This is a genomic window from Kitasatospora sp. NPDC058162 (assembly GCF_042884005.1).
Classification (GTDB): Bacteria; Actinomycetota; Actinomycetes; order Streptomycetales; family Streptomycetaceae; genus Kitasatospora.
Genome location: NZ_JBHVUS010000056.1, coordinates 1 through 43,446 on the forward strand (window position 1 = coordinate 1; position 43,446 = coordinate 43,446).

31 protein-coding genes are annotated in these 43,446 nt (G+C 73.3%); 6 read left to right on the forward strand and 25 right to left on the reverse strand.

All coding sequences use genetic code 11. From position 1 onward, the window contains the following. Window positions 1–289 precede the first annotated feature (289 nt). From ACFVXG_RS43915 to eccD, 9 genes are all read right to left on the reverse strand, one after another. Window positions 290–1,975, reverse strand: a complete 1,686-nt coding sequence (locus tag ACFVXG_RS43915) for a ribonuclease J (RefSeq protein ID WP_375896092.1) — start codon at window positions 1,973–1,975, stop codon at window positions 290–292. 172 nt (window positions 1,976–2,147) lie between these two features. Further along, window positions 2,148–3,047: a 4-hydroxy-tetrahydrodipicolinate synthase gene (dapA, locus tag ACFVXG_RS43920; RefSeq protein WP_387936124.1), complete on the reverse strand. Its 900-nt coding sequence runs from the start codon at window positions 3,045–3,047 to the stop codon at window positions 2,148–2,150. A gap of 214 nt (window positions 3,048–3,261) precedes the next feature. Further along, on the reverse strand, window positions 3,262–3,993 hold the full coding sequence (gene thyX, locus ACFVXG_RS43925; RefSeq protein WP_387936125.1) for an FAD-dependent thymidylate synthase: 732 nt from the start codon (window positions 3,991–3,993) through the stop codon (window positions 3,262–3,264). Continuing rightward, on the reverse strand, window positions 3,990–4,448 hold the full coding sequence (locus ACFVXG_RS43930; protein ID WP_387936126.1) for a hypothetical protein: 459 nt from the start codon (window positions 4,446–4,448) through the stop codon (window positions 3,990–3,992). The genes thyX and ACFVXG_RS43930 overlap by 4 nt, the downstream gene beginning before the upstream one ends. Window positions 4,449–4,473: 25 nt before the next feature. Beyond that, entirely contained in the window at window positions 4,474–5,220 is a 747-nt protein-coding gene (gene dapB, locus ACFVXG_RS43935) for a 4-hydroxy-tetrahydrodipicolinate reductase (RefSeq protein WP_387936127.1), read from the reverse strand. Between the two features lie 58 nt (window positions 5,221–5,278). Further along, window positions 5,279–6,631 carry a pitrilysin family protein gene (locus ACFVXG_RS43940; RefSeq protein ID WP_350509600.1) on the reverse strand — a complete coding sequence of 451 codons (1,353 nt, stop codon included), beginning with the start codon at window positions 6,629–6,631 and terminating at the stop codon, window positions 5,279–5,281. A 118-nt stretch (window positions 6,632–6,749) separates the two neighbouring features. Continuing rightward, on the reverse strand, window positions 6,750–8,957 hold the full coding sequence (locus ACFVXG_RS43945; protein WP_350517795.1) for a polyribonucleotide nucleotidyltransferase: 2,208 nt from the start codon (window positions 8,955–8,957) through the stop codon (window positions 6,750–6,752). Between the two features lie 460 nt (window positions 8,958–9,417). Continuing rightward, window positions 9,418–9,708: a 30S ribosomal protein S15 gene (rpsO, locus tag ACFVXG_RS43950; RefSeq protein WP_387936128.1), complete on the reverse strand. Its 291-nt coding sequence runs from the start codon at window positions 9,706–9,708 to the stop codon at window positions 9,418–9,420. A 199-nt stretch (window positions 9,709–9,907) separates the two neighbouring features. Continuing rightward, the gene (gene eccD / locus ACFVXG_RS43955; protein WP_387936129.1) at window positions 9,908–11,368 is read right to left on the reverse strand and encodes a type VII secretion integral membrane protein EccD; all 1,461 of its coding nucleotides are present in this window, start codon (window positions 11,366–11,368) and stop codon (window positions 9,908–9,910) included. Between the two features lie 330 nt (window positions 11,369–11,698). On the opposite strand from eccD, the gene eccCa reads away from it, so the two are divergent. Further along, window positions 11,699–15,643, forward strand: coding sequence for a type VII secretion protein EccCa (eccCa, locus tag ACFVXG_RS43960; RefSeq protein ID WP_387936130.1), 3,945 nt, complete (start codon window positions 11,699–11,701; stop codon window positions 15,641–15,643). Window positions 15,644–16,124: 481 nt separating this feature from the next. Beyond that, entirely contained in the window at window positions 16,125–17,528 is a 1,404-nt protein-coding gene (locus ACFVXG_RS43965) for an APC family permease (protein ID WP_387936131.1), read from the forward strand. Between the two features lie 81 nt (window positions 17,529–17,609). On the opposite strand, the gene ACFVXG_RS43970 is transcribed toward ACFVXG_RS43965, so the two are convergent. From ACFVXG_RS43970 to ACFVXG_RS43995, 6 genes are all read right to left on the reverse strand, one after another. Beyond that, complete coding sequence (locus tag ACFVXG_RS43970; protein ID WP_387936132.1) at window positions 17,610–18,875, reverse strand: hypothetical protein; 1,266 nt, start codon at window positions 18,873–18,875, stop codon at window positions 17,610–17,612. Between the two features lie 92 nt (window positions 18,876–18,967). Further along, window positions 18,968–19,510: a SigE family RNA polymerase sigma factor gene (locus tag ACFVXG_RS43975; RefSeq protein ID WP_387936133.1), complete on the reverse strand. Its 543-nt coding sequence runs from the start codon at window positions 19,508–19,510 to the stop codon at window positions 18,968–18,970. Window positions 19,511–19,657: 147 nt separating this feature from the next. Continuing rightward, the gene (gene mycP / locus ACFVXG_RS43980) at window positions 19,658–20,890 is read right to left on the reverse strand and encodes a type VII secretion-associated serine protease mycosin (RefSeq protein ID WP_387936134.1); all 1,233 of its coding nucleotides are present in this window, start codon (window positions 20,888–20,890) and stop codon (window positions 19,658–19,660) included. Between the two features lie 122 nt (window positions 20,891–21,012). After that, complete coding sequence (locus ACFVXG_RS43985; RefSeq protein WP_387936135.1) at window positions 21,013–21,303, reverse strand: WXG100 family type VII secretion target; 291 nt, start codon at window positions 21,301–21,303, stop codon at window positions 21,013–21,015. A gap of 99 nt (window positions 21,304–21,402) precedes the next feature. Then, complete coding sequence (locus tag ACFVXG_RS43990; protein WP_387936136.1) at window positions 21,403–21,705, reverse strand: WXG100 family type VII secretion target; 303 nt, start codon at window positions 21,703–21,705, stop codon at window positions 21,403–21,405. 181 nt (window positions 21,706–21,886) lie between these two features. Then, window positions 21,887–23,650, reverse strand: coding sequence for a type VII secretion protein EccB (locus ACFVXG_RS43995; protein WP_387936137.1), 1,764 nt, complete (start codon window positions 23,648–23,650; stop codon window positions 21,887–21,889). 368 nt (window positions 23,651–24,018) lie between these two features. Between ACFVXG_RS43995 and eccE the strand changes: the two genes are divergently transcribed. The 3 genes from eccE to ACFVXG_RS44010 all read left to right on the forward strand — a co-directional run bounded on the left by eccE (window position 24,019) and on the right by ACFVXG_RS44010 (window position 28,375). Further along, a complete protein-coding gene (eccE, locus tag ACFVXG_RS44000; RefSeq protein WP_387936138.1) occupies window positions 24,019–25,278 on the forward strand; it encodes a type VII secretion protein EccE in 1,260 nt (419 codons plus the stop codon). Next, a complete protein-coding gene (locus ACFVXG_RS44005; protein ID WP_387936139.1) occupies window positions 25,278–26,045 on the forward strand; it encodes a hypothetical protein in 768 nt (255 codons plus the stop codon). Before eccE ends, ACFVXG_RS44005 begins: the two co-directional genes overlap by 1 nt. 131 nt (window positions 26,046–26,176) lie before the next feature. Beyond that, window positions 26,177–28,375: a MinD/ParA family protein gene (locus ACFVXG_RS44010; protein WP_387936140.1), complete on the forward strand. Its 2,199-nt coding sequence runs from the start codon at window positions 26,177–26,179 to the stop codon at window positions 28,373–28,375. Window positions 28,376–28,447: 72 nt separating this feature from the next. Here ACFVXG_RS44010 and ACFVXG_RS44015 read toward each other — a convergent pair whose 3' ends face one another. The 10 genes from ACFVXG_RS44015 to rimP form a co-directional block, all read right to left on the reverse strand. Continuing rightward, a complete protein-coding gene (locus ACFVXG_RS44015) occupies window positions 28,448–29,389 on the reverse strand; it encodes a bifunctional riboflavin kinase/FAD synthetase (protein ID WP_387936141.1) in 942 nt (313 codons plus the stop codon). 64 nt (window positions 29,390–29,453) lie between these two features. Continuing rightward, on the reverse strand, window positions 29,454–33,236 hold the full coding sequence (locus ACFVXG_RS44020; protein WP_387936142.1) for a serine protease: 3,783 nt from the start codon (window positions 33,234–33,236) through the stop codon (window positions 29,454–29,456). A 259-nt stretch (window positions 33,237–33,495) separates the two neighbouring features. Continuing rightward, window positions 33,496–34,425: a tRNA pseudouridine(55) synthase TruB gene (gene truB / locus ACFVXG_RS44025; RefSeq protein ID WP_387936143.1), complete on the reverse strand. Its 930-nt coding sequence runs from the start codon at window positions 34,423–34,425 to the stop codon at window positions 33,496–33,498. A gap of 46 nt (window positions 34,426–34,471) precedes the next feature. After that, complete coding sequence (locus tag ACFVXG_RS44030) at window positions 34,472–35,575, reverse strand: bifunctional oligoribonuclease/PAP phosphatase NrnA (RefSeq protein WP_387936144.1); 1,104 nt, start codon at window positions 35,573–35,575, stop codon at window positions 34,472–34,474. A gap of 2 nt (window positions 35,576–35,577) precedes the next feature. Further along, window positions 35,578–36,018: a 30S ribosome-binding factor RbfA gene (gene rbfA, locus ACFVXG_RS44035; protein ID WP_387936145.1), complete on the reverse strand. Its 441-nt coding sequence runs from the start codon at window positions 36,016–36,018 to the stop codon at window positions 35,578–35,580. Between the two features lie 150 nt (window positions 36,019–36,168). Further along, the gene (locus tag ACFVXG_RS44040) at window positions 36,169–36,465 is read right to left on the reverse strand and encodes a DUF503 domain-containing protein (RefSeq protein WP_030311386.1); all 297 of its coding nucleotides are present in this window, start codon (window positions 36,463–36,465) and stop codon (window positions 36,169–36,171) included. A gap of 152 nt (window positions 36,466–36,617) precedes the next feature. Then, complete coding sequence (gene infB / locus ACFVXG_RS44045; RefSeq protein ID WP_387936146.1) at window positions 36,618–39,773, reverse strand: translation initiation factor IF-2; 3,156 nt, start codon at window positions 39,771–39,773, stop codon at window positions 36,618–36,620. Window positions 39,774–40,003: 230 nt separating this feature from the next. Beyond that, window positions 40,004–40,297, reverse strand: coding sequence for a YlxR family protein (locus ACFVXG_RS44050; protein WP_380614926.1), 294 nt, complete (start codon window positions 40,295–40,297; stop codon window positions 40,004–40,006). Between the two features lie 76 nt (window positions 40,298–40,373). Beyond that, a complete protein-coding gene (nusA, locus tag ACFVXG_RS44055) occupies window positions 40,374–41,375 on the reverse strand; it encodes a transcription termination factor NusA (protein WP_387936147.1) in 1,002 nt (333 codons plus the stop codon). Between the two features lie 53 nt (window positions 41,376–41,428). After that, complete coding sequence (rimP, locus tag ACFVXG_RS44060) at window positions 41,429–41,965, reverse strand: ribosome maturation factor RimP (RefSeq protein ID WP_387936148.1); 537 nt, start codon at window positions 41,963–41,965, stop codon at window positions 41,429–41,431. 304 nt (window positions 41,966–42,269) lie between these two features. Between rimP and ACFVXG_RS44065 the strand changes: the two genes are divergently transcribed. Beyond that, window positions 42,270–43,223 carry a ferritin-like domain-containing protein gene (locus ACFVXG_RS44065; protein ID WP_387936149.1) on the forward strand — a complete coding sequence of 318 codons (954 nt, stop codon included), beginning with the start codon at window positions 42,270–42,272 and terminating at the stop codon, window positions 43,221–43,223. Window positions 43,224–43,446 lie beyond the last annotated feature (223 nt).

Consider the following 43,446-nt stretch of genomic DNA (forward strand, 5'->3'; position numbering starts at 1 on the left):
CCTTCCAGCGGGCCCTCCGGGCGCTTCGTTCTTTCGTGTTTCAAGCTTATCAGATGTTTTCCGCTCCGTTTTCCGGAGTTTCATTCATCCGATTTGGCTTTTGCCTTTCGGCGCTCCCGGACTCTATCAGAGTCTCTCGGTCCGTTTTCCCGGCCGTTCTCGAATTCGCTTTCGCATTCGAGGACTTCCTTGGGGCTCGTCCCGTGGGGCAACCCGGAGAACATTACGCACCGGGTCGCCCCACGTCAAACCAGCCTCAGCAGGGCCGGGCGAGGCCCTGCAGCGGGGCTCAGACCTCGACGACGACCGGCAGGATCATCGGCCGGCGGCGGTAGTTGTCCGCGACCCACTTGCCGATGGTCCGGCGGACGAGCTGCTGCACCTGGCGGGGCTCCAGCACGCCGTCGCTCGCCGAGCGGTCCAGGGCTTCCTGGAGCTTGGCGACGACCGGCACGAAGGCGTTGTCGTCGATGCCGGAGCCGCGGGCCTGGATGGTCGGGCTGCCGACCAGCTTGCCGTTGGTCGTGTCGACCGCGACGAAGACCGAGATGAAGCCCTCCTCGCCCAGGATCCTGCGGTCCTTGAGCGAGGCCTCGGTGATGTCGCCGACCGAGGCGCCATCCACGTAGACGTAGCCGGCCCGCACCTTGCCGACGATCCGGGCGACGCCCTTCTCCAGGTCGACGCAGACGCCGTCCTCGGCGATGACCACGCGGTTGCGCGGCACGCCGGTGGCGATGCCCAGCTCGGCGGCGGCCCGCAGGTGGCGCCACTCGCCGTGGACCGGCATCAGGTTGCGCGGCTTGCAGATGTTGAAGAAGTACAGCAGCTCGCCGGCCGAGGCGTGGCCGGAGACGTGCACCTTGGCGTTGCCCTTGTGCACGACCTTGGCGCCCCAGCGGGTCAGGCCGTTGATCACGCGGTAGACGGCGTTCTCGTTGCCCGGGATGAGCGAGGACGCCAGGACGACGGTGTCGCCCTCAACGATGCGGATCTGGTGGTCGCGGTTGGCCATCCGGGACAGCGCCGCCATCGGCTCGCCCTGGGAGCCGGTGCAGATGAGCACGACCTCCTTGTCCGGCAGGTCGTCGAGCTGCTTGACGTCGACGACCATGTTGCCGGGGACCTTCAGGTACCCGAGGTCACGGGCGATGCCCATGTTGCGGACCATCGAGCGGCCGACGAAGGCGACCTTGCGCTTGTACTCGTGCGCGGCGTCCAGCACCTGCTGGATGCGGTGCACGTGGCTGGCGAAGGAGGCGACGATGATGCGCTTGTCGGCGTTCGCGAAGACGTTGCGCAGCGCCGCCGAGATGTCCCGCTCGTGCGGGATGAAGCCGGGGACCTCGGCGTTGGTGGAGTCCACCAGCAGCAGGTCCATGCCCTCCTCGGCCAGCTTGGCGAAGGTCGGCAGGTCGGTGAGGCGGCCGTCCAGCGGCAGCTGGTCCATCTTGAAGTCACCGGTGGCCACGACCATGCCGGCGGGGGTGCGGACGGCCACGGCGAGGGCGTCCGGGATGGAGTGGTTGACCGCGATGAACTCGCAGTCGAAGGGGCCGATGCGCTCGCGCTCGCCCTCCTTCACCTCCAGCACGTACGGCCGGATGCGGTGCTCGGCGAGCTTGGCCTCGATCAGGGCGAGGGTCAGCTTGGAGCCGATCAGCGGGATGTCCGGGTTCTCCCGAAGGAGGAAGGGGACGGCGCCGATGTGGTCCTCGTGCCCGTGGGTGAGGACGATGCCGTCGACCTTGTCGAGGCGGTCCCGAATGTAGCTGAAGTCCGGGAGGATCAGGTCCACGCCGGGCTGCTCGTCCTCGGGGAAGAGGACGCCGCAGTCGATGATCAGGATGCGGTCGCCGTACTCGAGGACCGTCATGTTGCGGCCGATCTCGCCGAGGCCGCCGAGCGGAGTGATGCGGAGGGCGCCCTCCTTCAGGGCCGGGGGCGCGCCGAGTTCGGGGTGCGGGTGGCTCAAAAGACTCTCCTCACGACGCACGCCATATGCCTGGGGTCCTCCCCCTGGAGACATATGGCGTGCGTACTCAGTGTCGTTTTCCTACTGGGTCTGTGCTCTCGCGCCTTCGGTCCCGGTCCAGCGGCGGACCCGGTCGGGTCCGGCGAGCCGGGGGCGCGCACGTCTGTGTCTGCTACAGGTGTACCCCGCCGGAGGCGAGATCCTGCTTCAATCGGTCGATCTCCTCGGGCGTCGCCCCGACCAGGGGCAGCCGCAGCGGCCCGGCCGGCAGGCCCTGGAGCTCCAGCGCGGCCTTGGTGAGGATCACGCCCTGGGTGCGGAACATACCGGTGAACACCGGCAGCAGGCTCTGGTGGACGGCGGTGGCCTTGGCCACATCGCCGGCCTGGTAGGCCTCGATCATCGCCTTCAGCTCGCCGGCCACCACGTGCCCGACGACGCTGACCACGCCGACGGCCCCGACGGACAGCAGCGGCAGGTTGAGGATGTCGTCGCCGGAGTACCAGGCGAGGTCGGAGCGGGCGATCGCCCAGGCCGCCGCGCCGAGGTCGCCCTTGGCGTCCTTGTTGGCGACGATCCGCGGGTGCTCGCCGAGCCGGACCAGGGTCTCGTGGCTCAGCGCGACCCCGCTGCGGCCCGGGATGTCGTACGCCATGACCGGCAGGCCGGTGGCGTCGGCGACCTGCGTGAAGTGCCGGTACAGGCCCTCCTGCGGGGGCTTGTTGTAGTACGGGGTGACGACCAGCAGGCCGTGCGCCCCGGCCGCCTCCGCCTGACGGGCCAGCTCGACGCTGTGGTGGGTGTCGTTGGTGCCGACCCCGGCCACCACGTGGGCACGGTCCCCGACCGCCTCCACCACGGCGCGGACGAGCTGGGCCTTCTCGGCGTCGCTGGTGGTCGGGGATTCACCGGTGGTGCCGTTGACGACGAGGCCGTCGTTCCCGGAGTCGACGAGGTGCGTGGCGAGGCGCTGGGCGCCGTCGAGGTCGAGCGCGCCGTCGGCGGTGAACGGGGTGACCATCGCGGTCAGCACCCGGCCGAACGGCGTCTGGGGGGTGGAGGTCGGAGCCATGCGTCCAAAGCTACTCGTAGGCGGTGGGGCGGTACCCATGCCGGTCCAGGGTTCGGACAGGTGTGCAGGCCGGGGGCGGGGAAGTGGGATCCCGGTGCTGCCCGCTCGGGGGTTCGGGCAGCACCGGGATCCGTGGTCACGAATGTAGGGAGCGGCTACAAAAGCCGCAATCCAGACATGCCCGACACTCTGCCCATATGCCTGTCGTCCCAGGTCAGGGGGCGACCCGGCCGTGCTTCTCGAAGGCCGCATGGGTGAGCGGCATGAGCCGCGCCCACTGCTCCTCCATCTGCTCCGCGACCATCTCGATCTCGCGCTGCGGGAACGACGGCACCGCCGAGTTCTCCCGCCGGGTGCGCAGCGAGAGGAAGTGCATCAGCGAGCGGGCGTTGCAGGTCGCGTACATCGAGGAGAACAGGCCGACCGGCAGCACCGCCCGGGCCACCTCGCGGGCCACGCCGGCCGCCAGCATCTCCTGGTAGCGGGCGTAGGACTCGCGGTACGCGGCCTCCATCGCCCCGGTGGTGGTCTCGTGCTGCTCCGCGGTGCCCTCGTGGAACTCGTACTTGCCCGGGCGGCCCTGCTGGACCAGCTTGCGGTCGACGCCCGGCACGTAGAAGACCGGCTCCAGCTCGCGGTAGCGGCCGGACTCCTCGTTGTAGGACCAGCCGCTGCGGTGCCGGTGGAACTCGCGGAACACGAAGATCGGCGCGCTGATGAAGAAGGTCATCGAGTTGTGCTCGAACGGCGTACCGTGCCGGTCGCGCATCAGGAAGTTGATCAGGCCCTTGGACTTCTCCGGGTCCTGCTGGAGCGCCTCCAGGGACTGCTCCCCCGCGGTCGACACCCGGGCCGACCAGATGACGTCCGAGTCGGCGGCGGCGCTGCGGACCAGCTCCACCGTCACGTCGCTGCGGAAGCTGGGGGCCGTCGGTTCGTCGCTCACGCGTTACTCCTTGCGGGTTCGGTGCTGTGCAGCTTGATGGCGTGCTGCATGGTCTTGCGGGCGCGCGGGGTGTCGCCGGCGTCGGCGTAGGCCACGGCGAGGCGGAACCAGACCCGCCAGTCGCCCGGCGCGGCCTCCGCCTCGGTCTGGCGGCGGCTGAACACCGCGTCGGCCGAGGCCCGGTCGATCCGTCCGCCGCCGGTGCGCTTGAGCTCGTCCACCGGCAGGCCGCCCTCGGCCTCCAGTTCGCGGGCGAGCTGCTCGCTGGCCCGGCCGAAGCGGACGGTCTGGCGCAGGAACCAGACGCCGATCAGCGGGATCACGAAGGCGCAGAGGCCGATGCCGATGCCGAGCGGCTTTCCGGTGGCGACCAGCTGGACGCCCTCCCCCACGCAGAGGAGGGCGACCAGCAGCAGCACGCCGGACAGGACGAAGAAACCGGTACGGGAGGTCATGTCGCGCTCCTGGAATTCAACGGGGTCACAGGTCCAGGAAGTGTTCGAGGCCGAAGGTCAGCCCCGGCGTCTCGACGACCTTGCGCACGCCCAGCAGGATGCCCGGCATGAAGCTGCTGTGGTGCAGCGAGTCGTGCCGGATGGTGAGCGTCTCGCCGGTGTCGCCGAACATCACCTGCTGGTGGGCGAGCAGGCCGCGCAGCCGTACGGCGTGCACCGGCACCCCGTCCACGTCGGCGCCGCGCGCGCCGGGCAGGCTGTGGGTGGTCGGGTCCTGCTGCTTCGGGCGGCCGGCCTCGGCGCGGGCCGCGGCGATCAGCTGGGCGGTGCGGGTGGCGGTGCCGCTGGGGGCGTCGGCCTTGCGGTCGTGGTGCAGTTCGACCACCTCGACCGACTCGAAGTAGCGGGCGGCGACCTGGGAGAACTTCATGCCGAGGATCGCGCCGATGGAGAAGTTGGGCGCGATCAGCAGGCCGAGGTCGGGGGCCTGCGCCAACAGGCCCTCGACGGTGGCCAGTCGCTCGTCGGTCCAGCCGGTGGTGCCGGTGACCACGTGGATGCCGTGGTGCAGGCAGTAGTCGAGGTTGCCCATCACCGAGTCCGGGTGGGTGAGTTCGACGACGACCTGGGCCCCGGCCCCGGTCAGCTCCTCCAGCTCGGAGCCGCGGCCGAGGGCGGCGACCAGCTCCAGGTCGGGCGCGGCCTCGACGGCCTTGACCGCCTCGGAGCCGATCCGTCCCTTGGCGCCGATCACGGCGACACGCAGCGTCATAGCGAAATTCCTCTCAGACCAGGCGATCTCGGAGCGGGCACTCCCGGAGCGGGCAAGCTCAGACCAGCAGATCGGCGAGCTTGGCGGCCCGCTTGTCGTTGACCGGACCGATCAGCGCCAGCGACGGCCGGTACGCGCCCAGCACATCACGGGCGACCGCGTGGACGTCCTCCAGGGTCACCGCGGCGATCCGCTCCAGCATGTCGTCCACCGACAGGTGGTGGCCGTAGCTGAGTTCGGCCTTGCCGATCCGGTTCATCAGCGAGCCGGTGTCCTCCATGCCGAGCACGGTGGATCCGGAGATCTGGCCGATCGCGCGCTGCAGCTCCTCCTCGGTGATGCCGTCGGCGACCACCTTGGCCAGCTCCTCGCGGCAGATCCGCAGCACCTCCTCGACCCGCTTGGGCTGGCAGCCGGCGTAGATGCCGAACAGGCCGCTGTCCGCGTAGGAGGAGGAGTACGAGTAGACGGAGTACGCCAGGCCGCGCTTCTCCCGGACCTCCTGGAACAGCCGGGAGCTCATCCCGCCGCCCAGGGCCGCGTTGAGCACGCCCATCGCCCAGCGGCGCTCGTCGTGCCGGGGCACGCCGGGCACGCCCAGCACCAGGTGGGCCTGCTCGGTGGAGCGGTTGAGCACCTCGACCCGGCCGGCCGTGCGCAGCGCCTTGACGCCGCGGCGGGCCTCGGCGGGCACCGCGGTGGAGCGGGCCAGGACCGGCGCGAAGGCCTCCTGGACCTGCTTGACGACCTTGCGGTGATCGAGGTTGCCGGCCGCGGCGACGACCAGGTTCTCCGGGCGGTAGCGGCGGTGGTAGAAGCCCGCGATCTGGTCCCGGGTGAGGGACTTGATGGTCTCCTGGGTGCCGAGGATCGGGCGGCCGAGCGGGCCGCTGCCGTAGATCACCTTGGCGAACAGGTCGTGGACGACGTCGCCCGGGTCGTCCTCGGCCATCGCCATCTCCTCGAGGATGACGCCGCGTTCGGCGTCGACGTCCTCGGGGCGGATCAGCGAGCCGGTGAGCATGTCGCAGACCACGTCGATGGCCAGCGGCAGGTCGGTGTCCAGGACCCGGGCGTAGTAGCAGGTGTTCTCCTTCGCGGTGAAGGCGTTCATCTCGCCGCCGACCGCGTCCAGGGCCGCCGAGATGTCCAGCGCGCTGCGCCGCTCGGTGCCCTTGAAGAGCAGGTGCTCCAGGTAGTGGGTCGCGCCGTTGAGCTGCGGGGTCTCGTCCCGCGAGCCGACGCCGACCCAGATGCCGAAGGTCGCGGAGCGCACCGTCGGCAGGGTCTCGGTGACGACCCGCAGGCCGCCGGGCAGGACGGAGCGGCGCACCGTGCCGGCGCCGTCGACGCCCTTGAGCAGGGTCCGGGTCGAGCCGGGACGCTGCTTTACCGCCGGGGCCTGGGCCACGGTGGGTACCTCCAGAGGAAACGCACGTGGAATGGCACGTACGGACGAAAGCGTGGGCAACAGGGTGCGGCCCGCACGCCGGGAGGCGTACGGGCCGCAAGGGTCAGCTAGCGGCGCTTCACTCGGAAGCGGCCTCGCCGGCTTCCTCGCCCTCGATGACCGGGATCAGGGAGAGCTTGCCGCGCGGGTCGATCTCGGCGATCTCGACCTGCACCTTGGCGCCGACGCCGAGGACGTCCTCGACGTTCTCGACGCGCTTGCCGCCGGCCAGCTTGCGGATCTGCGAGATGTGCAGCAGGCCGTCCTTGCCCGGCATGAGCGACACGAACGCGCCGAACGTCGTGGTCTTGACCACGGTGCCCAGGTAGCGCTCGCCGACCTCCGGCATGGTCGGGTTGGCGATCTGGTTGATCGTGGTGCGGGCGGCCTCGGCGGCCGGGCCGTCGGCGGCACCGATGTAGATGGTGCCGTCGTCCTCGATCGTGATCTCGGCGCCGGTGTCCTCCTGGATCTGGTTGATCATCTTGCCCTTGGGGCCGATGACCTCACCGATCTTGTCCACCGGGATCTTGATGGTGATGATGCGCGGCGCGTTCGGGGACATCTCGTCGGGCGAGTCGATGGCCTCGTTCATCACGTCGAGGATGTGCAGGCGGGCGTCCTTGGCCTGCTTCAGCGCGGCGGCCAGCACGGAGGCCGGAATGCCGTTCAGCTTGGTGTCGAGCTGCAGCGCGGTGATGAAGTTGCGGGTACCGGCGACCTTGAAGTCCATGTCGCCGTACGCGTCCTCGGCACCGAGGATGTCGGTCAGCGCGACGTAGTGGGTCTCGCCGTCGATCTCCTGGGAGATCAGGCCCATGGCGATGCCGGCGACGGCGGCCTTCAGCGGCACACCGGCGTTCAGCAGCGACATGGTCGAGGCGCAGACCGAGCCCATCGAGGTGGAGCCGTTGGAGCTCAGCGCCTCGGAGACCTGGCGGATCGCGTAGGGGAACTCCTCGCGGGTCGGCAGGACCGGGAGGATGGCGCGCTCGGCCAGGGCGCCGTGGCCGATCTCGCGGCGCTTGGGCGAGCCCACGCGGCCGGTCTCGCCGACCGAGTACGGCGGGAAGTTGTAGTTGTGCATGTAGCGGCGACGCGTCTCCGGGGAGAGCGTGTCGAGCTGCTGCTCCATGCGGAGCATGTTCAGCGTGGTGACGCCCAGGATCTGGGTCTCGCCGCGCTCGAACAGGGCCGAGCCGTGGACGCGCGGGATGGCCTCGACCTCGGCGGCCAGGGTGCGGATGTCGGTGACACCGCGGCCGTCGATGCGGACCTTGTCCTTGATGACGCGCTCGCGGACGATCTTCTTGGTCAGCGCGTTGTAGGCGGCGCTGATCTCCTTCTCGCGACCCTCGAACTCGGGGAGCAGCTTCTCGGCGGCGACCGCCTTGACGCGGTCCAGCTCGGCGTTGCGCTCCTGCTTGCCCGGGATGGTGAGGGCCTTGGCCAGCTCGTCCTTGACGGCGGCGGTCAGCGCGGCCAGCACGTCGTCCTGGTAGTCCAGGAAGACCGGGAAGTCGGCGGTCGGCTTGGCGGCCTGGGCGGCCAGCTGCGCCTGCGCGGCGCACAGCACCTTGATGAACGGCTTGGCGGCGTCGAGGCCGGAGGCCACGACCTCCTCGGTCGGCGCCTCGGCGCCGCCCTCGACCAGCTTGATGGTCTTGTCGGTGGCCTCGGCCTCGACCATCATGATCGCGACGTCGCCGTCCGGCAGGACGCGACCGGCGACGACCATGTCGAAGACGGCCGACTCCAGCTCGCTGTGGGTCGGGAAGGCGACCCACTGGCCGTTGATCAGCGCGACGCGGACGCCACCGATCGGGCCGGAGAACGGCAGGCCCGCCAGCTGGGTGGAGGCGGAGGCGGCGTTGATGGCGACCACGTCGTACAGGTGGTCGGGGTTGAGCGCCATGATCGTGCAGACGACCTGGACCTCGTTGCGCAGGCCCTTGACGAAGGACGGGCGCAGCGGGCGGTCGATCAGGCGGCAGGTGAGGATCGCGTCCTCGGAGGGCCGGCCCTCACGACGGAAGAACGAACCGGGGATGCGCCCGGCGGCGTACATCCGCTCCTCGACGTCCACGGTCAGCGGGAAGAAGTCGAAGTGCTCCTTCGGCTGCTTGGACGCGCTGGTGGCCGACAGCACCATGGTGTCGTCGTCCAGGTAGGCCACGGCGGAGCCGGCGGCCTGACGGGCCAGACGGCCGGTCTCGAAGCGGATGGTACGGGTGCCGAAGGAACCGTTGTCGATGACGGCCTCGGCGTAGAACACGTTCTCTTCCACCTGGAAGATCTCCTCTTTCGTACGTTCTCCGGGAGAGCGTCCCCGCGCACTGCCTGGGGGGTGGCCCTGGGGCCCTCCTGCCAGGGAGGGCGGCAGTCGGGCCGGTCTTCGATCGAAGCCTCCGGAGTGCCCCGCTCGGCTGCGGGGGTTCCGGGGGCCACTACCGAGGACCGGCGCCTCACGGCTGCCGGGCCGGGACGGGCGGTCCGCGTCTGGACGCTCTCTCGGATGCGGGCGGCTTCCGTTTGAAGCCTTCGTCCCGCGGGGGGGGTTCGGGCGCTTGTTGCCCGGGTGGCGCGCTCGGCGCCATCACCCGGCATGCCCACAACCCTACGGTGCAATCCTCGGCCACCTGGGGAGGTGCGCGCGAGTTGTTATGTCAGGGTGCCGCGGTCGAACCGCCGCGGCATACGCGCGAGGGGCGGCTCCCCGGTGTGGGGAGCCGCCCCATGCGGCGGTCTTAGCGGGCGCCGCCGGCGGCACCGCGACGGATGCCCAGGCGGTCGACGAGCGTACGGAAGCGCTCGATGTCCTTCTTGGCCAGGTACTGCAGGAGGCGGCGGCGCTGGCCGACCAGGATCAGCAGGCCACGACGCGAGTGGTGGTCGTGCTTGTGGAACTTGAGGTGCTCGGTCAGGTCCGCGATGCGGCGGGAGAGCATGGCCACCTGGACCTCGGGGGAACCGGTGTCGCCCTCCTTCTGGCCGAACTCGGCGAAAATCTGCTTCTTGACGTCAGAGGCGAGAGCCACTGCATCTCCTTCAAGGTCTACCGAGCGGTCCTGGTCGACAGCACAGGACTCTGCGAGAACTCGGTGTCGTGAGCGCCGTCCGCGGTCGACGGCCCACGAAGGGGTGGACACACGGCTGCGCTCGAAGGCCAAGGGTACCAGTGCCGCCCACCCGGCCGGTCGGCGGGTGGGCGGCACTGGTACCCAGGGGCTTGCGCGGTCAGCCGGTGGCGCCGCGGACCAGCCGGTAGACGTTGAGCACGGCGAGCGCCAGCGGGACCAGCGAGATCAGCGTGAGGCTGTCCACCAGGTCCAGGATGCGGCCCCAGAACGGGGAGACGCCGAGCCGGGGCACCACCAGGGCGATCGCGGTGAGCAGCGCGGCCCCGAAGGCGATGGAGGCGGTCAGCCAGATGGTGCGCAGGTCGAGCTCGGTGCTGGAGCCGGCCGCGCGCAGGATGAACTGCGGGGTGTGCAGGGACAGCCCGACGATCAGCAGGCACAGGCCGAGCAGGCCGGCGACGGTGAGGCTGAGGACCTGCGCGGTGTAGCGGAACAGCCGGGCGCGCAGCATGGCGGCGATGCCCAGGGCGAGCGCGAGCAGCTCGGGGAAGGTCCGGTCGGTGAACGACAGGACGGCGCAGGCGCCGACCACCACCGCGGCGCAGCCGCCGACCAGGCCGACCAGCACCTCGTGGCCGCGGCGGGCCTGGTGGGCGATCCGCTCGTACTGGACGGCCTCGGCGCGCTCGGCCTCCTCGTCGTAGTCGCGGCTGCGGGTGCGGGTCTGGCCGGGGGCGCTGAAGCCGACCGGCAGCCGGGCGAAGCGGGCGGAGAGGCTGGGCAGGAAGCCGATCGCGGCGACGGCGGCGACGCCGGTGACGGCGGCGATGTTGCCGGCCGGGGTGCCGGGCATCAGCACGGCGGCGAAGGTGGCGAGCGCGCCGGCGGTGGCGACGAAGGCGGCGGCGACGAACACCGCGTCCTTCTCCGGCAGCAGTCCGGCGAGCAGCACGGCGATCACCAGGACGGTGACGCAGCCGGTGAGGAACTGGAGCCGGCCGGGGCCGTCCCACGGGTGGGCGACGGCGATCAGGCCGCTGCCGGCGATCATGGCGTGCGGCAGGGCGCCGAGGCCGAGCGCGACGGCGGCGTGGGCGTCCTGGTAGACCCGGGCGCGCACCCCGGCGAGCGCGGTGAGCACCACGGCGGCGACGCCGGCCAGCACGCCGGGCAGGCTGTGCATGTCGTGGCGCAGGTCGGAGAACCAGAGCGCGAAGCCGAGCAGGGTGAGCAGCACCCCGGCGCCGATCAGGCCGAAGCCGCGCATGAGGTCGACGGTCCAGAACCGGCGGTCGGCCTCGACGGCGCTGGCGATGGCGTCGGCGACGTCGTCGTAGACGGCCGGCGGCAGGGACTCGGCGAAGGGGCGCAGCGCCAGCAGGTCGCCGTCGCGGACGTGCTGGGCGGCCAGGGACAGGCTGCTGTCGAGCACGGTGCCGTCGCGGCGGACCAGGTGGAAGCCGGTGGGGGTGCCGTCGGGCTGGCTCTGGTTGGCCAGCCGCAGCACCTCGGGGTAGACGTCGGCGAGGGCGACGTCCTCGGGCAGGGCGACGTCGATCCGGCGGTCCGGGGCGACGACGGTGACCCGGCAGTAGCCCGTGGCGGCTGTGGCGCTCACGACGGCACCTCGATCCTTCGACGCACTGAACGCTCCCCCTGGGTGGACGGTGCCGCGGCGCGGTGGCGCGCGGTGTGGCTGTGGAACGGGCCCGGCCGGGCCGCGAGTTGGCGCGGCGTTACCCTACCCGCTCGGTTCGTGCCCGGCGCCGCGGCGGGGTGCGGCCCCGGCGTCGCCCGGGCGACCGTTAGGATCGGCGCCTGCGCGAGGTGGTACGGGGGCTGCGCTGTGTGGGGCGTCCTCAGCCACGGGAATCCCGTACCGGGCCGAGCGCAGTCGCGTGAGGGCTGATGCCGAAGTGATCGATCGACGCCGCGGGGTGGGTGACGCATGGGTGTGATCATGGTCAAGCGACCGGCCAGGGCCTACCCGCCGACGGTGCCGGAGGAGCCGGTGGAGCTGGTCAGTCCACCCGAGTTGCCCCGGCAGGGCGGCGAGGACTGGCTGATGAGCATCCTGCCGATGCTCGGCATGGGCGGGTCGGCGGTGTTCTTCTTCTCGCCGGGTGCGGCCGCCCCGATGAAGATCATGGGCGGTCTGATGATCGTCTCCACGGTCGGCATGGTGCTGGCCCAGATCGTGCGGGCCCGCCGGGGCGGCTCGACCGCGATGGCGGACGAGCGGCGCGACTACCTCAAGTACCTCCAGCAGACCCGCCGCCAGGTGCGCCGCACGGCGGAGAGCCAGCGCGGCGCGCTGCTGTTCCTGAACCCGGCGCCGGACCAGCTGTGGTCGATCGTCGAGGACGGCCGCCGGCTGTGGGAGCGGCGGACGGCGGACGGCGACTTCGCGCAGATCCGGGTGGGCCTCGGGCCGGTGCAGCTGTCCACCCCGCTGGTGGCGCCGCAGACCGCGCCGATGGACGAGCTGGAGCCGCTGTCGGCGGCCGCGATGCACTCCTTCCTGAAGGCGCACGGCACCCTCCAGGACCTGCCGCTGGCGGTCTCGCTGCGGGCCTTCTACCACATCACGGTGTGCGGGGACCCGGACTCGGTGTACGGGAACGTGCGCGCGATGATCGCCCAACTGACCACCCTGCACTCGCCGGACGACCTGCTGATCGCGGTCGCCGCGGCGCCCGGCGCGGCCGAGGAGTGGGACTGGACCAAGTGGCTCCCGCACAACCAGCACCGCAAGGAGAGCGACGGCGCGGGCTCGCGCCGGCTGAGCGCCGCCGACCTGGGCGAGCTGGAGTACCTGCTGCAGGACGAGCTGTCCGGCCGCCAACGCTTCGTCCGGGACTCGGCGCCCCCCGCGGACCAGCCGCACCTGGTGGTGATCATGGACGGCGCCGGGGTGCCGCACGACTCGGTGCTGGCGAGCCCGGAGGGCGTGCAGGGGGTGACCGTCATCGAGGTCGTCCCCGGTGAGGTGGACGAGCCGAGCGGGCACCTGATGGTGACGGTCAACCCGCAGGAGCTGGTGCTGCGTTCGGCCTCCGGGGCGACGTACAGCGGCAAGCCGGACCTGCTCTCGCTGTGGCAGTCCGAGGCACTGGCCCGGCAGTTGGCCCCGTACCGGGCCTCGGCCGGCGGGGACGACGAGCCGCTGCTGTCCAACCTGGACTTCACCGACATGATGAACTCGGGCGACCCGGGCTCCTTCGACGTGGCCCGCAGTTGGCGCCCGCGCGCCCAGCACGAGCGGATGCGGGTGCCGATCGGCGTCGGCGCGGGCGGCGAGCACGTCTACCTGGACATCAAGGAGGCCGCGCTGGAGGGCATGGGCCCGCACGGCCTGTGCGTGGGCGCGACCGGCTCCGGCAAGTCGGAGCTGCTGCGCACGCTGGTGCTGGCGCTGGCGATGACCCACTCCTCGGAGACGCTCAACTTCGTGCTTGCCGACTTCAAGGGCGGCGCGACCTTCCTGGGCATGGCCGACATGCCGCACACCTCCGCGGTGATCACCAACCTGGAGGGCGAGCTCACCCTGGTCGACCGCATGCGCGACGCGATCGAGGGCGAGCTGCACCGCCGCCAGGAGCTGCTGCACCGCTCCGGCAACTACGCCAACATCCACGAGTACGAGCGGGCCCGGGCGGCCGGCGCGGCGCTGGACCCGCTGCCCTCACTGGTGCTGATCATCGACGAGTTCTCCGAACTCCTCACCGCCAAGCCCGACTTCATCGAGATGTTCATCCAGATCGGCCGGATCGGCCGCTCCCTGGGCGTGCACCTGCTGCTGGCCTCGCAGCGCCTGGAGGAGGGCAAGCTGCGCGGACTGGACACCTACCTGTCGTACCGGATCGGTCTGCGCACCTTCTCGGCGGCCGAGTCCCGGGCGGCGATCGGCGTGCCGGACGCGTACCACCTGCCGCCGGTCCCGGGCGTCGGCTACCTGAAGTTCGGCGAGGACGTGATGGACCGGTTCAAGGCCGCGTACGTCTCGGGCCCGTACCGGGCGCCCGGGCAGCAGCGGTCCACCGGCGGGCAGCGGGTGAACGCCCGGCCGGTGCGGTTCACCTCGGCCTTCGTGGACCTGCCGCCCGCCCCGGTGGAGGAGGAGGCGCCGCAGGTCCAGGAGCAGGACGACGCGCTGGTGGACACCGTGCTGGACGTCTTCGTCCAGCGGATGTCCGGCCAGGGCCCGGCCGCCCACCAGGTGTGGCTGCCGCCGCTGGACGAGGCGCCCAGCCTGGACCACCTGCTGCCGCCGCTGCAGGTCGTCCCGGAGCGCGGGCTGACCGCGCCGGGCTACCCGGGCGGCCGGCTGCGGGCGCCGATCGGCATCGTGGACAAGCCGCGCGAGCAGAAGACCGACATCCTGGAGGTCGACTTCTCCGGGGCGGCCGGCCACGGCCTGGTCGTCGGCGGCCCGCGCTCCGGCAAGTCGACCGTGCTGCGCAGCATGACGGCCGCCTTCGGCCTCACCCACACCCCGCGCGAGGTGCAGTTCTACCTGCTGGACTTCGGTGCCGGCAGCTTCCAGTCGCTGCTCGGGCTGCCGCACGTCGGCGGGGTGGCCGGCCGGTTGGACGTGGACAAGGTCCGCCGGATGGTCTCCGAGGTGCACGCGGTGCTGAACCGGCGCGAGGAGCTGTTCCGGGCCACCGGGATCGACACCATCGCGACCTACCGGGCCCGTCGGGCGGCCGGGCAGCTGCCCGACGAGGCCTTCGGCGACGTCTTCCTGATGATCGACGGCTGGAACACCTTCAAGCAGGAGTTCGAGGGGCTGGAGCCGGTGATCGGCGACATCGCCCAGCGCGGCCTCGGCTACGGCGTCCACCTGGTGATCTCGGCGACCCGGTACGCGGAGGTGCGCCCCGCGCTGAAGGACCTGCTGCAGAACCGCATCGAGCTCAAGCTCGGCGACTCGATGGAGTCCGAGGTCGACCGCCGGGTGGCGCAGAACGTCCCGCCGTCGGCCGGGCGCGGCATCACCGCGGAGCGGCTGCACTTCCTGGGCGGCCTGCCCCGACTGGACGGCTCCTCCTCGGTGGAGGACCTCCAGGACGGCGTGGCCGGGCTGGTCGGCGCGGTCGACGGGGCCTGGACCGGCCCGCGCGCCCCGCAGGTGCGGATGCTGCCGGCCGTCCTGGACGGGAACTCGCTGCCGAAGGGCTTCGAACACCCGGAGCGCGGCGTGTGCTTCGGCGTGGACGAGGCCGAACTGGCCCCGGTGTTCGTCAACTTCGAGACGGACCCGCTGTTCATCGTGTTCGGCGACACCGAGTCCGGCAAGTCCGCGGTGCTGCGGATGCTGATCAAGCAGATCACCGAGCGGTACACGCCGGACCAGGCGGGCATCGTGGTCGGCGACTACCGGCGCGCGCTGCTGGGCACCGTCCCGTCGGAGTACCTGGTGGAGTACGCGGCCGCGCAGCCGGCCATGGCGTCCATCGTGGACATGCTGCGCGGGGCCTGCGCCCGCCGCCTGCCCGGCCCGGACGTGACCGCCGACCAGCTGCGCAACCGCAGCTGGTACACCGGCAAGGACATGTTCGTGATCGTCGACGACTACGAGCTGGTCGCCACCGGCTCGGGCAACCCGCTGGCGCCGCTGGCCGAGTTCCTGCCGTTCGCCCGGGACATCGGCCTGCGGGTGATCGTGGCCCGCAGCGCGGGCGGCGCCGGGCGTTCGCTGTACGAGCCGGTGATGCAGCGGATGCGCGAGCTCGGCGGGCAGGGCGTCATCCTGTCCGGCAACCGGGACGAGGGCGCGCTGCTGGGGACGGTCAAGCCGCAGCCGCTGCCGCCGGGCCGCGGGGTGTACGTGTCGCGCCGCGTGACCCACGGGCAGATGGTCCAGACGGGCTGGCTGCCCGCGCAGTGACCGGGGCGAGAAAACAAGCTGTTCGCTACGGACGGTGAACGAAGGGGTCGGACTCAGCGGAGTCCGACCCCTTCGGCGTCCCAGGTGCTGAAACGTTACCTAGATCTTTCCGGGCCGGGGCTGCGGTTCCCGTACCCACCTGGGCAGTTGCCGGACGACGGAGAGGCGCCTGGCGTGTCACCGTACGACCGAGCCAGCGCCTTTGAATGGTGGCACGCAACGCGCTGTTCACCTTTGATTCATGCCCGATGGAGCCAAAGTAACAAGTCGGACATACGACGCCATGACCCTCAGTGATCATCGGATCGCATGTTTATGCCTTCCACCGCAACGGATTCCGAAGCAGTTCCGGCGTTGACGCAATCAATACGCCCAAGGTTCCATGGCGGCCCGGGAGCGACCGGACGAAGACCCGAGCAACCAGCCAGCGGAGGCGATACCGCTCCCGTCCCAGGACCGAACAGAGCCGATCGGAATCCACATGACCGACACGCTTCGCCCGCCACAGAACGTAGCCGCCACGGCGGACGGCGCGGCCGCACCCCAGCAGCTCAAGCGCTCGATCGGCGTCGTGGGCGGCACCCTGCTCACGTTGTCCTGCGTCACCCCCGCGTCGACGCTCTTCGTGATCGTGCCGGAACTCTTCTCCAGCATCGGCAGCGCCACCGCCCTGGCCATCGGCATCGGCTCCGTGCTCTGCATCGCCGTCGCGTTCTGCTACTCCGAGCTCGGCACCCTGATCCCCAGCGCCGGCGGCGAGTACGCGATGGTCGGCACCCTGGCCGGACGGCTCGCTGGCTGGCTGGTCTTCATCCAGTCGCTGATCGTGGTGATGATCGTCCCCTCGGTCATCGCCCTCGGCACCGCCGACTACCTGGCGCCCGTCATGCACGTCGACAAGCCGATCGCCGGCGCCGCCGTGATGCTCGCCGCCACCCTGGCCGGCCTGCTCGACCTGCGCGCCAACGCCTGGATCACCGGCATCTTCCTGGTCCTGGAGGTCATCGCGGCCGGCGTCGTCTCGGTGCTCGGCTTCGCCCACACCAACGCGGCCCACCCCAGCCTGCTGCACGGACTGGTCTCCACCGACGGCGGCGCCGCCAGCCCCGTCGGGATCGGCGCCATCATCGGCGCCCTCGGCATCGCACTGTTCGCCACCCAGGGCTTCTCCACCGCGGTCTACCTCTCCGAGGAGCTGGAGAACCCCCGCCGCACCGTCTCCCGCACCGTGCTGTGGACCCTCGGCCTCTCCAGCGCCATCATCCTGGTCCCGGTCGCCGCCATCACCATGGGCGCCCCCGACCTGCAGACCCTGACCTCCGGCGACATCTCCGGCATGGTCACCGCCTGGAGCAACTCCGCCGTCGGCACCTTCATCAGCCTCTGCATCGCGCTGGCCATCATCAACGCCGGCATCGTCATGGTCATCCAGAACTCCCGGGTGCTGTTCGCCTCCGCCCGCGACAAGGCCTGGCCCGAGCCCGTCAACAAGGCCTTCGGCACCCTCGGCCGCTTCGGCTCCCCGTGGATCGCCACCCTCGCGGTCGGCGTGCCCGGCGCCGCGCTCTGCTTCGTCAAGGGCCAGCTGCTCAGCAACATCACCGGCGTCGCCGTCACCGCGATGTACCTGCTGGTCGCCGTCGCCTCGCTGCTCTCCCGCCGCGGCCACCACAAGCACGCCGCCGCCTGGCGGATGCCGCTGTGGCCCGTCGTCCCGGGGCTGCTGATCGTCGTCCTGGTCTACGTGATGACCCAGCTGGACGCCGAACCCCTGCTGTGGACCGGCGGCATCACCGCCGCCGCCACCCTCTACTGGCTGTTCTACCTGCGCCCCCGGCAGGACACCCGCTGGGTGATCAGCCTCCCCGAGGACCAGCGGGACTGATCCCCCACCCCTCCCCCACATGGCGGTGCCCCGGGCCTCCCCCAAGGCCCGGGGCACCGCCGCGTCCGGTCGGGCCCGCCGCTACTTATCGCCCATCCACGCCGCGTTGACCGCGATCGCCTTCAGCTGGTCCAGGCTCAGCAGCGGCTTGCCGGTCGGCGGCTCGCCGACCTGGACGAGGAGGTCGCCCCGCGTCACCTCGGCCATCGGGGCGCCCTTCGGGTTGGCCGTCCCCGGCCCGTAGAGCTTGAGCATGCCGCCGTCGGGCAGCCTGGTCGCGCCCAGGGACAGCTCCTTCGCCTCGTCCACCGGCTGCTGCAGCTTCTGCACCCGCACCACCAGCGATCCGGTGGCGCCGCCCTGGGCGAGCTGGACGTTGGCGACGACCTCGTTGCCGTCGAACTTGGCGACGGTCACCCCGGCGGGCAGCAGACCGGTGAGGATCGCCTGCCGGTCCGGCAGGGACAGCCCGGTGCTCAGGGCCGCGTAGTCGACGCCGTCGTACCCGACCCCCGCGACGATCCGGTCCCAGGACCGGTCGGTGACGATCACCCGGAGCTGGTCCAGGGTGAGCGGCGGGTCCGTGCGGCTGTCGGCCGCGCCCTTCTCCTGCGGCGAGTTCCACTCGCTGAGGCTGATCTCCCGCCCGTCGGGCCCGGTCAGCACCGCGATCCACTCCTTGGTGTCGGCGCGGTGGTCCGGGTACTCGTACCCCTCGCTGAGGAACAGCTTGGAGCCGTCGGCCAGCGTGGTGACCGAGCACGCGTCGATCCGGTTGAGCTTGGGGTCCGGGCAGGACCGGTCCTGGCCCTGGCCCTTGCGGTGCTTCTGGACCCCGACCATGAACAGCGACTTGCCCCGGCCGTCGTCGAACACCAGCTGGGCGCTCGCGAAGGTGCCCTTGAGCCCGGAGCCCTCGGTGCCGCGGCCGACGGCCTCGGTGATGTCCCCCTTGGGCAGCAGGGCCTTGAAGGTCGCCAGCACCTCGTCACCGGTGACCACCGCGGCGGCAGTGGGGGTGGCCGTGGGGGTGCCGGTGGACGCGCCGGCCGAGGCCGGGGTCAGGGCGGCGCCGGAGCCCGCCGCCCCGGTGGGGGCCGCCGCGACCGTGCTCACGCCGGACGGGGAGCCGGACCCGGTCAGGTACACCGCGCCGGTGCCCACCAGGGCCAGCGCGGCGGCGCCGCCCACCACCGCGGCGGTCGAGCGGCGGCGCCAGCGGCGCCGGCCGCGCTGGTACCCGCCCTCCACCAGCCCGGCCTGGTCGGCCTGCTCGGGGCGGAAACCCTCACCGGTACGGGTGAGGGCGTAAAGAAGATCGTCTTCGAACTTGTCCGGCTCGGACATGGCGGATCACCGTCTCCTTGCGTCGCGGAAGTGCCAGAAAGATGGGTGGAGGGCGGGGCGTTCCAGTACGCGGAACGTCGCGGCGGAACGTTTCAGCGGGCCGCGAGTTCGGCCAGCGATTCGCCGAGCAGGGCGCGCAGCCGGGCCAGCGCCCGGGTGGTCCTGGTGCGGACCGCGCCGGAGGAGAGCCGCAGCACCTCGGCGGTCTGCTCGACGCTGCGGTCCTCCCAGTAGCGCAGCACCAGCACGGCCCGGTCCCCGGCCGACAGCTGCCCCAGCGCGTCGAGCAGGGTCAGCCGCAGCGTGCTGTCCGCGTCGTGCCCCGGTGCCTCCGGCAGGGCCTCGGTCGGGCGCTCGCCGCTGGAGCGGCGGCGCTGCTGGGCGATGAAGGTGCGCACCATCACGGTGTGGGTGTAGGCCGCCGGGTTCTCGATCCGGTGCCGGCCGCCGGTGAAGGCGCTGCGCCGCCAGAGCACGTACATCCGGCTGAGGGCCTCCTGCACCAGGTCCTCGGCGTAGTGGGTGTCGCCGCTGGTGAGCAGGCAGGCCGAGCGGTACAGGTGCCCGGTGCGGCTGGAGACGAGCTCCAGGAACTCGGCGTCCTTGGCCTCGCGGCCGCCCCCGATCCACCCCATGTACCCGCTGCTCCCCCGCGTCCGTGTGCCCCGTCGGCACTAGATGGATGCGGTGAGCACACGCCGGTGTTACAGGTGTCCCGCGGGTTCTTCCCGAAGGCCGCTCGGACGCCGCGCGGACGCCGCACGCGCACCCGGCCGATCGGGTCAGTCGGCGGACTTGCGGCGCTGGTCGCGCAGGACGACGCCGCCGCCGATCAGCAGGGCGACCAGCAGCGCGCCGACGCCGACCACGTAGGTGGCGGTACGGCCGTCGCGGTCCGCCTGGGTCTCACCGAGGCCGACCGGGGCCGGGACGATCGGGGCGGCAGCCAGCTGCACCGGGGCGTCCGGGGCGGGCTCGGACGGCGGGTTCTGCGGCGCCTTGGTGACGGCCTTGACCGGGTCCACCACACCCCAACCGATGAACCGGTTCGGGCCGGGCTCGGTGCGCTGGGCGGTCTGCTCGATCCAGGCCCGTACCTGGGCCGGCGTCCAGTCCGGGTGCGCGCCGACCAGCAGCGCGGCCAGCCCGGAGACGTACGGGGCGGCGAAGCTCGTGCCGTTGTCCACGCACTGGCCGCCGCCGGGCACCGTGGAGAGCATGTTGACGCCCGGCGCGGCGACCTTCACGAAGGAGCCGTACTGGGAGAACGGGGCGCGCTCGTTGTTGCGGTCGGAGGCGCCGACGGACAGCACCGTCGGGAAGGCGCCCGGGTAGGTGTCGCCCTCCAGGCCGTCGTTGCCGCTGGAGGCGACCACCACGACCTTCTTCTGCTCGGCGAAGTCGATCGCCGCCTTCAGCTCCTGGTAGCCGCCGAAGTGGGCGTCGCCCGCGCCGCGCACGTCCTGGGAGATGTTGATGACCCGGACGTTCTTGTTGACCGCTTCGTTGATGGCCTTCGCGAGGGTGGTGACGTCGCCGTTGCCCTCGCTGTCGTTCTGCCGGATCGCGAGGATCTTGGCGTCGGGGGCCAGTCCGACGAAGCCGGTCCGGTCGCTGCGGCTCGCGGCGATGATGCCGGCCACCTTGGTGCCGTGGCCGACCGTGTCGTTCTTGGAGGTGCCGTCGGCCATCTTGTTGTTCTGCTTGTCGAACAGCAGGCTGGTACCCGCGTCGACCTTGCCGGCCAGCTGCGGGTTGGTGTCGTCGACCCCGGTGTCGATGACGGCGACCGTCACGTTCGCACCGGTGGTCTTCCCGCCCTGCCAGAGCTCGTCGAGCAGTATCCGCTGCAGCGACCACGGCACGGTCGGCACGTCGGGCGCGGGCTTGGGGCAGTCACCGGCGGCGGCCAGCCCGGGCCCGCCGTCCGCGTGGGCGGGGGCGGCCAGCGGGCCGCCCAGCACCGTGAGCGCGGCCAGCGCCGCGGCCGTCCTGCGGAACCCGCGTCCGGACACCCTGCCACCCCTCATGTTCGCCACCCCGTGCCGCGCCGCGCGCCGAAGGGCGGGCGCCCGGCATCCGGGCACCCGCCCCTGTCGTCACCGCCGTTCCCGGTCCGGGAACGGCCGGTCGACTGCTACTGCCAGAGACCGGCGTTCTTCTTCTCGGTCGCGTTGTAGCTCTGCGCGGCGCTCTCCAGCGAACCGGAGATCTTGGCGCAGGTGTCCTTCAGGTTCTGCGCGGCGCCGTCCCACTTGGCCTGCTGGGCGTTGTAGCCCTGCTGGGCCTGGCCCTGCCACCCCTGGGAGATCTTGGTGACCTCCTTCTTGAGCTCGGACAGCATGTGCTCGATCTTGTTGGCCGAGTTCTGGACGTCCTGGGACGCCTGGTGCAGGGTCTGGAAATTGACGAGGATGTGGTCGGTCACAATGTCTCCCTTGACGAGGATGCGGAGCACCCGGCGCTCAGCCGCGGGCGCCCCGTCGAACGGACGGTCGGAACAGAGTGCTGATCAGCTCTTCGATGCTCAGGCCTGCGGGCCGAACAGCGCCTTCTGCTCCTCTTCCGCGCTCGCGTAGTGCTTGGTGGTCAGCTCGATGGCGTGCTTGATCGCGGTCAGCGATTCCTTCAGCTGCTTGACGTCATCGTTGACCTGCGTCTGCAGGGACTTGTAGGCGTCCGCCGCCTGTCCCTTCCAGCCGCTGGTGATGTTGTCGACCGTCGTCTGGAGAGCGCTGCGCTCCGCCTCGATCTGGCCGATCGCCGTCTCGATCTTCCCGGCGAAGTCCATCATCTCCTGCGCGGTCACCGTGAACTGGCCGTCACTCATGCTCCACCATCCCCCATGAGACAAACATTGTGTGTACGGAGGGCCCCGGGCCCCGCCGCCGCCATCACCCGTGTGATGTCCAGCAGCACTGTAGTCGGCACACGCAACTCGCCCAACATCGAGTCTCGAGTAGTTACCAGACCATGACACTGGGGCCAATTCCGTTGCGCGGCTTGGCCGATCAGGCGTTCTGCGGCTGCGCGGCGCTCTTCGCGGTCAACGGCGGGCCGGCCGGGACCAGGTTCGACCACTCCCTGGGCACCGGCAGCGGCTGGACGTTCTGGTAGCCCAACCGCGCCTGGTTGCCGCCGGGTTGCTCGTCCGGGTTCGGGGTCGGCTGGCCGCCCGCACCGGGGTTCGGGGCGCCCGGCGCCGGGGTCGCCGTCTTGGCCGCACCGCTCGCCGTCGGCGACGGGGTGGGGCCGCGGCCGCCGTCGCTGTTCGCCGGGACGGAGTAGCGCAGGCCGGTCTCGGTGATCAGGAAGTCGGTGCCGGAGGCGTCGGCCGCGGCGGGGTTGCCACCGGCAGCGGCAGCCGCGGCGGCCGCAGCGGCCGCGTTGGCGTTGGCGCCGGCCGCGGCGCCGGGGCCACCGGCCGCGTTGTCCACGGCCCGGTAGAACAGGCCGTGGCCGGGCGTCACGAACGCCGCGCCCGCGCCGTTGTTGTACGCCGCCGGGTAGGACGTCCCCGCCCAGACGCTGCGCTTGGGCGTGCGGCCGTCCTCGGCCATGCCGTCGAAGGTGCTGCACACCACCTGGCGGGGGTCCTGGCGCTCCGTCCAGTTGTTCACCGGCGCACCGGACTTCAGCGGCCAGTCGTCCGGGGTCTTCGGCAGCCGCACGTCGGTGTTGAACCTGGACTGGTCGTCCGGGGTCATGTCGTCGCTGCGCGGCCGCTTGTCCTGGTCGTACTTGTAGAGCACCTGGTAGGCCGGGTTCTGCCGGATCAGGTCCGCCTGGAACGGGGTGATCAGGAAGAGGCTGTCCTTGCCGACCACGTAGTTGCGGTCCTGGTAGTGCACCAGTCGGCCGATCCGGCGGTCCGCCGCGTTGCCCAGGTTCACCGAGGAGTTGGCGCCCTGGCTGTCGGTCATGTCCTTGACGTCGGGGAAGACGATCGGGGTGGCGGCCACCAGGGTGTCCAGCCACTCCCGCTTCACCCGCTGCGGCACCGCGTTGGGCCCGAAGACCGCGGTGACCAGCGCCTTGCGCTCCTTGTCGTCCGCCTGCGGCCCGATCGGGTGCTTGCGACCCTGCGCGTCGACCAGGAACAACGCCGCGGCGCCCGCGCCCGCCTGGCCCGACCCCGAGGCGGTCGAGACCTGCTGGTCGTCGGCCTGCTGCACCAGCATCAGCTGGTCCGGGCCGAGCATCCGGTCCTTGGCGGACAGCGCCGCCGCGTCCGCCCCGGCCGCCACGAACACCGCCTGGTTGACCGTCTCCTGCTTGTCGTCCGAGCCCGGACGGTCGCAGACCGCCCACTTCATCGGCTGACTGGCGTTGTCCTTGCCCGGCAACTTGTCCGGGGCGTACGGGATCCCGATCGTCGGGCCGTGGTTGGGGTAGCGGTCCAGCACCCCGTCGTCCACCACCACGACCTTGGCGTCGACCGGCAGCACCAGCCGCGCCGAGGACATGTTGAGCACCTGGTGCAGCCGCTTGGTCTTGCCGTCCGGGTCGGTCAGCACCACGTAGCGGGTGGTCGACTGCTTGCCCTGGATGATGTTCTTGCCGCTGTCCCACTGCAGCGGGGCGGCCGGCTTGAACACCCCCCAGAGCCCGAACCCGGCCACCACCACCGCGCCGACCAGCACGCTCGGCAGCACCGCCTTCACCGGCCGCGGCGCGTCCTCGTCGCTGCCGCCGCCGGAGGGCAGCAGGAACGCCCCCACCGTGCGTTTGCGGGCGAAGGTGTACGCGTTCAGCTCGTCCCGGCGCGATGCCATCCTCGTCGTCCCCCTCTGTCAGACGTGTGCCGGCGCCGTGCCGGCGGCGGCCGGCCTCCCGTCGGCCCGGCCCGCCCCGTGGTCCGCACCCGCCGGGCGGGACCCGGCCCGAACCCTCTACGATGCGGCAGCAGACGGTGAGTACGGTACGGGTACGGTCCGCGAACCAGCCAGCCGGGCCGCGACAACGGATCAGAGAGGGCCATCGGGGGATGCCAAGCCAGACCGCTCCAGAACGCCGCGCCGACCCGGGCGGCGGAAGGTCGCACCGGTCCGGACGGTCCCGCCGCGCCGGTGCGCCCGCCGGAACCGCGGCCAGGACCGCGGCCGGCCGGCCGCCGACGGGCGGCGACGGCGGACCCGTCCAGGTGCGCGTCAACCCGCGGCCCGGGCTGCTCGGCGGCCGGTTGAAGCTCCAGCAGCTCGTCCTGGTCGAGGTCGCGGCCGCCCTGGTCGCGGTGGGCTGGACGATCAGCCGCCCGGTCGCGGCCGGCTTCGGCGCGGTCTCGCTGGTCCTGCTGGTGCTCGCGGTCGTGCCGCTGCGCGGCCGCACCATCCCGGAGCTGCTGCGGGTCCGCTCCGCCCTCAAGTCCCGCCGCAAGCAGGCGAAGTCGCTGCTGCCGCCGCCCGGCACCGACCCGGCCCTGGCGCCCGCGCTGGAACTCGAACCGGCGCTGCGCACCTGCACCCACGCCACCGAGGCCGACTTCGGCGGCCGCCCCGTCCGCCGGGAGACCGGCATGGTCGGCGACGGCACCTTCCTCAGCTCGGTGCTGCTCGTCCAGGCCAAGGACCAGCCGCTGCGCCCGGTGCGCACCGCGCTGCCGCTGCCGCTGGACGTGATCTGCTCGGCGCTCAGCGTCGACGACATCGCCCTGGAGTCGGTGCAGCTGGTCCAGCACACCCAGCCCGCCCCGGCCCAGCACGTGCCCGAGCAGTCGCTGGCCGCCCGCGGCTACCGCGAACTGCCCGACGGCACCGCCACCCCCGGCCTGCGGCTGACCTGGATCGCCCTCAAGCTCGACCCGGAGCGCGCGGCCACCGCCGTCCGGGCCCGCGGCGGCGGCGAGGAGGGCGCCCGCAAGGCCCTGCAGCGGGTGACCGACCAGCTGGCCGGACGCCTCAACAGCGCCGGGTTCAACGCCACCGTGCTGGACGAGCGCGAGCTGATCGCCGCCCTCGCCATCGCCACCTGCGCCAACCCGATCGCGGTGGCCGGGCGCCAGGGCACCGGCAGCGGCGGCGGCACCACCCGCCGCACCCAGGAGGGCAACCGCTTCTGGCGGATCGACGACCGCTTCCACAGCACCTACTGGATCTCCCGCTGGCCGCAGCTGACCCGCCCCGGCGGCGGCGCCGGCCGGATCGGCGCCCCGGACCTGGTCAACCTGATCACCGGCACCCCCGCGCTGGCCAGCACCTTCAGCCTCACCGCCGGACACGGCTCCGGCGGCTCGGTGACCGTCAGCGGCCACCTGCGGGTGACCGGGCGCAGCGAGGACGAGGTCGGCGACATCGGCCGCCAGGCGGAGGCACGGGCGCAGAGCGCCGGCCTGGGCCTGGTCCGGCTCGACCTCGAGCAGGCCCCCGGCATGCTCGCCACCCTGCCGCTGGGAGGAGCGTCCTGATGGCGTACCAGACCTACCCCGCCCCCGGCCCGACGCCCGGCACCGAGCAGCGCCGGCCGCGGCCGCGGATCCTGCCCGGCTTCGGGCTGCGCGGGCCGCGCCGGGAGAAGCACGTGCTGGAGGCCGCCGACCTGGCGGCGCTGGCCTTCCCGGTCGGCGACGACGGCGTGGTGATCGGCGTCGACCCGCAGGGCCTGCCCGCCGTGCTCGGCCTGTTCCGCCCCAGCGCGTACGACCTGGTGCTGGTCGGCGGCGTGTGGACGGCGCAGGTCATCGCGCTGCGGGCGGCCGCGATCGGCGCCCGGGTCGCGGTGGAGACCGCCCGCGCCCAGCTCTGGGGCCCGATGGCGCAGGCCGCCGGCGGCGGTCAGCCGTGCGTGACGGTCCACCAGGTCGGACGGCTCGGCCCGCAGGGCGCCTCGGTGGCCTCGCCCGTCCTGGTGGTGCGCGACCTCGGCGCCCGCCCGCCGCGCACCCGGCTCTCCGCCGCGCCCTGGCAGACCACCCTGACCCTGCTGCCCTACCTCGGCCCGAACGCCTCCCGGGTGCTCAACGCGGCCGACCTGGTCGGCGTGCAGCGGATCATGCCCCAGGAGGCGGAGCTGGTCGGCCGGGTGCTGTCGCTGCCACCGGAGGACGTGGCCGCGCTGCCCACCCTCGGCGACGACCTCACCCTGTGGGCCACCCGGATGCGCCGCCAGTACGTGCGGGCGGTGGCCGGCCAGGCCGAACAGCAGGTGCTCGGCGGCCCGCGCCGAATGGACTGAGGGGCGCGTCCGGGCCGGTCGATGCCGGTCCGGAACCGAAGCCGCCTTCAACCGGGGCAGCCGAACGGCCTAGTCTTTGTTGCGGCAACGGCACCGCTGAAGCAAGCGGCGGCGAACACGAGGGAGCCCTAGTGAGCAGCGATCGGGACGGCGTCTACGTCGGCGACAACGCGGCGGAGGACGACGACGACTGGTCCGACGCGCCCGATTACACTCCCCCGTCCTGGTACGTGCAGTCGGGTCCGGCGGCGGCGCCCGCCGCTCCGGCCCCGGGGACCGGCGACCAGGCGAGCGGGGCTGCGGCGGCCGAACCGGCCGTGCCCAGCCCGGCTCCGGTGCCGACTCCGGTGCCGGCGGCCGACCAGGCACCCGCTGCGGCACCGCCTCATGTCCCGGCTCCCGCCCCGGTCGCGACCCCGGTCCCGACCCCGGCCCCGGCGGCCGAGCCGGTGCCCGCGCCCGCCCCGGTGCCGCCGGTCGCGCCCGTGCAGGCCGAGGCGCAGCACGTCCCGTTCCCGGTGGCGGCCCCGCCCGTGACGCCGGAGCAGCCGCAGCCGCAGCCGCCCGTCGGCGCCCAGCCCTGGCCGCCGGCGGCGGAGGCACCGGCCCAGCCGAACGCGCCGCAGCCGTACCCGGCGCCTGCCCCGCAGCCCGTCCAGCCCGCGCAGCCGCAGCCGGTGGCGCCGCAGCAGTTCGCGCAGCAGCCGGCTGCCCCGACGGCTCCGCAGGCCCCGCTCGACCCGCAGGCCGGCTGGGATCCGCAGGCCGGTTGGGACCCGCAGGCCGCCTGGGCCGCCCAGCAGTCGGCCGCCGCCCAGCCGCAGCCCGTGCAGGCCCAGCCCGCGCCGCCCGTCCAGCCGCAGCCGGTCCAGCCGCAGCCCCAGGCCGTCCAGCCGCAGCCCGCTCCGGTGGACCCGCGCCAGGGCGGCTGGCCGCAGCCCGGCGCCTACCAGCAGCCGACCGCCGCCCAGCCCCAGCCGGCCCAGCCGTACCCCGGCCAGCCCGGCCAGCCCGGCCAGCCGCAGCAGCCCGCCCCCGCGCAGCCCTGGCCGCCGCAGGGCGCCGCCACGCCGCCGCCCGCCGCGTTCCAGCAGTCCGCCGCCCCGCAGCAGACCGCCCACGGCGCGCCGCTCGGCTACACCGCCGCCGTCGAGCTGTCCTCGGACCGGCTGCTGCGCAGCCAGCCCAAGCAGCAGCGCCAGCAGCCGCGGTTCCAGTTCGGCGGCAAGGCCGCGGCGGCCGAGAAGGCCCGCAAGCTGGAGGTCATCCGCACCCCGGTGCTGAGCTGCTACCGGATCGCCGTGATCAGCCTCAAGGGCGGCGTCGGCAAGACCACGACCACCACCGCGCTCGGCGCGACCCTGGCCAGCGAGCGTCAGGACAAGGTGATCGCGATCGACGCCAACCCGGACGCCGGCACCCTGGGCCGCCGGGTCAAGCGCCAGACCGGCGCGACCATCCGCGACCTGGTGACGGCGATCCCGCACCTGCGCAGCTACATGGACATCCGTCAGTTCACCTCGCAGGACCTCAACTCGGGCCTGGAGATCCTGGCGAACGACGTCGACCCGGCCGTGTCGACGACCTTCAACGACTCGGACTACCGCCAGGTCATCGAGGTGCTGGGCCGCCAGTACCCGATCATCCTGACCGACTCCGGCACCGGCCTGCTGTACAGCGCGATGCGCGGAGTGCTGGACCTCGCCGACCAGCTGATCATCGTCTCCACCCCGAGCGTGGACGGCGCCTCCAGCGCCTCGACCACGCTGGACTGGCTCTCCGCGCACGGCTACGCGGACCTGGTGCAGCGCAGCATCACGGTGGTCTCCGGGGTGCGCGAGACCAGCAAGATGATCAAGGTCGAGGACATCGTCGCGCACTTCCAGACCCGCTGCCGCGGCGTCATCGTGGTGCCCTTCGACGAGAGCCTGGCCGCCGGGGCCGAGGTCAACCTCGACATGATGCGGCCCAAGGTCCGCGAGGCGTACTTCGAGCTGGCCACCCTGGTCGGCGAGGACATCGCCCGGGCCCAGCAGGCGGCCGCCCAGCAGGCCGGCTGGCAGCAGCAGGCGCAGCAGGGCTACCCGCAGCAGGGCCAGCCGCAGCCGTACGTCGAGCCCCAGCAGCCCGGCTACCCCGGCCAGGCCGCCCAGCCCGGGCAGCCCGCCCCCGGGGCGCCGTGGGCGCCGCAGCCCGGCCAGGCCCCGCCGCCCCCGCCCGGGTACGGCTACCCGCAGCAGCCCGCCCCGGGCGCGCCCTGGCCGCAGCAGCCCGGCGCCCCGCAGCCGGGCCCCGGCTACGGCTACCCGCCGCAGGCGCCCCCGCAGTGACGACGGAAGGGCCCGCCGACTCGAAGGAGTCGGCGGGCCCTTCCCCGTGCCACGGCCCCGGTCAGCCCCCGGTCAGCCCTCGGTCAGTTCCCGGGCGCGCTTGACGTCGTCGGCCATCCGGTCCAGCAGCGCCTCGATGGAGTCGAACTTCTCCATCCCGCGCAGGTAGGCCAGGAAGTCCACGGCCACGTGCAGCCCGTACAGGTCCAGGCCGACCCGGTCGATGGCGTACGCCTCGACGGTGCGGGCGGTGCCGTCGAAGGTCGGGTTGGTGCCGACCGAGATCGCCGCCGGCATCCGCTCGCCCTGGGCGGTCAGCCAGCCCGCGTACACCCCGTCGGCCGGGACGGCGCTGTGCGGCACGGTCTCCACGTTGGCGGTCGGGTAGCCGAGCTCGCGGCCGCGCTGCGCGCCGCGCACCACCACGCCCTCGACCCGGTGCGGGCGGCCGAGCACCTCGCCCGCGCCGGCCATGTCCCCGGTCTCGACCAGGCGGCGGGTCAGGCTGGAGGAGAACGGCTCGCCGTCCCCGGCGGTGCCGCACACCTGGAGGTCCACCACCTCGACCTGGAAGTCGTCCGCCCCGCCCAGTTCGGTGAGCAGCGCGACGTTGCCCGCGGCCTTGTGCCCGAAGCGGAAGTTGGGGCCCTCGATGACGACCCGGGCGTGCAGGGCGTTCACCAGCACCTGCTGGACGAAGGTCTCCGGGGACTCCTGGGAGAACTCGGTGGTGAACGGCAGCACCAGCACCGCGTCCACGCCGAGTTCGGCGATCAGCTCGGCACGGCGCGGGTGCGGCGCGAGCAGCGGCGGGTGACTGCCGGGGCGGATCACCTCGCGCGGGTGCGGGTCGAAGGTCACCACGACCGAGGGGAGGCCGAGTTCACGGGCCCGCTCGACGGCCCGTCCGATGATCAGCTGATGCCCGCGGTGCACCCCGTCGAACGAGCCGATGGTGACGACGCTGCGTCCCCAGTCACCGGGGATCTCCTCCAGGCCACGCCAGCGCTGCACCCGACTGCTCCTTGTTCCGTACGGTGCGTGCCCTCGGCACGCTCAAACGCTCACAACCGAACCCCTATAGCGTGCCATGCGCCTGCCCCGGCTCAGGCACCGGAATGGGGGTTGGGCGCACCGGCGCACGGACGGCCCGCACGGGTGCCGTCCGCTCGGCCTCGGCGGCGGCGTACTGGGCGTCCCGGCCGGCCGCCACCAGGGCCCGCATCCGGGCCAGTCGGGGCCCGTGCGGGGCGGTCGGCGCGGCGTCGCGCGGCCACCGGGCGAGCAGCCGGGCGAAGGCCGCCGAGCGCCCGGCGCAGCGCACCAGCAGCTCGTCCGCGCCCGCCAGCCCCGGGACGGCCCGGGCCAGCACGGCGCGCGCCCGGGCGGGGTTCTCGGCCGCGCAGTGCTCGGCGAGGCGCTCCACGGCCGCGGTGAGCACCGTCCGGTCGGTCTCGGTGGCGAGCAGGGTGTCCAGCAGCTCGCAGCGCAGCGCGTCCGCCGCCGGGTCGGCCACCGGGACGGACAGCACCTCGGCGAAGGGCCTGCGGACCGCCGCGGCACCGGCGGCCAGGGCGCCGCCGAGCAGCACCCGCAGCTCCAGCCGGGCGGCCGGCCCGTCGATCGCGGCGTGCCGCAGCCGGCGGCCGAGGTAGTCGACGGCGACCGGCCCGGCCAGCTCCGGGTGCCGGCGCAGCAGCCGGGCGGCCAGGTCGGCGCCGCGCCGGGCGGCCACCGGGGCCCGGGCGTCGGCGAGCACCCGCAGGGTCTCGGCGGGGGCCGCGTCGGGCAGCGCGAGGGCGTCGGCGAGCGCGGCCAGTACGGGCTCCGGGTCGCTCTCCAGGGCCGGGGCGAGGGCGCGCGGGGTGAGGAAGGCGTCACCGCCGGCGCGGTGCAGGGCGAGCGCGGCCTCCAGGTGCCCGGGCCTGGTCACCGGATCGCCGACCAGCAGGGCCAGCGCGGCGCCGTGCAGGGCCGGTTCGTCCTCGCGGGCGAGCAGGGTCAGCGCGGTGAAGCGCAGCAGTTCGGCCCCGGCACCGGCCGCGTACGGGGCGGTCCGCAGCGCGTGCACGGCGGCCGCGACGTGCCGTTCGGGCCGCCGGTCGTGGCTCCAGCGGTCCACCGCGCGGCAGAGCGCGGAGGGCTCCTCGGCGGCGAGCACGGTGAGCAGCGCGTCCGCCCGCGGGTGCGCGGCGTCGGCCAGCGCGTCGGCCAACTCGTCCAGGGCAGACCACCGGTGGGCGTACAGCAGGTCATGGGCGAGATCCGCAATCCCCACGCCCGGGCGGCCCGGCAGGCCGGCCGGGTCGTCGAACCAGGCGCAGAGCAGCGGGAACACCGCGACCGGGTCGGCGCGCAGCCGCTCGGCCGCCATGCCGAGGAAGTCCTGCCCCGGGCCGTCGGCGGCCACCAGGCGGCGCAGCAGGGCGAGTTCGGCCTCGACGGGCAGGCCGAGGCCGGTCCAGAACGCCGGGCCGAAGCGGTTCAGCCCGTCGAGCGCCGCCCAACCGCCCGTGGTGGCCGCACGTTCGGCCATCCGGCGGGCCAACTGCTCGAGCAGCGACCGGTGTTCTGCGGGGTCGGGGCTGGCGGCGAGTCCGGCGGTGAGCAACCGGGCGGCCCACCAGGCGGGTTCGCTGCCGGGCGGGCGCAGGTCCAGCGCGCGCCAGATCCGGTGCAGCCACAGGTCCAGGGCGGGCGCGCCCCAGGTCTCGGCGACCCGGCGCAGCGCGGCGGCGACCGGGCCGATCCGGTGCCGGGGGACGCCCGGGGCGGGCCCCTCCGGCCCGGGCGGGGTGTCCTCGGCCTCGCCGAGCAGCATCCGCAGCGCCGCGTCCAGGTCCAGGTGCCGGCCCTGCAGCCAGTCGGCGAACTCCCCGTGGGCGAAGCGGAAGCCGGGCCCGGCGGGGACGAACAGCCCCTCCGCGAGCACCGCCGTGGCCCAGCCGCCGTCGACCGGGAACAGCTCCTCGAAGGCCTCCCGGCCCAGCGCGCCCGGCTCCTCGCCGAGCATCCGCCGGGCCGCCTCGTGCACCCGCCCGGCCACCGCCGCCGCGAGCCGGCGCACCCGGCCCCGGCGCGGTCCGGCGGGCCGGGCGGCGCCCCGGCGGTGGGCGCCCGGGCGGCGCGGCCGGACGTCCTCGGCCAGCCGCTGGGCCACCCGCAGGCAGAGCAGGTCCAGGTGGGCGCCGAACAGCTCGCCGCGCCCCGCCGGCCCGTCGTGCAGGCCCTGCGCCCACAGCTCCCCGGCCAGCCGGACGGCCAGCGGGTGCCGGGCGTCCTCGGCGGCGGCCGGGCGGCCCGGCGGCAGCCCGTAGCGGCGGCGCACCCGCTCGGCCGCCTCGGCGGGCAGCGGGCCCAGCCGGTGCCCGGCCAGGGTCGGGGCGCCGGGACCACCGCCGTCCATCCGGACGGTGGGGGCGCTGGCCAGGTCGCCGTCCGGGCCCGGTTCGGCCGGCCGGGGGGCGCCGCCGGCGCCGCTCCCCCAGGGCTCGGCGGCCAGCCGTTCCCAGACCTCCTCGCCGCAGGCGGTCAGCAGCCGCGCCCCGCAGCCGGTCAGCCACTGCCCGGCGCCGCGCAGCCGGCGCGGGTCCAGCTCGGCCTGGGCCTCCTCGGGGCCGTCCAGGACGATCAGCAGCGGGCGCCCGGCCGCCGCGCACAGCGCCGCCACCGGCTCCGCCGCGGGCGCCGGGGTGCCGAGCTCGGCCGCGGCGGCGGCCAGCGCCCGTTCGACCGGTTCGGCGAGCGAGCGGTCCTCGGCGCGCAGGTCGGCGCCGCGCAGCCAGAGCGTGGGCAGCGGCCGGGCGCCGTCGGAGCGGCGGACGGCCAGCGCGGCCAGTTCGGTGGTGCGGCCGCTGCCGGGGGCGCCGACCAGGGCGGTGACGGTCGCCTCCGGCTCGTCCCCGGCCAGGCCGTCCGGCCGGTCCACCCGGTCGGCGGCCAGCCCGGCCACCCGGCCCGGCCCGGCCCCGGCGGCGGCCAGCTGGGCGGCGGTCAGCCGCAGCACCCCGGCCAGGTTCAGCGCCGGGCCGTACCCGGGCACCGTCGCCGCGTTGCGGGCCAGCAGTTCGGCCAGCGCCGGCGCGACCACCGCCCCGCCCAAGGGGTGTGTCCCCGGACTCCCGTCTGTGGGGCGACGCCGGGGCACGCACCTCGCCGCGTTGTCGTCAGTCGCCAATGCTCCGCAGTGGCTCCCTCCTCCGCCTTGCGATGCACGCACCCCAACGCCGCCCCACGCGCCCTCCGGGCGAACGACGGGAGTCCGGGGACACACCCCGACCGGCACCGCCCACAGCGCCCCGCCGCACTGCGCCTCGCCGTACTGCGGTCCGCCGTACCCCGGCCCGCGCAGGGCGGGCGCGGTCAGCGCCACCACGGCGCCGCTGCGGGCATCCAGCACCGGCGAGCCGGCCGGCACCACGACCCCGGCCACCACCGGCACGTCCAGCACCGGCACCCCGGCCAGCAGGTGCCCGCCGTAGGCCGCGCCGCTGACGCCCAGCAGCCCGCAGCGCAGCACGACCGCCCGGCCGTCCTCGCCGGTCAGGGCGGGCAGCAGCACCTCGTGCCCGGCGCCCACCGCGGCCACCGGCAGCGGCGGCACCGGGAGCCCGCCGACCGCGTCGGTGCGCAGCAGGGCGAGCCCGTGCTCGGGCAGCGGCAGTACGGCGTCCGGGCCCAGCACCCGGGTCTGTCCGCCGGGGGTGTGCAGCACCAGCCGGTCCAGGCCGGCCACGGCCTCGTGCGCGGTGAGCACCCAGCCCTGCGGGTCGGCGGCGAACCCTAAGCCGTGCAGCCGCCCGTTGAGGTCGCGGATCCGCAGCAGGTACCGCCCCGGATCACCCTCCGCAAACCCCGGCATGACCGCCCCCTCGCCCGTCGAGCGGGCCCGTCGCCGCTCGCCGCCGGGAGCCTGCCCGCCGGAGCGGCGCCCCGACCGCGCCTGCGCCGTTCACCACGGCGTTTCACCTCGTGCGCCCCCCGCACGGGTGATTGCACCGGTTCGGGTGAACGCCCCGGCCGGGGGACACCCGGGGGCCGCCAGGAGGACGGGAAGAGCAACACGGAACCCCCGCCGGGAGGGCTCCCGACGGGGGTTCCGGTACGACGGAGGGCTTGACTCAGCCGACGAACACCGCGACCGGCTTCGCCTGGCCGCCCTTCTCCTCGACCAGCGCGAGGAAGCGCCCGTCCGGCCCGAACACCGCGATCGGCCCGTCCACGCCCAGCCCGGGCGCCTTCAGCCGGGAGCCGTGCGACAGCTTCTCCGCGGAGTCCTCGTCCAGGTCCCAGCGCGGGAAGGCGGCGGCCGCGGCCGCCCCGATCGGCAGCACGTCCAGCCCGGTGGCGGCGTCGCCCGTCACCGACTCCTCGAGCTGCTCCAGGGTGCGCGCCGACTCCACCCCGTACGGTCCGACCTTGGTGCGCCGCAGCGCCGTCAGGTGCCCGCCGACGCCCAGCCCGGCGCCCAGGTCGCGGGCCAGCGCCCGGATGTAGGTGCCGGAGGAGCACTCCACGGTCACGTCCAGGTCGATCACCGGCGTGCCGTCCTCGGCGACCGCCGCGCGCTGCCCGTGCACGGTGAAGGAGTGGATCGTGGTGGGCCGGGCCGCGAGCTCGAAGTCCTCGCCCTCGCGCACCCGCGCGTACGACCGCTTGCCGTCGATCTTGATCGCGCTGACCTTGGACGGCACCTGCATGATCTCGCCGGTGAGCGCCGCGATCCCGGCGTCGATCGCCTCCCGGGTGACGCCGTCCGCCGCGGCCGAGGCGGTGACCTCGCCCTCGCGGTCGTCGGTGACGGTGGTCTGGCCGAGCCGGATGGTCGCCTCGTAGGTCTTGGCGGTCAGCATCAGGTGGCCGAGCAGCCGGGTGGCCCGCTCGACCCCGATCACCAGGACGCCGGTGGCCATCGGGTCCAGCGTGCCCGCGTGCCCGACCTTCCTGGTTCCGGCCAGCCACCGCAGCTTGGCGACGACCCCGTGGGAGGTGATGCCCTCGGGCTTGTCGACGATCACCAGGCCGTCCGGGCCGGTGCCTTTGCGCTTCATCGGGTTCTTTCTCTGGAACGTGCGGGAGTTGCTCAACTCGGGATGGTCAGTGATGGGGCCGCAGGGCGCCCCGGAACCGCTCCACCACCGCGGCGACGTCCTCCCGGGCGCTGAACCCGGCCGCGAACACGTGTCCGCCGCCGCCCAGTTCGGCGCAGGCGGCGGCGACGTCCACCGCGCCCTTGGAGCGGGAGGAGCCGCGCAGCGTGCCGTCCGGATCCTGCTTGAGCACCAGGGCCACCTCGGCCTCGGCCGGCCGGCGCAGGATGTCGATCAGCCCCTCGATCTCCTCGACGGTGACGCTGAACAGCGCCAGGTCCTGGTACGGCACCCAGGTCCACACCAGGCCCAGCCCGTCGGCCGCCTCCGGCTCGTAGACGGCCCGGTCCAGGGCGGCCGCGAGCACCTTGAGGTAGCCGAAGGAGGAGGTGTCCCAGAGCTGCCGGGAGATCAGGTCGTGCCGGATGCCGGTGGCCAGCAGCCGCCCGGCGAGTTCGTGGGTGGCGGGCGTGGTGGCCCGGTACTTGAAGGAGCCGGTGTCGGTGGCGACCCCGGTGTACAGGCAGGTGGCCAGGGACTGGTCGAGCTCGACGCCGAGCCGGCGCAGCAGCTCGTCCACCAGGACGGCGGTGGCCGGCGCGGTCGGGTCGATCAGCTGGTGGGTGCCGAAGCCCGGGTTGGAGGCGTGGTGGTCGAACACCACCAGGACGGGCGCGGCGAAGGCCTTGTCGTGCAGCAGCCCCAGCCGGCTCTGCGCGGCGACGTCGAAGCAGAGCACCAGCTCGGGGACGTCGGGCACCTCGGAGGCCGGCACGATCAGCTCCTGGCCGGGCAGGAAAGCCAGCGACTCGGGCACGACCTGCGGGTCGTCGCCGAAGGAGACCCGCACCTGCTTGCCGAGCGCGCGCAGCGCCAGCGCCGCCGCCAGCGAGGAGCCCAGCGCGTCGCCGTCCGGGCAGATGTGGCAGATCAGGTCGATCGAGCGGGCCCGCCCGATCTCCGCCACCACCTGCTGCCAGAGCAGCTCGAAGCCACTCTCCTCGGCGCGCGGGCCGGGGAGCGCCGCGAGGGCACCCTCCACCGTGCTGGTGGAGGACGCCCCCGTGGTCGATCCGGCTCGCGAGGCGGCCTGCGCCGGCTCACCCGCCATGACTACTCGTCCTCGTCGTCACGCTCGGACGCCGGGACCTTGTACGGGTCCGCGTCGCCGGCGTAGGTCGCGCCCGCGGCGGTGGTGCGCACCGCCGCGTCGATGGCCTTGGCCCGGTCGAGCAGGTCGTCGATGTTCCGGGCGTTCTCCGGCAGCGCGTCCGCGACGAAGGTCAGCGTCGGGGTGAAGCGCACCCCGATCTTGCCGACCTCGGAGCGGATCACGCCCTTGGCGCTCTCCAGCGCGGCCGCGGTGGCCTCGCGGTCGGTGTCGTCACCGAAGACGGTGTAGAAGACGGTGGCCTCGCGCAGGTCGCCGGTCACCCGGGTGTCGGTGATGGTCACGAACCCCAGTCGCGGGTCCTTGATCCGCCGCTCCAGGGTCTGGGCGACGACCACCTGGATGCGGTCGGCGAGCTTGCGCGCCCTAGCGGTGTCGGTCACGTTGCCTCCTCGTGCAATGGGCCCGGTACCCGGGAGAGCTGCACCCGTCGGGCCCACGCCCCAAAGTACCGGCCCGCGCCCGGCCTTGCGGGCGCTCTCGGTCCTGATCTGTGTGAGAACGGCGACTTCCGCCGACGGGCTCCACAGTTCTCATTCGTCGTCGTCGTTGTGGTAGCGCCTCCTCGCGGAGAGGAGCTGCACCTCGGGGCGGCCGGCGACCAACCGCTCACAGCTGTCCAGGACCTCGGTGACGTACCCGGCTTCGCCGGCGACCACCGCGAGGCCGATCTCGGCCCGGCGGTGCAGGTCCTGGTTCCCGGTCTCGGCAGCGCACACGCTGTACTTGCGCTGCAGTTCGGCCACGATCGGCCGCACGATCGAACGCTTCTCCTTGAGCGAGTGGACGTCGCCCAGCAGCAGGTCGAAGGTGAGTGTTCCCACGAACATGTATGACAGGTCTCGCCGACCTGGAAGGCCTCGGGATGCCGGCGCGGAACCGCGCTGACGCTGAAAGATCTCAACTACCCCGGACCCTACACAGCGAGACCGGGGCCGGTCGACGGAAATACCACCCGTCGACCGGCCCCGGTTGACACCGACTAGGCGCGCGGCTTCTCGCGCATCTCGTAGGTCTCGATGATGTCCTCGACCTTGATGTCGTTGAACGACCCCAGGGTGACACCGGCCTCGAAGCCCTCGCGGACCTCGGTCGCGTCGTCCTTGAAGCGGCGCAGACCCTCGATGGTGAGGCTCTCCGCCACGACCTTGCCGTCGCGCAGCAGGCGGGCCTTGGCGTTGCGGCGGATGATGCCGTCGCGGACCAGGACACCGGCGATGTTGCCGAACTTGGAGGAGCGGAAGACCTCGCGGATCTCCGCGGCGCCGAGGCGCACCTCCTCGTACTCCGGCTTGAGCATGCCCTTGAGGGCGTTCTCGATCTCCTCGATCGCCTGGTAGATGACCGAGTAGTACCGGACGTCCACGCCTTCCTTGTCGGCCGCAGCGCGCGCACGGCCTTCGGCGCGCACGTTGAAGCCGATGATGATGGCGTCCGAGCCCATCGCCAGGTCGACGTCGGACTCGGTGATCGCACCGACGCCGCGGTGCAGCACCCGGAGCTCGACCTCCTCGCCCACGTCCAGCTTGACGAGGGCGTCCTCGAGGGCCTCGACCGAACCGGAGACGTCACCCTTGATGATGAGGTTGAGCTGCTCGATGGAGCCGGCGGCGATGGCCTTGTCCAGGTCCTCCAGGGACACCCGGACCCGACGCTGCGCGAAGGCGGCGTTGCGGTCGCGGGCCGAGCGCTTCTCGGCGATCTGGCGGGCGGTGCGGTCCTCGTCGACGACGATGAAGCTGTCGCCGGCGCGGGGCACCGAGGTCAGACCGAGCAGCAGCACCGGGCGGGACGGGCCGGCCTCGGCGAGGCTGTTGCCGTTCTCGTCCAGCATGGCGCGGACGCGGCCGTAGGCGTCGCCCACGACGATCGAGTCACCGACGCGGAGGGTACCGCGCTGGACCAGGACGGTCGCCATGGCGCCGCGGCCCTTGTCCAGGTGGGCTTCGATCGCAATACCCTGCGCGTCCTGGTGCGGGTTGGCACGCAGGTCGAGCGAGGCGTCCGCGGTCAGGACCACGGCCTCCAGCAGCTGGTCGATGTTCAGACCCTGGCGCGCGGAGATGTCGACGAACATGGTGTCGCCGCCGTACTCCTCGGCCACCAGGCCGAACTCGGTCAGCTGGCCGCGGACCTTGGTCGGGTCGGCGCCCTCGACGTCGATCTTGTTGACCGCGACCACGATCGGCACACCGGCGGCCTTGGCGTGGTTCAACGCCTCGACCGTCTGCGGCATGACACCGTCGTTGGCCGCGACCACCAGGATCGCGATGTCGGTGGACTTGGCACCACGGGCACGCATGGCGGAGAACGCCTCGTGACCCGGGGTGTCGAGGAAGGTGATCGGGCGCTCTTCGCCGTTCACCATCGTCGCCACCTGGTAGGCACCGATGTGCTGGGTGATGCCACCGGCCTCGCCGGCCACCACGTTGGACTTGCGGATCGCGTCCAGCAGGCGGGTCTTACCGTGGTCGACGTGACCCATGACGGTGACGACCGGCGGGCGCGGGGCCAGCTGGTCCTCGTCGCCCTCGTTGGCACCGAAGTCGATGTCGAACGACTCCAGCAGCTCGCGGTCCTCGTCGTCCCGGCTGACGATCTCCAGCTGGAAGCCCATCTCGTCCGCCAGCAGCTGCAGCGTGGCGTCGGAGACCGACTGGGTCGCGGTGACCATCTCACCGAGGTTGAACATGACGGAGACGAGCGCGGCCGGGTTGGCGTTGATCTTCTCCGCGAAGTCCATCAGCGAGGCGCCGCTCGACAGGCGAACGGTCTGGCCGTTGCCGCGAGGGAGCATCACACCGCCGACGGACGGGGCCTGCATGGCCTCGTACTCCTGGCGCTTCGCCCGCTTCGACTTGCGACCGCGAGCCGGGCGACCGCCCGGGCCACGACCGAAGGCACCCTGCGTGCCACCACGGGCACCCGGGCCACCGGGACGACCGCCGAAGCCGCCGGGACGGGGGCCGAAGCCGCCGCCACCACCGGGGGCGCCGCCACCCGGACGCGGACCGCCGAAGCCGCCGCCACCGGCCGGACGCGAGCCCGGACCGGCCGGACGACCCTGGAAGCCCGGACGGGCGCCACCGGCACCACCCGGACCACCCGGACGGCCACCGGGGCCACCGGGGCCACGGCCGCCGGGGCCCGGACGCGGGCCCGGAGCCGGACGCTGCGGCATCATGCCCGGGTTCGGACGCGGCATGCCGGACGGGGACGGGGCGCCGGGGCGCGGACCGGCCGGACGCGGCATGCCGTCGGGGCGCGGAGCACCACCGGGACGCGGCGCACCGGCACCCGGGGCACCGGCGGGACGCGGACGGTCGCCACCGGGACGCGGGGCGCCACGGTCAGCGCCGGGAGCACCGGCGGGACGCGGACGGTCGCCGCCCGGACGCGGGGCGCCACGGTCGGCACCGGGAGCACCGGCGGGACGCGGACGGTCGCCACCGGGACGCGGACGGTCGCCGCCCTGCGCACCCGGAGCACCCGGACGGGCACCCGGCGCGCCCGGACGGCGGTCGCCGGGGCGGGCCATGCCGGTCGCACTGCCCGAGGTGAACGGGTTGTTGCCCGGACGCGGGCCGGCCGGACGCGGGCCCGGACGGGCGCCGCCGGAGGCCTGGCCGCTCGGCCGCGGGGCCTGGGAGGCCGGACGCGGGGCGTCGGCACCGGCCGGAGCCGGCGAGGAGAACTCGGCCGCGGGCGCGGCCGGGGCCGCCGGAGCGGCGGGACGCGCGGCCGGGCGCGGGCCCGGAGTCGGCGCACCCGGACGCGAGGCGGCGGGGGCGGCCGGAGCCGCGGGGGCGGCCGGGGCGGCGGGAGCCGCGGCGGCCGGGGTGGGACGGGGACCAGGGGTCGCGGCAGGCCGCGGACCCGGGGTCGGGGCACCCGGCTTGGGTGCACCCGCGGCGCCTGCCGCGGGCTGGGGCGCCGCGGGCTTCCGCGGGCCAGGCTTGGCAGCGCCACCACCGGTGGGGGCCACGCCAAGCGCGTCAGTCAGCTTGCGCACGACCGGCGCCTCGATCGTCGAGGACGCCGAACGGACGAACTCGCCGAGCTCGGTGAGCTTGGCCATGACGGCCTTGCTCTCCAAGCCAAGCTCCTTGGCGAGTTCATAAACCCGGACCTTAGCCACTTCACTCCTGTCTATGAGTCCGGGGGTCTCGTCCGCCGGACTGTCGCTACTTCATGGGCGTACCCATCGCGTACTCATCGCGTACTCATCGAGTGCTCATCGCAATCTCGACCTACTTCCACATCGCGAGGTACCTGACTGGTGGCACGGCGCGCGGCTGCCCGAGCGCTGTGCTTGTTGCGGTAGTTCTCCGCCGCGATGAGCGGCGGCGGTCACGGGAGGCGGCCCGCCTAGGAGGCTCCGCCCGCCCGCTCCTCGATGAACCCGCGGAGCCGCTCCGTGTCGAGCGTCCCCTGGAGCCGGAAGGCCCGGGGGAACGCCCGGCGGCGGACCGCGAGGTCGAGGCAGGCCGGATCGGGGTGCAGGTGAGCGCCCCGGCCCGGCAGTGCGCCACGGGGATCAGGGACGCAGACGCCCTCGACCGCCGTGACACGCAACAGCTGGTGCTTGGCCGCTCGCTTGCGGCAGCCCACGCAGGTGCGTTCCGGGCGTGCTCGGACATGCGTCCGGCCAGACGAAGGCAAGTCTACCCCTCCGAAGGGACATGGCGCCGCCCCGAAGATCCCGGAGGACCGACGGGGACGACAGGAACAACAGTCACTACCGGGCTTCTGATTCCTCGGCCGGGTCCTCGGTGTCCGGGCGGATGTCGATCCGCCAGCCCGTCAGACGCGCGGCCAGGCGGGCGTTCTGCCCCTCCTTGCCGATCGCCAGGGACAGCTGGTAGTCCGGCACGATCACCCGGGCGGAACGCTGGGCGAGGTCCACGATCTCCACACTGGTCACCCGCGCGGGGGACAGCGCGGCCGCGACCATCTCGCGCGGGTCCTCGGACCAGTCGACGATGTCGATCTTCTCGCCGTGCAGCTCGCCCATCACGGCGCGCACCCGGGAGCCCATCGGACCGATGCAGGCGCCCTTGGCGTTCAGCCCCGCCCGGCGCGACCAGACCGCGATCTTGGTGCGGTGACCGGCCTCACGGGCGATCGCGGCGATCTCCACGCTGCCGTCGGCGATCTCCGGGACCTCCAGCGCGAACAGCTTCTTCACCAGGCTGGGGTGGGTGCGCGACAGCGTCACCGACGGCCCGCGGACACCGCGGCGCACGGCGACGACGTAGCACTTCAGCCGGGTGCCGTGCCGGTAGTCCTCGCCCGGGACCTGCTCCTGCGGCGGCAGGATGGCCTCCAGCTTGCCGATGTCGACCAGCACGTTCTTCGGGTCGTTGCCCTGCTGGACGACACCGGTGACGATGTCGCCCTCCTTGCCCGCGTACTCGCCGAAGGTCTGGTCGTCGGCGGCGTCGCGCAGGCGCTGCATCATCACCTGGATGCCGATGCTGGACGCGATCCGGCCGAAGCCGTTCGGGGTGTCGTCGAACTCCTTCGGCTCGACGCCCTCGTCCAGCTCCGCCGGGTCCTCGGTGGCCCACACGGTGACGTGGCCGCTCTTGCGGTCCAGGTGCACCCGGGCGCGGCGGCGCGAGCCCTCAGTGCGGTGGTACGCGGTGAGGAGGGCGGACTCGATGGACTCGACCAGCAGGTCGAAAGGGATGTTCTTCTCGTTGACCAGCGTGCGCAGGGCACTCATGTCGATGTCCACGGCTACGCCTCCTCGTCTTTCGTCACGTTCATGATGGTCGTACGGCGGCCGGCTCACTCGGCGCCGTCGTCCCCCTCGTCGAAGTCGGCGGCCTCGTCCAGGAGCTCGTCGTCCTTGCGGTTGAACTCGACCTGGACCCGGGCCCGAGCGACCTCGACGTACTCCAGGCGGCGCTCCTTCGGACGGCCGCGCCCCTTCACCGGCTGCACCTCGACCAGCGCGCCGTCCTCGTCCGCCTCCAGCACCCGGGCGACCAGCTCCCCGCCGTCGACCAGGTGCACCTTGGCGAGCCGGCCCTCCGCGCGCTGCCAGTGCCGGGGCAGCACCAGCGGACGCTCCGCACCCGGCGAACCGACCTCCAGCAGGTAGGGCTCGTCCCCCATGACGTCCGAGGCGTCCAGGGCCTCGCCGACCACCCGGCTGAACTCGGCGATCGCGTCCATGTCCACGCCGCCGTCGGTGTCGACGTCGATCTGCACCTGCCGGCGGTTGCCCGCCTTGGTGACCTTGACGTCCTCCAGGTCCAGTCCGGCCTGCTCGGCCAGCGGCTCCAGCAACGCGCGCAGCCGGTCGGTGTGGGTGGTGCTCATCCGGGTGGACTCCTCGGCCGCGTCTGCTGTTGTCAGAGGTCGCCCCGCGCCCTCAGCGCCCCGGGGGGCGCGCACCGGGTCGCGGCAGCTCGGCCCAAAGCCTAGCCGGTGAAGCCGCGAACCACCGATTCCGGACCTCCCCCGACCGGTCGCACGCCACCCACTGCGAGCAAGCTCACACAACCCACCGCACCGCACCGAAACCCCCGACACCCCCCGCAATCGTGGGGGTTCTGCGAAGATTCAGGCTGACGAGGGCAGGCAGGGGAGGCCACCCTCCCGTACCCGCTCCGGAGTGACCCCGATGCAGCCGCCCAGCCGACGGACCTTCCTGGCCCTCGGACTGATCACCCTGACCGCCGCCTGCACCAGCTCCACCGACGGGGGCGTACTCCCCGGCAACAAACCCCCCGGCCCGGACTCCGACCACCCCGTCCGGCTGCGCGCCGTCGCCGCCACCGACACCCTGCTGTCGGCCTACGACACCCTGCTCGCCACCCCCGGCGCCCAGACCGCCCTGCTGCAACCCCTGCGCGCGGAGACCGCCCAACACCGCGCCGCCCTCGCCTACGGCGTCCCGACCCCCAGCGCCACCCCGACCCCCACTCCCACCCCCGCCCCCACCACCGCCACCTCACTGGCCGCACTGGAGCGCCGGACCGCCCAGACCCGGCTGGCCGACCTCGGCGCCGCCCGGCCACCACTCGCCCGCCTGCTCGCCTCCGTGGCCGCCGCCAACGCCGTACACGCCGCCGCCCTCGGCGCCGACCAGCCGGACCAACCCACCACCGCCCCCACCCCCGGCCCCACCGCCTCCCCCGCCCCGGTCCCGGCCCTGCAGAAGGCCCTCGGCGCCGAACACGCCGCCGTCTACGGCTACGGCGTCGTCGGCGCCCACCTCCCCGACGACCAACAACGCGCCGACGCCCGCACCGCCTACGCCGCCCACCAGTCCCAGCGCGACGCCTGGCAGCGCCTCATCACCAGCCTCGGCGCCACCCCCAACCCAGCCGCCGGCGGCTACCGGCTCCCCTTCACCGTCACCGACACCGCCGGCGCCACCCGCCTCGCCGCCCAACTGGAGACCAGCCTCACCACGGTCTACGCCGACCTCGTCGCCGACCTCCCCGCCCAGCACCGCCCCGCCGCAGCAACGGCCCTACGCGACAGCGCCCTGCGCGCCCACCGCTGGGGCGCCCCCGACACCGCCTTCCCAGGCATCCCCGAACCCCTCCCCACCCCCACCACCCCGAACTGACCCACCCACCCCCACCACCCCCCTCCCCCCAACCCGCACCAACCCACCCACCCCAACCACCCACCCACCCCTCCCCCGCCCAAGGCGAGAGGGACGCGCTGCGGGAGGGGGCGGTGGAGGGGGTGGGCGCGGAGAGGGGCGTGACGGGTGATTTTCAGACCGCCAACGGTCTCAGCACCCCACCCACAGGGTCGGCGGTCGGAAAATCATCCAGCCCCCGGAG

Coding starts and splice junctions, on each gene's coding strand:
- ACFVXG_RS43975 (WP_387936133.1), bottom strand. CDS start 19,510: ATGGGGTGGATCGGGGGCGGCCGCGAGGCCAAGGACGCCGAGTTCCTG.
- ACFVXG_RS43995 (WP_387936137.1), bottom strand. CDS start 23,650: ATGGCATCGCGCCGGGACGAGCTGAACGCGTACACCTTCGCCCGCAAA.
- rimP (WP_387936148.1), bottom strand. CDS start 41,965: ATGAGCACCACCCACACCGACCGGCTGCGCGCGTTGCTGGAGCCGCTG.
- dapB (WP_387936127.1), bottom strand. CDS start 5,220: ATGACGCTGCGTGTCGCCGTGATCGGCGCCAAGGGACGGATCGGCTCC.
- ACFVXG_RS44065 (WP_387936149.1), top strand. CDS start 42,270: ATGCAGCCGCCCAGCCGACGGACCTTCCTGGCCCTCGGACTGATCACC.
- ACFVXG_RS43930 (WP_387936126.1), bottom strand. CDS start 4,448: ATGACCTCCCGTACCGGTTTCTTCGTCCTGTCCGGCGTGCTGCTGCTG.
- ACFVXG_RS44030 (WP_387936144.1), bottom strand. CDS start 35,575: ATGGCGGGTGAGCCGGCGCAGGCCGCCTCGCGAGCCGGATCGACCACG.
- ACFVXG_RS44020 (WP_387936142.1), bottom strand. CDS start 33,236: ATGCCGGGGTTTGCGGAGGGTGATCCGGGGCGGTACCTGCTGCGGATC.
- dapA (WP_387936124.1), bottom strand. CDS start 3,047: ATGGCTCCGACCTCCACCCCCCAGACGCCGTTCGGCCGGGTGCTGACC.
- ACFVXG_RS44005 (WP_387936139.1), top strand. CDS start 25,278: ATGGCGTACCAGACCTACCCCGCCCCCGGCCCGACGCCCGGCACCGAG.
- ACFVXG_RS44040 (WP_030311386.1), bottom strand. CDS start 36,465: ATGTTCGTGGGAACACTCACCTTCGACCTGCTGCTGGGCGACGTCCAC.
- truB (WP_387936143.1), bottom strand. CDS start 34,425: ATGAAGCGCAAAGGCACCGGCCCGGACGGCCTGGTGATCGTCGACAAG.
- ACFVXG_RS43990 (WP_387936136.1), bottom strand. CDS start 21,705: ATGAGTGACGGCCAGTTCACGGTGACCGCGCAGGAGATGATGGACTTC.
- ACFVXG_RS43965 (WP_387936131.1), top strand. CDS start 16,125: ATGACCGACACGCTTCGCCCGCCACAGAACGTAGCCGCCACGGCGGAC.
- eccCa (WP_387936130.1), top strand. CDS start 11,699: ATGGGTGTGATCATGGTCAAGCGACCGGCCAGGGCCTACCCGCCGACG.
- ACFVXG_RS43970 (WP_387936132.1), bottom strand. CDS start 18,875: ATGTCCGAGCCGGACAAGTTCGAAGACGATCTTCTTTACGCCCTCACC.